The organism is Belliella kenyensis (genome assembly GCF_022549675.1).
Classification (GTDB): domain Bacteria; phylum Bacteroidota; class Bacteroidia; order Cytophagales; family Cyclobacteriaceae; genus Belliella; species Belliella kenyensis.
In genome coordinates this window covers 115,343-173,013 of record NZ_JAKZGR010000007.1, presented here as the reverse complement: position 1 = coordinate 173,013, position 57,671 = coordinate 115,343, and the positions used below count along the sequence as shown (strand labels likewise).

General features: G+C 38.2%; 35 protein-coding genes (2 of these 35 running past the window's edge). 27 read left to right on the top strand and 8 right to left on the bottom strand.

Annotated elements, in window-relative coordinates:
- Positions 1-1,179, bottom strand: the 5' portion of a protein-coding gene (locus MM214_RS09295; RefSeq protein ID WP_241294627.1) for a PKD domain-containing protein. The gene continues 1,923 nt to the left of window position 1, outside the view; only the first 1,179 of its 3,102 coding nucleotides appear in the window; its start codon is at positions 1,177-1,179; the stop codon falls past the left edge of the window.
- Positions 1,180-1,539: 360 nt separating this feature from the next.
- Here MM214_RS09295 and MM214_RS09290 point away from each other — a divergent pair, with 360 nt between their 5' ends.
- The 25 genes from MM214_RS09290 to MM214_RS09170 all read left to right on the top strand — a co-directional run bounded on the left by MM214_RS09290 (position 1,540) and on the right by MM214_RS09170 (position 44,578).
- Positions 1,540-3,495, top strand: coding sequence for a sialate O-acetylesterase (locus tag MM214_RS09290; protein ID WP_241294625.1), 1,956 nt, complete (start codon positions 1,540-1,542; stop codon positions 3,493-3,495).
- A 1,017-nt stretch (positions 3,496-4,512) separates the two neighbouring features.
- Positions 4,513-7,911 (top strand): SusC/RagA family TonB-linked outer membrane protein, encoded by a 3,399-nt coding sequence (locus MM214_RS09285; RefSeq protein ID WP_241294623.1) that lies wholly within the window; start codon positions 4,513-4,515, stop codon positions 7,909-7,911.
- Between the two features lie 13 nt (positions 7,912-7,924).
- Entirely contained in the window at positions 7,925-9,823 is a 1,899-nt protein-coding gene (locus MM214_RS09280; RefSeq protein ID WP_241294622.1) for a RagB/SusD family nutrient uptake outer membrane protein, read from the top strand.
- A 38-nt stretch (positions 9,824-9,861) separates the two neighbouring features.
- Positions 9,862-12,891, top strand: a complete 3,030-nt coding sequence (locus tag MM214_RS09275; protein WP_241294620.1) for a SusC/RagA family TonB-linked outer membrane protein — start codon at positions 9,862-9,864, stop codon at positions 12,889-12,891.
- Between the two features lie 11 nt (positions 12,892-12,902).
- Positions 12,903-14,684, top strand: coding sequence for a RagB/SusD family nutrient uptake outer membrane protein (locus tag MM214_RS09270; RefSeq protein WP_241294619.1), 1,782 nt, complete (start codon positions 12,903-12,905; stop codon positions 14,682-14,684).
- A 53-nt stretch (positions 14,685-14,737) separates the two neighbouring features.
- Complete coding sequence (locus MM214_RS09265; RefSeq protein ID WP_241294618.1) at positions 14,738-15,763, top strand: DUF5627 domain-containing protein; 1,026 nt, start codon at positions 14,738-14,740, stop codon at positions 15,761-15,763.
- 25 nt (positions 15,764-15,788) lie between these two features.
- Positions 15,789-17,900: an endo-1,4-beta-xylanase gene (locus MM214_RS09260; protein WP_241294616.1), complete on the top strand. Its 2,112-nt coding sequence runs from the start codon at positions 15,789-15,791 to the stop codon at positions 17,898-17,900.
- Between the two features lie 279 nt (positions 17,901-18,179).
- Positions 18,180-19,325, top strand: coding sequence for an endo-1,4-beta-xylanase (locus MM214_RS09255; protein WP_241294614.1), 1,146 nt, complete (start codon positions 18,180-18,182; stop codon positions 19,323-19,325).
- A 126-nt stretch (positions 19,326-19,451) separates the two neighbouring features.
- Positions 19,452-19,667 (top strand): hypothetical protein, encoded by a 216-nt coding sequence (locus tag MM214_RS09250; RefSeq protein ID WP_241294612.1) that lies wholly within the window; start codon positions 19,452-19,454, stop codon positions 19,665-19,667.
- A 116-nt stretch (positions 19,668-19,783) separates the two neighbouring features.
- The gene (locus tag MM214_RS09245) at positions 19,784-21,352 is read left to right on the top strand and encodes a glycoside hydrolase family 43 protein (protein WP_241294610.1); all 1,569 of its coding nucleotides are present in this window, start codon (positions 19,784-19,786) and stop codon (positions 21,350-21,352) included.
- Positions 21,353-21,357: 5 nt separating this feature from the next.
- Entirely contained in the window at positions 21,358-22,755 is a 1,398-nt protein-coding gene (locus MM214_RS09240; protein ID WP_241294608.1) for a family 43 glycosylhydrolase, read from the top strand.
- 175 nt (positions 22,756-22,930) lie between these two features.
- Positions 22,931-25,450 carry a glycoside hydrolase family 95 protein gene (locus MM214_RS09235; protein WP_241294606.1) on the top strand — a complete coding sequence of 840 codons (2,520 nt, stop codon included), beginning with the start codon at positions 22,931-22,933 and terminating at the stop codon, positions 25,448-25,450.
- Positions 25,451-25,482: 32 nt separating this feature from the next.
- Positions 25,483-26,322, top strand: coding sequence for a sialate O-acetylesterase (locus tag MM214_RS09230; protein WP_241294604.1), 840 nt, complete (start codon positions 25,483-25,485; stop codon positions 26,320-26,322).
- A gap of 96 nt (positions 26,323-26,418) precedes the next feature.
- Positions 26,419-28,161, top strand: coding sequence for a glycoside hydrolase family 43 protein (locus tag MM214_RS09225; RefSeq protein WP_241294602.1), 1,743 nt, complete (start codon positions 26,419-26,421; stop codon positions 28,159-28,161).
- 331 nt (positions 28,162-28,492) lie between these two features.
- Positions 28,493-29,437, top strand: coding sequence for an alpha/beta hydrolase (locus tag MM214_RS09220; RefSeq protein ID WP_241294600.1), 945 nt, complete (start codon positions 28,493-28,495; stop codon positions 29,435-29,437).
- A gap of 222 nt (positions 29,438-29,659) precedes the next feature.
- The gene (locus MM214_RS09215; RefSeq protein ID WP_241294598.1) at positions 29,660-31,765 is read left to right on the top strand and encodes a hypothetical protein; all 2,106 of its coding nucleotides are present in this window, start codon (positions 29,660-29,662) and stop codon (positions 31,763-31,765) included.
- A gap of 260 nt (positions 31,766-32,025) precedes the next feature.
- Positions 32,026-32,988 carry a glycoside hydrolase family 43 protein gene (locus MM214_RS09210; protein ID WP_241294596.1) on the top strand — a complete coding sequence of 321 codons (963 nt, stop codon included), beginning with the start codon at positions 32,026-32,028 and terminating at the stop codon, positions 32,986-32,988.
- Between the two features lie 70 nt (positions 32,989-33,058).
- Positions 33,059-34,996, top strand: a complete 1,938-nt coding sequence (locus MM214_RS09205) for a glycoside hydrolase family 97 protein (RefSeq protein ID WP_241294594.1) — start codon at positions 33,059-33,061, stop codon at positions 34,994-34,996.
- 63 nt (positions 34,997-35,059) lie between these two features.
- Complete coding sequence (locus MM214_RS09200) at positions 35,060-36,427, top strand: glycoside hydrolase family 43 protein (RefSeq protein WP_241294591.1); 1,368 nt, start codon at positions 35,060-35,062, stop codon at positions 36,425-36,427.
- A 252-nt stretch (positions 36,428-36,679) separates the two neighbouring features.
- Positions 36,680-37,810 (top strand): endo-1,4-beta-xylanase, encoded by a 1,131-nt coding sequence (locus MM214_RS09195; protein WP_241294589.1) that lies wholly within the window; start codon positions 36,680-36,682, stop codon positions 37,808-37,810.
- A gap of 128 nt (positions 37,811-37,938) precedes the next feature.
- The gene (locus MM214_RS09190; protein WP_241294587.1) at positions 37,939-39,420 is read left to right on the top strand and encodes a Gfo/Idh/MocA family oxidoreductase; all 1,482 of its coding nucleotides are present in this window, start codon (positions 37,939-37,941) and stop codon (positions 39,418-39,420) included.
- Between the two features lie 240 nt (positions 39,421-39,660).
- On the top strand, positions 39,661-40,497 hold the full coding sequence (locus tag MM214_RS09185) for an alpha/beta hydrolase (RefSeq protein WP_241294585.1): 837 nt from the start codon (positions 39,661-39,663) through the stop codon (positions 40,495-40,497).
- 309 nt (positions 40,498-40,806) lie between these two features.
- A complete protein-coding gene (locus MM214_RS09180; RefSeq protein ID WP_241294583.1) occupies positions 40,807-41,961 on the top strand; it encodes a 6-bladed beta-propeller in 1,155 nt (384 codons plus the stop codon).
- Between the two features lie 198 nt (positions 41,962-42,159).
- The gene (locus tag MM214_RS09175; protein WP_241294582.1) at positions 42,160-43,404 is read left to right on the top strand and encodes a 6-bladed beta-propeller; all 1,245 of its coding nucleotides are present in this window, start codon (positions 42,160-42,162) and stop codon (positions 43,402-43,404) included.
- Between the two features lie 43 nt (positions 43,405-43,447).
- Entirely contained in the window at positions 43,448-44,578 is a 1,131-nt protein-coding gene (locus tag MM214_RS09170) for a 6-bladed beta-propeller (protein WP_241294581.1), read from the top strand.
- On the opposite strand, the gene MM214_RS09165 is transcribed toward MM214_RS09170, so the two are convergent.
- The 7 genes from MM214_RS09165 to MM214_RS09135 form a co-directional block, all read right to left on the bottom strand.
- Positions 44,559-45,803 (bottom strand): type II toxin-antitoxin system HipA family toxin, encoded by a 1,245-nt coding sequence (locus MM214_RS09165; RefSeq protein WP_241294580.1) that lies wholly within the window; start codon positions 45,801-45,803, stop codon positions 44,559-44,561. The two genes, MM214_RS09170 and MM214_RS09165, sit on opposite strands and share 20 nt — an antisense overlap.
- Entirely contained in the window at positions 45,800-46,105 is a 306-nt protein-coding gene (locus MM214_RS09160) for a helix-turn-helix transcriptional regulator (protein ID WP_241294579.1), read from the bottom strand. Before MM214_RS09160 ends, MM214_RS09165 begins: the two co-directional genes overlap by 4 nt.
- 144 nt (positions 46,106-46,249) lie before the next feature.
- A complete protein-coding gene (locus MM214_RS09155) occupies positions 46,250-46,561 on the bottom strand; it encodes a hypothetical protein (protein WP_241294578.1) in 312 nt (103 codons plus the stop codon).
- 343 nt (positions 46,562-46,904) lie between these two features.
- Complete coding sequence (locus MM214_RS09150; RefSeq protein WP_241294577.1) at positions 46,905-48,812, bottom strand: 7TM diverse intracellular signaling domain-containing protein; 1,908 nt, start codon at positions 48,810-48,812, stop codon at positions 46,905-46,907.
- Between the two features lie 125 nt (positions 48,813-48,937).
- The gene (locus MM214_RS09145) at positions 48,938-50,062 is read right to left on the bottom strand and encodes an endo-1,4-beta-xylanase (protein WP_241294576.1); all 1,125 of its coding nucleotides are present in this window, start codon (positions 50,060-50,062) and stop codon (positions 48,938-48,940) included.
- A gap of 168 nt (positions 50,063-50,230) precedes the next feature.
- Positions 50,231-50,980 (bottom strand): SDR family NAD(P)-dependent oxidoreductase, encoded by a 750-nt coding sequence (locus MM214_RS09140; RefSeq protein WP_241294575.1) that lies wholly within the window; start codon positions 50,978-50,980, stop codon positions 50,231-50,233.
- A 282-nt stretch (positions 50,981-51,262) separates the two neighbouring features.
- Positions 51,263-53,398, bottom strand: coding sequence for an alpha-glucuronidase family glycosyl hydrolase (locus tag MM214_RS09135; RefSeq protein ID WP_241294574.1), 2,136 nt, complete (start codon positions 53,396-53,398; stop codon positions 51,263-51,265).
- A gap of 362 nt (positions 53,399-53,760) precedes the next feature.
- Between MM214_RS09135 and MM214_RS09130 the strand changes: the two genes are divergently transcribed.
- Together MM214_RS09130 and MM214_RS09125 are read left to right on the top strand one after the other, a co-directional pair.
- Positions 53,761-56,868 carry a SusC/RagA family TonB-linked outer membrane protein gene (locus tag MM214_RS09130; protein ID WP_241294572.1) on the top strand — a complete coding sequence of 1,036 codons (3,108 nt, stop codon included), beginning with the start codon at positions 53,761-53,763 and terminating at the stop codon, positions 56,866-56,868.
- A gap of 4 nt (positions 56,869-56,872) precedes the next feature.
- Positions 56,873-57,671, top strand: partial view of a RagB/SusD family nutrient uptake outer membrane protein gene (locus tag MM214_RS09125; protein WP_241294570.1) — the 5' portion only. It continues 1,145 nt past the right edge of the window; 799 of the gene's 1,944 nt are visible here — the first part of the coding sequence; the start codon lies at positions 56,873-56,875; the stop codon falls past the right edge of the window.

The following is a 57,671-nucleotide window of genomic DNA, read 5'->3' as shown; positions in this document are numbered from 1 at the left end:
AATATTTTCCCCATTTAATATGGTTTGATTCGTTGAAGCTGTTTTGGTAATTAAGTTCAGATGGTGAATCGGAATATTACTTCTATCTGTTAGCGGTCTAAAATATGATTCATAAAGCAATTGATTATTTGCTTGATAAGTTATCATAAAGGGGTCACCAATGTTTGGATTAGACCCAGCTGAATTACAAGCTTGGCTTCTAGCAAATACAGTCACCGAAATTGGATTATTACTATTTACTGATGCAGTTTGATCTGGGCCAATAGGTATGGAAACATAGCTTCCTGCTTGATTGATATTGTATAAATCACCATTTACCTCCACTTGGGTATTAGGTTGTGATGAGACAATTTTGAGTAGCTCTCCAGATGTTCTTTGTGCTAGAGAAATGTGTGTAAATGATGTCCCCCAAGTGCTTATCGGGTACATTTGTTGGAACAAATGATCATTTTGTTCTCCGCAATTTCCAACAGCTGTCCATTTGTTCCCACCAAAAACTGCAATATTGTTACAATCTGCAGCATTATCTCCAATTACACGTACCCTTGTACCTGTCATATCATATTTTTTTAGCACTTGATATGTTTCGCCAGCATCAAGCTCAATTGTAAATGGTGCTGGAAAAGGAATGTCATCAGTACCTCTTGCATATTGAATCTCCACCCTTGTATTGTTCTCAATAGCAATGATCAAAAATGCACTTTCATTGTTCAAGTTTTGACCATCTGTAGTTTCAGAACCTGACACAGTTTCATAATGAGAGGTTATATAATAGTCCTTGCCTAGGCTAGTCGAAGGTAATATAATTGTTCCGTCTGTACTTCTATGGTTTATAGTACGCTCATTGAATGCATGCACGCTAATTTTTCCTGAAGCATGTATATAGATACTTTTACTGTCAATGACCTCACTATTTCTATGCAATGCGTCAAATTCATCAAAAACGTGGGTGTAATTTTCGCCAATTCCTAATTCAAATGGAATGATTACTCCATTGTAAATGATCTCTCCAGTAGTTGGTTCATATGCAGAAATCAAAACAGAACCTACGTCCATTGCTCCAGGGCTTCCATTGTTAGCCATGTACCCTACCCAAAACTCCTTGCCGATAGTGGGAAATTGGGCAAAGGATTCAGTAGTAATTAAGAAAAATGATATGATCAAAGCGATATACTTCATCTGGGTAATTTTGGGTCAGATTCAAATTGATTTTTTTGAATAAAAACGAAAAATTTGAAATCGATTTCAAGGTACTAAAATTAAGGTTAGTTGACAATTTTAATTTTAGGTATTTTTATTGTTTGAGATGCAAATTTAAATTATCTGTGTTTGTGGCGTAATTTCATGTATGTTATTGGTAATAATACAGATTGAAATTTTAAATTTTGTTTTACTGTCCTCCTAAAGAAGAAAAGTTACCCCTATAAAAATGAAATCGGTTGTATTTTAGGGAATTTATTATCAAGTTTAGGGCTTCGTACTTCGTCTGCATTAGTTGGTAAGTACAAAGTAGAATTTATAATTCATGATTGACCCAAAATGAACGCCACATTAAACAAATTTTTGCTTATTCTATTGTTCGGCTTTAGTATTTGTAATCACTCTATTGCCCAATTAAAACTACCAAAACTAATCAGCAATGGCATGGTGATCCAGCGTAATGCGGATGTGAATATTTGGGGCTGGGCGGATGCTAAGGCTGTTGTTAAGGTTAGTTTTGATCAAGTAGATTTTGAAGCAAAGGCGGATCAGGATGGTCGGTGGCATTTGGTTTTACCTACCAAAAATGCTGGAGGGCCATTTGAGATGATAATTTCTTCGAATGGCGATGAAAAAGTGATACAAGATATTTGGATAGGAGAAGTATGGGTATGTTCTGGACAGTCTAATATGGAGACTACTATGGAACGCATAGAGCCAATGTTCCCCGAGGAATTTATAGCTCCAGATAATAATTTGATTAGGTATTTTGATGTACCTGATGATTATAGTTTCATAGGTATAAAAGAAGACCTAAAAGGTGGCAAATGGGTGTCTGTGACTCCTGAATCTATAAAAAGTATCGCAGCAGTCAGTTATTTTTTTGCAAAGAACATAAGCAATAAATATGGATTGGCAGTTGGAATGATCAATGCAAGTGTAGGTGGATCCCCGATTGAGGCATGGTTGAGTGAAGATGCATTAAGAGAATTCCCTAAAGATCATGAAGAAGCACTCCATTTTCAAAAACCTGGAATCATTGAAGAGATTGAGACCAATGATCGGGATAAGATGAATGAATGGAGAACTGCATTAAATCAAAATGATCTAGGATTGCAGGATGGTCAAATCCCTTGGTATGATGAGCATTTTCAGCCAAAAAACTGGCTTAGCATGGATGAAGTGGGTCTCTGGCCTACTGAGAATGGTAGACCAGTCAATGGTGTATATTGGTTCAGAAAAGAGTTCAATATAGATGATGATTTTATTGGTCAAAGAGCAAGATTACTGTTAGGTACATTGATAGATAGTGATCAAGCTTACGTCAATGGAGTACTGGTGGGTAGCACAAGCTATCAATATCCGCCTAGGAGATATGATGTGCCTAAGGAAGTATTGAAATTCGGTAAGAATACCTTAGTCGTGAGAATCGTCAATGAAAGCGGAAGAGGAGGCTTTGTGAAGGATAAACCTTATCGTTTAGAAATTGGAGATACCATTATAGATTTAAGTACTGATTGGCTTTATCAAGTTGGTGCGACTTCACGTCCTGCACCAAGACAAACAGCTGTTAGGTTCAAGCCAATGGGATTGTATAATGCCATGATAGCACCGCTTCAATCTATGACAATTCAAGGGGTGCTATGGTATCAAGGAGAATCCAACGTAGGGCAAGCAACCAAATATGAAAAGCAATTAAATGCTTTGTTGCATAGCTGGAGAAGTTCATGGTCTGACCAAGACCTTCCTTTTATTTTGGTACAGCTTCCTAATTTTATGGAAACATCGGAACTACCTCAAGAAAGTGCCTGGGCAGAAATGCGGAATGTACAACGGAAAGCCCTGAAGTACTCCAATGTAGGTTTGGCGATTACGATTGATGTAGGAGAAGCAAATGATATTCACCCTCTGGATAAAAAGACAGTAGGTGATAGGCTTGCGTTGCAAGCTTATAAGATCGCTTATAATGAATCAAATGGGCCATTTTCGGGTCCATTGTTGAAGAATGTAGAGAAAACTAAAAGGAGTATCATCTTGGAGTTTACCGAAGTTGGGAGAGGATTGCAAACACTAGATAATCAAAAGGTTGCAGGTTTTTCGATTAGCATTGATGGAGAAAATTATGATTGGGTTACCAACGCAAAACTGGTAGGTAATTCTAAAGTCATAATCCCTTTGAATAAAGGCCAAATACCTGAATCTATTAGATATGCATGGGCAAACAACCCCCACACTGCAAATTTGATAAATGCTATTGGTATTCCTGCTTCACCATTTCAGCACGATTTCAGATAGATTATTTTATACATCCCCTTATTTCCCTGAGTGATTTTTAATTTTTTTAGCTTAACAAAACATCTTAGGATAGTTGTTTGAGGTTTTTATCATCATTCATTTAATCTAATGAAATCGATTTTTTTTTAGAGTTGATTTGGATAATAAAACTGCGTAGTACTCATTCCAATGCTTTAAAAAATTATAGCAAAAGTTTGATTTTTTAATTGAATTTGATAACAAATTCTCTGTGATATTTTGAAATGACATGGCTTCATATTGATCAACCATATTATACACTATATAAATGGATTTTATAGAATAATAGTTTGTTGGTGTTGCTTATTCCCTTATTTATAAATTGGTATTGCTATTATTTTAAAAATAATCACGAAAAAAAAATTATGTGAAAAATATTATAAGTGTCTGTAAATCAATTAGTTCATCTAAGCGAAATGAAATGATTATATGAGGTATACAGGAATGTGCCTAATTTGCTCAATTTGGCACTTTTTTGATTAAAAAATGCATTCTAGTAAACAAAACATTAAATATAAGTATTTGTAAATCAAGCAAATGTGTCTTATGTGCAAATTGTTTAATTTCAAAAAGGATTTTTATATTTGATTTAGTCATTTACCACAAAACCCAAAATTTATGAAACATACTTTACTATACTCTTTTCTTGAACTGAAATCGGTTTCATTATCTTCTCAGATAATTTTTTAAAACTGCCATGTTCAGTAAACCACAGGCCTCAAATAGTTTCTCGGCTCAAGTCTACTTCAAGCAATTAAGTTCCATTTCAATACAATGTGAATTTAGGAGTTTCTGCCCGCTATATACGCATGCTCCAGGCAGGAAGTAATGCACTTGAATGTAATATTCAATTGATAGTTTAACCCATAACCTAAAAACAATGCTTAAATACAAAAACTCCAGTTAATTTTCTTTTGAGAAGGGGGGATTGACTCCCACCCAGCAGTACAGATTTTGAATAAAAATCAATAAACCTTTAAAAAAGAAAAATCAATTAGTATGAATAAAAATTTACATAGGCGATACTCCACAACAATTGGGAGGATTACTGGTGTGATGATGGTGTCACTCTTACTGAGTTTGCCAAATCGCACAGAAGCAAATAATGCCAATGTACATTCAATAGCAGAAGAATCCACTTCAACTGTAGATTTCAATATATTGAATGACTTTGCAAACGGAATTTCAAGCAAAGAGGAGCGAAAAAGTGTAACTTCAGACAAGTCAAATGAAAAAACCGACACTAAAATACTTTCTAATTCAGGAAAGATTGTTGGTAATGAAAAAACTGCTCTCGGTCTACCAAGAACCAATAGTAATTTATCAATCTTAACCAATGCTTCAATAAATTTAAAAATTGCTCAAATCACTGGAGTTGTTACTGATGCAAGAGATGGTTTACCAATTCCAGGTGTAACTGTCCTTGTCAAAGGTACTACTAGAGGTGTTGCTACTGGTATAGATGGCGAATACAGTATTAATGTTGAGCCAGGCGATGTTTTGGTATTTAGTTTTATTGGATACAAATCAAGAGAAATAGTAATTGGTCAAAGCAATACAGTTTATAACATTAGTTTAAATGAAGATGAAACCTCCTTAGACGAGATTGTGGTAGTCGGTTATGCTGAGCAAAAGAGAGAAACTGTAGTTGGTTCAGTAGTTCAAACTAAAGGTGAGGTTCTTCAAAGAGCTGGAGGTGTTTCAAACGTTGGACAAGCACTTACAGGTAACCTTCCTGGTGTGATTACGACTTCGAGTGTTGGGATTCCAGGTCAAGAAATGCCTCAAATTGTAATACGTGGACAGAATAGCTGGAATGGCAACTCACCATTAATATTAGTTGATGGAGTTGAACGTCCGGAATTTTTTAATCAAATGGATATTGCTTCGGTTGAATCAATTTCTGTATTGAAAGATGCATCAGCTACCGCAGTATTTGGATCCCGTGGAGCAAACGGTGTAATCATAGTAACTACAAAAAGAGGTAGAGAAGGAAAAGCTGAAATTTCTGCTAATTTCAGTTCTACTGTAAAATCAGTATCCAAACTACCAGGTAAAATGGATTCCTATGACGCCATAGGAGTAAGAAATCAGGCCATTGAAAGAGAACTTTCTTTAAGTCCAAACAGCTGGGCAGAGATGATTCCAGAAGAGATGAGGCGCAAGTATCGTTACCCAGCTAACTTGGAAGAAATGGAAAGATATCCGAATGTCAACTGGCAAGATGTAGTTTTCAAGGATCAGGCAATGGCCTACAATGCCAATGTTGCGATAAGAGGAGGGACAGATTTCGTTAAGTATTTCTCAAGCATCGATTATCAGCATGAAGGTGATTTGTTTAGAGAATTCGAAACTGGAAGAGGCTATCAAGCAGGTTTTAATTTTGACAGGATTAATTTTAGGAGTAATCTTGATTTTCAATTGACTCCTACTACTAAATTAGGAGTGAATTTAGGGGGTTCTTATGGTGTTCGTCAACAACCATGGTCCTATAATTTTCCTGAAGGATATTGGAATTCAGTCTATAGGAGTCCACCTGATGCGTTTTTACCTAGATATTCTGATGGATCTTACGGTACTTATATTCCTGATGATTACGCAGTAACAAACTCTTTACTGAATCTTGCCATTAGTGGGACAAACAAGATCACAACGACTATGTTATCTACCAATTTTGTTTTAGAACAAGATCTGGGTATGGTGCTAAAAGGGTTAAATTTCAGAGGAACCTTAGCAGTAGATAATTCTTTTCAAGAGGATAATAGAGGAATAAATGATCTGTATAATAACCCTAACACAAAATGGATCAATCCTTTAACTGGAGAGGCCATTTTTAGGAATATTCTTGACGGAAATACAAGATTTGACTTTGTCGAAGCTATAACTTGGAATCATGCAGCAGGAACAGTGAATAATAATCAATCTCAAAGAAGGTTATTCTATCAAATGCAGCTTAATTATGCAAAAAGTATAGATGGTATACATAATTTCTCCGCAATGGGTCTTTTAAGTAGACAAGAAGATGCTAGAGGAAGTATCATTCCTTCTTATAGAGAAGACTGGGTTTTTAGAGCAGCATATGACTACAAAAGTAAATACCTAATCGAGTATAATGGTGCTTATAATGGTTCAGAAAAATTTTCAGTTGAAAATCGTTTTGCATTCTTCTCTTCAGGTGGTTTAGGCTGGAATATATCCGAAGAGAATTTTATGAAAGACTTATCTTTCATAGATGTCTTAAAAGTTAGAGGTTCTTACGGAGAAGTTGGAGATGATAATATTGGGGGTAGATTCTTATTCATGGATGAGTGGTTATTCAATGGTAATTCTCAAATGGGAGTCATTGGGGAATCTGGAGAAAATAGTCCTTTCACTTGGTTTAGACAAAATGCAATTGGTAACCCAAATGTAAAATGGGAAACTGTTTACAAGTATAATTTTGGAACAGAATTCAGGTTTCTTCGCGGATTAATTCATGGTAGTGTAGATTGGTTCAAGGACAATAGGGTAGATATTCTTATGACTACTGGACGTTCTGTACCATCCTATTATGGTGCAAATGCTCCCGCTGCCAATCTTGGTAGAGTAGAAACTACAGGATATGAATTAATGGTTGGATTTAATCGCACATTGAATAGTGGTGTTAGAGTATGGGGAGACTTTGCAATGACTCATGCGATAGATCAAGTGATAAAGAGAGATGATCCTTTTCTAAGGCCTGATTATCAAAAACAAGCAGGTTTTCAACTCGGGCAATATAGAAGCCATATTAGTGCTGGATTTTACAATACATGGGACGAACTTTATGGAAGCCCTCAGCATAATACCAATGATTTAGCAAAATTACCAGGTAACTATTTCATCGCAGATTTTAACGGTGATGGCGTAGTAGATGATTTTGATTCTGCTCCATATGGATTTTCTGGCGTACCTCAAAATACTTACAATACCAATCTTGGCATAGAATGGAAAGGTCTAAGCCTCTTCGTGCAATTCTATGGCGTGAATAATGTCACTAGAGATGTGGCCTTGGGAAGCTTAAACAATGGTTTGAATTTAGTTTATGACGAAGGAGAATATTGGACTAAAGACAATCCAAATGCAGATTCTCCATTACCTAGATGGAGATCTCAGCCCTCCAATTTTAACTATGGCCCAAGGTATTTGTTTGATGGATCTTACTTGAGATTGAAGAATGCTGAGATTGCTTATAATTTCAAACCTGAAGTTGTTAGAAGCTTTGGAATGGGCAATATGAGGGTATATGTAAACGGTAATAATCTATTGCTATGGACTAAAATGCCAGATGATAGAGAGTCTAATTTTGGCGGGCCATCTTGGCAAGGTGCTTATCCAACGATAAGAAGGATCAACTTAGGTCTAAATGTAACATTCTAAGCGAGTCATTAAAATGAAAAATTATATAAAAGTATTATTGAAAGGTGCTATTTGTTTATCAACCTTTCTATCCATTTCTTCTTGTGAAGATTACTTGGAGAGAACTCCCGACTCAATTATTTCTGAGGAACAAGCTTTCCAAAACTATGCGAATTTTCAAGGCTATGTGGAAGAGCTATATCATTGTATACCAAACTTCACCCTTTCTAACTGGGTAAGTTCATTCAATTGGGGTGAAGATGAAATAGAGTCAACGGCAGGCACTTTCACATTTTCGTATGCAGTAGATAGGGGAAACTTTTGGAGATGGCAGGTTGAAAATGGAGCTGGCAATACAGGTTGGCTAGATGCTCCATCAGCAAATACCAATAGAGATCATCACAACAAAGGACTTTGGCCATTAGCGTGGTATGGAATCCGTAAAGCTAACATGGGATTAGAGAATCTTTCTATGATGATAGTTGCTACTCCGGAGGAGAGACAAATGATAGAAGGTCAGTTGCTCTTTTTTAGAGGATGGTTTCATTTTATGTTGATCCAGTATTTTGGGGGATTACCCTATGTTGATAGAGTTTTGCCAAGTGATGAGCAGCTTACCTTACCTCGTCTAAGCTATCATGAATGTGCGGAAAAGGCTGCACTTGATTTTGAAAGAGCAGCAAGATTATTACCAATCAATTGGGATTTGACTCCAACAGGTCAAAAAACTTTGAATAAAAATCAACTTCGAATCAATAAGATAATGGCTTTGGGTTATTTGGGAAAGAATTACTTATATGCAGCCAGTCCACTTATGAATTCTGTATCTACAGGAAGTCAAACTTATCATCAAGAGTATGCTAGAAAAGCAGCTGATGCCTTTGGAGAGCTTTTGCAATTAGTTGAATCAGGAGAAACTCAATATGCTCTACTCCCATTTGAAAGGTATCATAATAATTTCTACACTACTGGTCAAAATTGGAGTTTGGCTGGTGGAACAGAGGCTATATTTAGATCTACTTATTATTCTGCAAATGGTACAAATTGGAGGATATCCAAACAATATAAGCCTACTTTCATGGATGAAGGAGACCCTACCAATTATTATCCTACAGCAAATTATGTTCATGCTAATTTTGGTATGGCAAATGGTCTGCCCTTACCTTCCGATGTGACGAGAGCGGATGCTGAATCTGGATATGACCCTAACCATCCATGGAGAGGAAGAGACCCAAGATTCTATGCTACTATTGTCTATGATGGTGTAAAGGTGGTTCAAGGTTCAATACCAGACCCTAATGAAGAATACAATAGATTTGCAAATTTGCATAGAGGTGGTAGTTATAGAGAGGTAGTTACAGGGAGTCTTTCTGGTTATGCTTCTCGTAAATTTTCTCCTTTGACTGCAAACAAATATGATAGAGCTTACGACTGGGGATCATCATTGCATATTAATGTACCTTATATGAGGCTTGCTGATGTTTATTTAATGTATGCTGAAGCTGCTTTGATGGGATACAATAGCCTAGGTGCGACATCTGCTACATTTGGTAAAACACCTGTAGAAGCTGTAAATGTTATTCGAACAAGAGCAGGAATGGTTGGTGTACACGACAAATTTCTTGGTTCGGTTAATAGCTTTTTAGGAGAACTTAGACGTGAGCGAGCTGTAGAACTTGCTTTTGAAAGTCATAGATTCAATGATTTAAGACGTTGGTTGTTATTGACAGAATTCCCATACAATATCAAAACTTCTTATGAGTTTGATAGAGCTGGTAATTTCAATGCTGATGATCCTTCTCAAAATCGCATTATCAATATGAGAGAAGAGCTTATCATCGAGCGTAATTTTACATCAAAGCATTATTGGTTACCTCTAAAGGTGTCTGATGTAAGTCTTTACCCAGAGTTCTATCAAAATCCTGGTTGGTAATGGTGATACTTTTTGTTTAACAAAAATCAAAGAAAAATATGAAGTTTGATATAAAAATAGCACTGTTATGCTGCATATGTTTGCTACAGTTCACACTGTCAGTCATAGCGCAGAATACACAGAAAATAAACGTAGAATTAGCAATAAGAGCGAGTTCGAATGAGCCTATTCCAGATGCAACAGTTACAAGTGAACAAGATCAGCTTGTGAAACTAACAGATGGAGAAGGTTTTGTGAATATGGAAGTGACGCTAGGGACTCCATTGGTTGTAACTGCTTCTGGTTACGAAACAAAGGTGATATTAGCTCAGGCTGATATGTCCGAGATTATAATGTTTCCTTTTTTGGCTGGAGATGAAGTTATAGTTGCATTTCAGACAAAGAATAGGAATGATCTCATAGGTGGCATTTCGGCAGTAAATATGAGAGGAGTACTTGATGAAAACTTTATTACATATCCTTTAGATGGGATGGAAGCCTTTGTTGGAGGTTTTCACGGTAATATTTGGGGTAACAACAATTACTTAACTTTAGTTGATGGAGTTCCTAGAGATATCACAAGTGTGATGCCCACAGAGATAGCTCAGCTTACCTTTTTGAAAGGGGTAAATGCAATAGCACTTTATGGTAGTCGTGGTGCAAAGGGAGTATTGTTAGTCACCACAAAACGTGGTGTGGCTAATAACCAAACGATAACCGTAAGGTCTAACTTCGGGGTACATGTACCTAAAAGTTATCCGAGATATCTTGGTTCTGGTGAATATATGTCTTTATTTAACGAAGCAAGAACAAATGACGGTCTATCTCCACGTTATTCTGATGAGGAAATTTACAATCACGCTTCTGGAATCAATCCATACCGTTATCCTAGTATAGATTTCTTCAGTGATGAATATTTGCAAAGAGCATATACTCGTCAAGATGCTACCATGGAAATATCTGGAGGCAATCAAATCACTAGATATTATACTAATGTTGGTTATTGGAGTGAAGGATCAGTCTTGAATTTTGGTCAATCTGCCAATAATGCAAACGAGAGACTAAATGTTCGAGGAAATGTAGATGTAAACATTAATGAATATTTATCTGCAAAAGTTGATGCTGCTGCCATTTTTTATAATGGTAAAGGAATCAATGCAGATTTCTGGTCTGGATCTGCTACAATAAGACCAAATAGATTTTCACCATTGATTCCTATTGATTTTATTGCACCTGAGGATGAGGTTGCTAAAAGATATGTACAAAGCACACAGCACCTCATTGATGGTAGATATTTGCTAGGAGGAAATGAATTGGATCAAACAAATCCTATTGCAGGTAGCTTTGCTGGTGGTTCAAGTAGATTTATTAGCAGACAATTCCAGTTCAATGCTGGTGTAGATGCTGATCTTAGAAATGTGCTTGATGGACTTTCCTTTAGTTCACTATTTGGTCTTGATTATGCTACTTCTTATAATCTTTCTTTTAACAATAATTATGCTGTTTATTTACCTAGTTGGACAAGTTTTGACGGTAAAGATGAATATGGAAGTCTAACCAAAATTGGACAAGATGCAAGTAGTAGAACCCAAAACATAAGCGGAAGTTGGTTTCGCCAGACATTATCTTTCTCCGGTCAGTTGAATTATAAGAAAAGTATCGGGAACAAGCATAATTTCTCCAGCATGTTAATAGCAAATGGATTTCAGACAGGAACTTCTGGTATTTATCACAAGGTGAATAATACTAATCTTGGTCTACACGCGGCTTATAATTACAAATCAAAGTATTATGCAGATTTCAGCGGAGCACTGATTCACACTACTATGTTAGCACCAGGAAACAGACAAGCCTTTTCCCCGACAGCCTCATTGGGTTGGAGACTTAGTGAAGAGGAGTTTATGGCTTCATCCTCTGTGGTAAATGATTTGATGTTGTCCGTATCAGGAGGAATTCTTCATACAGACCTAGATATTCAGGGGTTTTATCTTTATGAAGGGATTTATACCGATACTGGATCATGGTATGAATGGAGAGATGGCTTGAATAATACTGCAACTGATGTCAGAAGAGGTCAAAATTACGATTTGAATTTGCCTAAAAGAGAAGAGATTAGTGTTGGATTAAATGCTACTTTGTTTAATAAGTTGTTGACATTCAACGGTTCCTATTTTGTAAGTAGAATGACTGGATTGTTCCTTCAAGATAATAATATTTACCCAAGTTACTTTGTAACTGGATGGCCTATCTCTTCTTGGATACCATTTGTGAATTACAATAATGACTTAAGGACTGGTGTTGATTTTCAATTGAATCTTAGCAAAAGAGTAGGGCAAATTGATTGGAATTTGGGTGTGTCAGGGATTTATTATGACACTAGAGCTACCAAAAGGTCTGAAAACATAGAATTCGATTATTTATCTAGAATTGGTAAGCCTTTAGATGGAATTTGGGGTCTACAAAGTGACGGGTTTTTCAGAGGACTAGAAGATATCTCTAATTCTCCATCACAAGAGGCTATTGCTAATGGTGATGTAAGAGCAGGTGATATTAAATATGTGGATCAAAATGGAGATGGCATAATCAACGCTCAAGATGAAGTTTACCTTGGAAGAGGAGGTTGGAATGGAGCTCCATTGACTATGGGATTTAATCTTTCTGCTAAATACAAAAACTTCACATTCTTTGTGTTAGGTACATCAAGAACAGGCGCTTACGCTATGAAAAATAACAATTATTTCTGGGTAAAAGCAGATGACAAATACTCAGAAGTGGTAAGAGATAGGTGGACTGAAGCTACAAGTGAAACGGCAACATATCCTAGGCTGACGGCTCTAAGCGGATCAAACAACTATCGAAACTCTGATTTTTGGCTTTACAGTACCAATAGATTTGACCTATCTAGAGTACAGGTTTCTTATTCTTTTCCTAGCAGGATATTCGGAGAAAGATTTGTCAAAGGCCTTGACATATATGCAAATGGAGCTAATCTATTGACCATCGCACCAAATAGAGATATTTTGGAGATGAACATTGGCAGTGCCCCTCAAACCAGGTTCTACAACGTAGGTGTTAAAGCAAAATTCTAAACAGAACCCAAATGAAAATGAAGATAAATATAAAAGTAGGATTTCTTATTGCAAGCTTGGTTGTGATGGCCAGTTGTGCAGATATGTTTGATCCCGCACTAGAAAATATTCAGAATAAAGATCGTCTGAGAGAAAGACCTGATATGGTTCAAGGTTTGTTGATCAATGCTTATTTAAGAATTCCAACAAATAGCTTTAGTTTCAGTGAGGTTGCTACTGATGATGCAGTTACTAATGATTTGAATAGTGGATTATTAAATACTGGTGTAGGTCAGTGGGCATCTAACTATAACCCTCTTGATCAATGGACTAATTCTCAATCAGCTATTCAATATTTGAATGAAATGCTTGCTGAAGTTGAAAATACTCAATATGCAGCAAATCCAGTTGTAAATCAGATGTTTATCAATAGAATGAAAGGTGAAACATATGGCCTGAGAGCTTTATTTATGTATCATTTGCTTCGTTCTCATGCTGGAGTTGCAGATGGTGTATTGATGGGTGTACCTATTTTACTTGAAGCTCAAACAGCAAACTCTGATTTTAACATACCACGCGCGACTTTTGAAGCTTGTATGCAGCAGCTATATGCTGATGTAGAAAGAGCTCTTGAGTTATTACCAAATAACTATAATAATATTAACAATGAAAGTATGATGCCTGCTCTTTACAGAGAGCTAGGTGCTCAGACTGGAGAATACAATAGGGTATTTGGAGATGATGCTAAACAATTAGTGTCTGGTAGAATTGTAAGAGCGATTAGAACACAAGCCTCATTATTGGCTGCGAGTCCCGCCTTCAACTTGGATAATAACCAAGCTAAATGGGCAGATGCGGCAAATTATGCAGGAAATATGCTTGCTGAGATTGGTGGCATAAGTGGACTAGACCCTAATGGTGTAACTTGGTACAACAATGTATCCATGATAGATAACCTTGGTGCTGGAGACAATCCCTCAGAAATTCTATGGAGAGGATCTGTAGGGGGGCCGTCAAATAACTTAGAACAGCAGAACTTCCCTCCGACCTTATTTGGAAATGGAAGAGTTAATCCTAGCCAGAACCTTGTTGATGCTTTCCCTATGGCAAATGGATATCCAATTTCAAATCCTTCCTCAGGATATTCAGGAGAAACTCCATATACCAACAGAGATCCGAGATTAAGACAGTTTATTTTAGTCAACGGAAGTACTGCTGGTCCATTGAATAGAACCATCAACACAGCTCAAGATTCAGAAACTATTGATGGATTGAATAGAGTAGAGAGGTCAACCCGTACAGGCTACTACATGAGGAAGCTACTACGTCAAGATGTGAACTTAGACCCTGTTGCAAATACTGGGCAACGTCACCTACAGCCAAGAATTAGATATACAGAAATTTTCTTGATTTATGCTGAGGCTGCAAATGAAGCATTTGGACCTATGTCTAGTGGATCTTTTGGGTTCTCTGCTTACGATGTAATCAAAGCTATTAGAGCAAGAGCAGGTGTTGGTGTGGAAAACGGAGATGCCTACCTCGAGTCTATAAGAAGTGATCAAGCTGCTATGAGACAATTGATCCGAAATGAGCGTCGTTTGGAACTATCGTTTGAAGGGTTTAGATTTTGGGATCTCAGACGATGGAAGTCTAACCTGACTGAGAATGTGAGAGGTATGCGGATTTTGAATCAGAATAATTACTCTTCTATAAATGTAGAAAATCGAGTCTTTCGTGATTACATGATTTATGGACCAATTCCTTATAGCGAAATGTTGAAATTCAGTGCTCTTCAACAGAATACTGGATGGTAATAAATACAGAAGCTGAATATATTTTAAAAGAATTAGCTTTAAACTCAAATAAAATGAAAAAAATACCATACATAATATTTATGATAGGCATGATGATGTCATCATGTCAAAATCAAGATTGGGAATTTCCAAATTTTGATTATCAGACTGTGTACTTTGCTTATCAGTATCCAGTTAGAACCATCACATTTGGAGAAGATATATTTGATACCTCATTGGACAACGAAGGGAAGTTCAGATTGATGGTAACTACTGGCGGGGTGTATTCTTCACCTAGAGATGTTTCGGTTCAAATTGAAGTTGATGAATCGATTGCTGAAGGATTACTTTTTGAGGAAGGTGGAGATGAAATAGAAGTACTTTCTTCCGAGTATTACCAATTAAGCTCTAATACAGTTACTATCCCAAGGGGACAAATTGCTGGAGGTGTTGAAGTTCAACTTACTGGGGCTTTTTTCAATGATCCTAGGGCTATCAAAAAGACATTTGTTCTTCCTGTGAAAATTACAAATGTCATCAATGCAGATTCTATTTTATCTGGAATTCCAATAGTTCAGAACCCAAGAAGAGCAGTTGCGGATGATTGGTTTCCAGCTCCTAAGGATTTTACACTTTATGCTGTAAAATACATCAATGACTGGCATGGTTTCTACTTGAGAAGAGGTAGAGATGTAGTCACTGCAAAAGTCGATGGAATAAATAGTGGAACTATCACTAGACGTCAGAATAATGTAGAAAATGATCAAGTTAATCAATTGTTTACTGAATCTCGTTCTCAAGTATTGTTTCCAGTAGTGTTTTCTGGAGTTGGTGGTCAAAATATCACAGCAGAATTATTGCTGACGTTCAGTAGCGATGGCAGCTGTACTGTTTCAGCTTCGAATAGTGGCTTTACTGCTTCGGGGTCTGGTAAATTTGTTAAAAAAGGCGAAAAATCAAGTTGGGGAAATCAAGATAGAGATGCCATTTATCTACAATATGAAATTGATCTTCCTGAATTGCGTGTCGCTACAACTGATACTCTAGTCGCTAGAAATAGAGGTGTTGTGATGGAAACATTTTCTCCAGTATTGAAATAGTTTTGTCCTAAAACGAATAAAAAATATGAATTATAAATCTATAATTGGTTTATGTACAGCCATTGTTTTGGCTGGAACATCTTGCACGGATTTTGATCCGTTTGATTTCCAAGTAGAAAAGCCTGAAAGTATCATACTTCAGGAAGAATTAGATAGTTATGCAAACTTAAAGACATTCTTGGACACTGTAGGCAATCCTAATTTTAGGTTAGGAGCCTCTATGTCTATGGAGAGTTTTGCAAATAGAGGTGTAACATTTCGATTGATAAATAGAAATTTCAATGAATATACGCCTACAAACGGCATGCATCATAGCAGTATAGTTCAAGACAATGGAAGTTTTAATATGGTCAATGTGATGAACTTCTTAAATACTGCTAAAGAGGAGAACATGAAAGTTGTAGCTTCACCTTTGATTTGGCATCAAAATCAAAGAGCTTCTGTTTTGAATAGTGCATTGTCTCCATTAATCGTTGAATCTCCAGCATTCGCAAATGAACTGAATGTACAATCTCTTGCAAGTGGATCTTTAAATGGATGGGAGCATAGTTTTGGAACGAGTGTAAAGGCAAATGAAGGAATGGGAGGAAATGCTCCTGCTGTCAATATTGTTGCTTCTAATAACACTTCTTCTCCAAGTTCTGCAAGATTCAAATCTCCTGAAATTCAAATTGAACAAGGGAAAACATATGAATTTATAGCTTATGTGAAATCAGATGTACCAGGTGAAGGAAGAATTACCTTTAATGGTTTATCTAATAATGAACCAATGATTGATTGGTTTTCTAATGGTTCAACGACAGAGACTTTTGAAACCAACCTATCTTGGAAGGAAATCCGCTTTAGAATTAATGATTTTACAGGTGACACATTCAGCTTTCAATTTGAATTTGGATATCAAGCAGGGGTTAGTTACTTCCTAGATATTAATAACCTTTACCTCTATGACATCAACGGTAATCCTATTATAAGCAACTTGATATCAAATGGAGATTTTGAAAGTGGTGGATCTTGGGGAGGTTGGGGCAACAACTCTCAAAGAGGTCTAACTGAGCAAGGTCAAGGTTTGGGTAATGAAGGTAGAGCATTTTTCGTAACCAACCCTTCCAAAACTGGGGGCTTTTGGGAAGTACAAACCTTATATCAATTAGCAGAACCTGTTAAAATGAATGAAACATACAATTTGAGTTTCTGGGTAAAAGGGACAGAAGAAGGAATTATAAGACCAGAACTCCAGAGTCCAGGTTTTACTTCGAATGGCTTTGGTCAAATTGCAGTCACCAGAGATTGGAGATTCATAAATGTGTCTACCACTGTAACTGCGGATGATAGAAATCGATTTATCATTAGTTATGGAGAATTTGCAGGAACTGTATACATCGATAATGTTGTGCTTTCTAGTGCTAGTCTTTCTGGTGGATCTACCACTGTTGTTGATAGGACTCCAGATGAAAAATCTGCAATTATAACTAGCCATTTCACCAATTGGATATCTACCTTTGTAGGTGGTACTAAAGATTTAGTAAAATCTAGATATGTCTTACATGAACCGTTGGACAATGATAATCCTAATCAACTAAGGACAGGAGTAGGCCGTTCTCTTGAAGCAAACGAGTTCTATTGGCAAGATTATTTAGGTAAAGATTATGGTGTTTTGGCATTCAAGCTAGCAAGAGAGTACGGTAATAGCGATGATTTATTATTCATCAGCGAAAGTGGTATGGAAACTAAATTGGATAAATGTAGAGCTTTAATAGATTATGTAAAATACCTAGATGACAACAATGCAAGAGTAGACGGTATAGGTGTCAGATTGCAACTTGATCTTAATTCTAGTATCATCAATATTGAATCAATGTTTAGGTTATTGGCTGCTACAGGGAAAAAAATTAAAATTTCTGGATTAGATGTTAGACTCAATGGAACTAGTCCTACTCATTTGGTTCTAAATGGGCAAGCAGATATTTATAAGTCTGTTATTGATCTGTATAAAAGTATCATCCCTGCTTCACAACAATACGGTATTACGCTTACAAATCCTGTTGACTCTAACAACATACTTCGTCAAGGACTTTGGGATGAAGGTTTGGTTAGAAAACCTGCCTATGCAACTGTTGCCGAAAGTTTAAAAAATTAATCTTACTTAAACCACTTATACGATATGGAAGTGATGCTGATAGTCGTCGCTTCCATTTATCACCAATTACAATACTCTTGTGAAATGGAAAACTTGGATAAAAGGTTTTGCAATGTTCAAACTCCTTAAAACTTAATTCATCTTGATTATTTTGATATTAGTTTAGGCCATTTTGCTTTCTTATTCTCAAATCATTGAGTTTAAAGCTTTAAGTAAAAAAATCAATTTGTAATTGGAAATTCAAGAGGTAAACCTAAAATCACTAACTACAACCTAATAATGAAAAAATCTAGATTTATTTCACTACGAAGTTTAGGAATGGTAGCTACGCTTCTCATTGGCCTAGGCTGTATGGTGAAAACAGAAAAAAAAGCACCTGAAACACTCAAGGACGCCTTCGAAGGAAAATTCTATATAGGATCAGCTTTGAGTGCTAATCATATCAATAACCAAAGTCAAGCTTCCATGGAAGTCCTCAAAAAGCATTTCAACTCAATCGTTGCTGAAAACAACATGAAGAGCGGTATGATACAGATGCGCGAAGGGGAATTCAACTTCGAAGTGGCTGATAAGTTTGTTGAATACGGAGAAGCAAATAACATGCATATCGTAGGGCATACCTTAATATGGCATTCTCAGGCACCTCGCTGGTTCTTTTCAGATAGTGAAGGCAAAGACGTAAGTCCAGAGGTGCTTACTCAGCGAATGAAAGATCATATTCACACTGTAGTAGGAAGATACAAAGGTCGTGTAAAGGGTTGGGATGTGGTCAACGAAGCCATTTTGGATGATGGCTCTTGGAGGAATAGCAAATTTTACCAAATCCTCGGTGAAGATTTCATGAAGCTAGCTTTCCAGTTTGCCCATGAAGCTGACCCAAATGCGGAGCTTTATTACAACGACTTCTCTATGGCACAGCCAGGGAAAAGAGATGGTGTAGTGAAGATGGTAAAGAATCTTCAAGCCCAAGGTGTAAAAATAGACGGGATCGGTATGCAAGGTCATATTGGTCTAGAGTATCCGACGATAGAAGAGTTTGAAAAAAGTATCTTAGCCTATTCAGACCTTGGAGTGACGGTAATGATCACTGAGCTTGATTTGACTGTCCTGCCTTCACCACGCAGAGATATGGGAGCAGATATCGCTACCAATGTGGAATATCAGCAGAGCCTCAATCCATATACCGAAGGCTTACCTGATGATGTACAAAAACAGTTTGATGATCGTTACAAAGCGTTTTTCAAGCTATTCTTAGATCACCATGACAAAATCTCCCGTGTCACCCTATGGGGAATCAATGATGGTGATTCGTGGAAAAATGGCTGGCCTGTTCGTGGGAGAACTGATTATCCTTTGCTCTTCAACAGAGACAATACGCCAAAATCTGTAGTGAGTGAATTGATTGAGATGGCAGCAAATTATTAACTGAAATCCGCTAACCTTTCAGGTTTTATTGATATTTAATTAGTTATGGGAAATGGTCGAGTGAAAACTGGGAGGTTTTTTATCACTATGAATCAGTTGGTTAGAGCAAGATGTTACGGATTTTAGGTGTTAATTAACCATGGTCTGTGTCCCCACAGACCATTAGGCTTCAAGGATTGGACTGTGAGGACACAGGCCAAGGTTGGGTCATTAGGGTTTTCCAGTGAGGACTCAGGAAATGGATGGAATAATCAATTGGTTTGTGAGGACACAAACCAAGGGGAGTACACAAACCAAGTAGAGTACATCGTCCAAGATGATATCATTATCAATGAAGATTGATAATTAGTATTAAAAAAGTAACAACAAACAAACCTATAAACCTATTAGGCTGTCCCATAAGCATGCATGTAGATCATCATGTTTGAGGGACGGCCTATTTTATCACCCTAATTCATATGAACAAATTCTTAAAGATTTCGATACTTTTAGTTATAAGCTTTTTAATCCATTGTGATTTGACATTTGCTCAGAAAGCAATCAACCCAATCATTCACGCAGATGTGCCAGATGTCTCCATGATCAGGGTAGGAGATACGTATTATATGAGTAGTACGACCATGCATGTCAATCCTGGTGTACCTATCATGAAGTCCAAAGATTTGATCAATTGGGAATTGGTAAGCTATGCTTATCAGACACTGGGTGACAGTGACGACCTTACTTTGACCAATGATAAAAACATGTATGGCAAAGGATCTTGGGCGAGTAGCTTGAGGTATCATGAAGGGAAATTCTATGTGAGTACTTTTTCAGGAAATACCCATAAGACCTACATTTATAGCACCGAAGATATTGAAAATGGTCCTTGGGAAGCAATCGAGTTCAGACCTTCTCTGCATGATCACACTTTGTTTTTTGAAGATGGCAAAGCTTATATGATTTGGGGTGCTGGTGAAATCAAGATGGTTGAGTTGGAAGATGACTTGTCTGGAATCAAAGCTAATACCGAAAGGGTTCTGATTGAAAAGGCTCACGAGCCGATCAAAGAGGAAATCATGCTTCCAGCAGAAGGTACGCAACTTTTTAAAGTCAAAGGACAATTCTACCTGTTCAACATCGCTTGGCCACGTGGAGGTATGCGTACAGTGATTGTCCACAAGGCAGATAATTTATTTGGCCCCTATGAAGGCAGAGTTGTCCTCCAAGATAAGGGAGTGGCTCAAGGAGGCTTGATCGATACGCCAGAGGGAGATTGGTATTCATTTTTGTTTCGAGACAATGGTGCCGTAGGTCGAATTCCTTACTTGGTCCCTGTTCGTTGGGAGAATGAATGGCCAGTTTTGGGAGAAAATGGAAAAGTCCCTATGGAATTGGACTTGCCTGCCAGCAAAGGCCTAATGCCTGGTATCGTAGCTTCGGATGATTTCAAAAGAAAAAAGGGTGATCCAGCACTTCCTCTTGTCTGGCAATGGAATCACAATCCTGTCGAAAAGCTTTGGGCTATCGATGGTAAAAAAGGGAAACTTTCACTCAAGACAGACAGGACGGATCAATCTGTCCTAACAGCAAGAAATACCTTAACCCAAAGAACCATTGGTCCGAAGAGTATGGGCACAATCAAACTAGATGTGTCGAAAATGAAAGAAGGAGACTGGGCAGGACTTACTTTGTTACAAAAAGATTTTGGATTGATAGGTGTAAAAATGCTCAATGGTCAAAAACACCTAGTGATGCAAAGAGCAGAGGGTTCAAAGGAATCAGAGATTGAAAGTATTCCTTTCAAAGGCAAGAATGTTTTGTTAAGGGCTACTTGTGACTTTGAGGAGAGAAAGGACGAAGCCAAGTTTTATTATAGTGTGGATAATGGGAGGTCGTGGCAGCAATTGGGTGATACATTAAATATGAAGTACAGTCTTCCACACTTTATGGGTTATCGGTTTGGACTTTTCTACTATGCTACTTCTCAGCCAGGAGGTCAAGTTGACTTCGATTATTTTCAAATTGATAATCAAATAAAACTGTAAGGGATATGGGAGCATCAAAGAATCTATCGAGCAAATCTTTAATAACCAAATTGTTTATTTTGGGTCTGATACTACTTCAAGGAAATATGGCATTTGGTCAGAACCCTTTGATCAGAGACCAGTTTACAGCAGATCCTACAGCAAGGGTAATGAATGGTAAAATCTATGTGTTCCCTTCACATGACATCCGTTGTGAATCTACTCAAGGTAGACCCGACTGGTTTTGTATGGAAGATTATCATGTTTTCTCTTCAACAAATCTTACAGAATGGGAAGATCATGGGATGATTTTGAGTCAGTATCAAGTGCCATGGGCAGATGATGAATCTTACAGCATGTGGGCACCAGATGCCATAGAGAAAGATGGTAAATTTTATTTTTACTTTCCTAGCAAAGCCAAAAACAGGAATTTGGAAAGTGATGCCCCTGGTGTAAATGGGTCAAGCTTCAAAATTGGAGTAGCAGTAGCTGATCAACCCGAAGGGCCCTACACTCCTGAATCCAGTCCCATTGCAGATGTAAATGGTATTGACCCTAATGTTTTCATTGATAAAGATGGTCAGGCTTACCTCTATTGGTCACAGCATCATTTTTTTGGAGCAAAGCTGAAACCTAATATGAAAGAGTTGGATTCCGAGGTTTTTACTTTGAAAGATTTTCCAGACAAGGGACTCAAAGAAGGACCATTCATCTTTGAGCGTGAAGGAACCTACTACATGACCTATCCCCATGTGGCCAATAAAACTGAAAGGATAGAATATGCCACTGCTGACAATCCACTTGGTCCCTTTGAATATCAGGGAGTGATCATGGATGAGTCACCCGTAGGTTGCTGGACCAATCACCAATCTATAGTACAATATGAAGGTCAATGGCTCTTATTTTATCACCACAATGACTACTCACCAGATTTCGATAAAAATAGGTCAATTAGGGCAGATAGCTTGTTTTTTGATGAAAATGGAAAGATCAAAAAAGTGAAGCCTACACTTCGTGGAATCGGAGTGTCTTCTGTGGCTAGTCCTATTCAGATTGATAGGTATAGTGCCAAAAGTGAAGTTGGCTATGACATATCATTTATAGATGAAACTAATCCTTTCGCTGGCTGGAAATCTACATTTTCAAAGGATAAAGCTTGGGTTAGGTACAATCAGGTAGATTTTGACAATGGTCAATTCAGTAAAGTGAATTTCCGAATCAAATCAAAAGATAATGAGGGCTCACTGGAAGTGCGGTTAGGTAGTGAAAAAGGTGAGCTAATTACGGTAGTTGATTTAAAGGCCACAGATGATTGGGTGGAGTTGAGTTCAGACATGAAATCCAATAAGGCTGGTTGCCAAGACTTGGTAGTGGTGTATAGGGGTAAAAAATCTGTAGAAGTTGATTGGATTAGTTTCCAATGATAGAAAAATATGGATATACGAAACTTTGCCAATAACATTACAAAATTCCGATTTATCTAACTTCTGATATAAATTGATATTGGATACTTATAGATATTGACCATTAACAACCTGTTGAGCCAATGAATTGAAGTTACTGGCAAAAAAGCGTATAATCAGATAGAAAAAATTGAAAATGAGGGTTAAGCAAACTAAATATAGCGCAAATACTTATTTAAGATCAAGCCTTTCGGTGTTGGTAGGATTACTTCTTATGTCCTTGACATTAGCCTCATGCCAAGCACAATCAGGAAAATTTGAACCTGATATGAAGCTTTGGTATGACAAGCCGGCCACACAATGGGTAGAAGCTTTACCAGTTGGCAATGGTCGACTTGGTGCCATGGTGTTTGGAGGGCCAAATGAAGAGGTTATTCAGCTAAATGAAGATACTTTCTACGGCGGTCAGCCTCACCGCAATGACAATCCACGTGCTTTGGCAGCGCTAGAGCAAGTTAGAGAGCTGATCTTTCAGGGAAAATATGTAGATGCCCAAAAGGAGATCGATGCTAATTTTTTCAAAGGGCCTCATGGCATGCCTTATCAGACTATTGGAGACCTCAAGATCAAATATGATGATGCAAGTGATGTTGAGGAATATTACCGAGAGCTTGACCTTGAGCAAGCTATAGTAAGCAATAGGTTTAAAAAGTCAGGCGTGAATTATTCTACCGAGGTAGTATCTTCTTTTCCCGATCAATTGATTGTTGCCAAAATTTCTGCAGATCAGGCTAAAGCAATCAATTTCACAGCTACTATGGATCGACCTGGTGATTTTAATCTTCGGGTAGAGGGCAATGATCAGCTGGTGATGACAGGAACATCAAGTGATCATGAAGGTATCAAAGGAGCGGTGAAGTTTCATGCTCAAGTGAAATTTGTGAATAAAGGTGGAAGCCTTTCAGCAGAAAACGGACAAGTAAAAGTCACCGATGCGGACGAAGTAACCATTTACATTTCCATTGCAACCAATTTTGTAAATTATCAGAGTTTGGAAGCTGATGAAAAAGAGCGTTCTATGGCTTATTTGGATCAAGGCTCTTCGAAAAGCTTTGAAGCTATTCTCAAAGATCATATTGCAGATTACAGAAGTCTCTATGATCGAGTAAATCTTGATCTAGGTAGGACAGAAGCAGCTGATTTACCTACAGATGTTAGAATTGAGCAATTTGCAAAAGGGAATGATCCAAAGTTGGTTGCATTGTATTTCCAATTCGGAAGGTATTTACTGATATCCTCTTCCAGGCCAGGTAGTCAGCCTGCCAATTTGCAAGGGATATGGAATCACCAGCTTACACCAGCTTGGGACAGTAAATACACCATGAATATCAATGCGGAGATGAACTATTGGCCTGCTGAACTCACCAATTTGAGTGAGCTTCATGAGCCATTTATTCAAATGGCCAAAGACCTTTCTGTCACGGGACAAAAAACAGCTCAAGATATGTATGGTGCAAGAGGCTGGGTGCTTCACCACAATACGGATCTATGGCGAGTTACTGGACCAATTGATTTTGCAGCAGCTGGTATGTGGCCACTTGGGGGAGCATGGTTGTGTCAGCATATTTTTGATAAATATGAGTTTACAGGTGATGTTGACTTTTTAGAAGACACATATCCTGTCTATATGGGAGCTAGTTTGTTCTTTTTGGATTTTCTTGTGGAGGATCCAAGCACTGGTTTTATGGTCGTATCTCCTTCTGTATCTCCTGAAAACACGCCGTATCAGTTTCACAATGCCGCAGTGGCTTCAGGAACTACGATGGACAATCAGTTGCTTTTTGATCTTTTTCGCAAAACAGCCTATGCAGCCAGACTTTTAGGTAAAGATCAAGCTTTGGTCGAAGAAATAGAAGCCATGCTAGCAAGACTGCCACCGATGAGAATCGGTAAATGGGGGCAACTTCAAGAATGGCAAGAAGACTGGGATAACCCACTGGATGATCACAGACATGTGTCTCATCTTTATGGACTTTTCCCATCCAATCAAATTTCAGCATATCGTACACCAGAACTATTTACAGCTGCACGTACCTCTTTACTTGCCAGAGGAGATGAATCTACTGGCTGGTCTATGGGTTGGAAAGTTAATCTTTGGGCAAGATTCCTTGATGGAAATCATGCCTATAAACTCATTCAGGACCAGTTAAGCCCAGCAATAGTTCCGAATCAGAGACAAAGAGGAGGTAGCTATCCCAACCTTTTTGACTCACATCCACCCTTTCAGATCGATGGAAATTTCGGTTGTGCAGCTGGTATAGCGGAGATGCTGCTTCAAAGTCACGATGGTGCTATCCACCTGTTGCCTGCCTTACCTGATGTTTGGAAGGATGGATCGTTCAGAGGCTTGAAGGCTAGAGGTGGATTTGAGGTAGACCTCATGTGGGAGAATGAAATGCCTGTAGAAATCAAAATCAAAGCTCAATTGGGTGGACTATGCCGGATCAGATCCTATCATCCCCTAGAAGCGAAAGGCCTTAAGGAGGTCTATGCTGTCAATTCTAATCCATTTTATCGTGTGCCAAAAATTGAACAAGCTATAAATAATTCAGAAAATGAGTTGGATTTGATACCAACAGGTCAAGTATATGAGTATGAATTTGAATCCGAAAAGGGAAAGAACTATACCTTTAAACTAAGCAAACCTAAAAACTAATTCAATAAACCAAATTAATAGAACAGTCACTTATGGCCTCAAAGTTATTTCCTGTATTAACCGTCCTTATTGGGATGATCACCTTATCTAACTGTGCAATTGCTCAAGATGAAAACTTCTATATTTTCCTAAGTTTTGGCCAATCCAATATGGAAGGACATGCCAAATTTGATGAAATTGATACAGAAGTAGATGAGAGGTTTCAAGTTTTGCAAGCAGTAGACTGCGAAAACCTAGAGCGGAAAAAAGGCAATTGGTATCCAGCTGCTGCACCTCTTACCAGGTGCCACACAGGACTTGGTCCATCAGATTACTTTGGACGTGAATTAGTCGAAAATTTACCTGCACATATCAAAGTTGGTGTGATCAATGTCTCAGTAGGAGGTACAAAGATAGAGTTGTTCCAAAAGGCCAACTATCAATCTTATGTAGATACTGCCCCTGATTGGTTACAAAATATGGTCAAGGAATATGATGGAGACCCTTATGGCAGATTGATAGAGATGGCAAAACTAGCCCAAAAAGACGGTGTGATCAAAGGGATTTTGCTTCATCAGGGAGAATCGAATACAGGAGACCAAGAATGGCCTCTTAAAGTAAAGGGAGTCTATGATACCATTTTAGAAGACTTGGAATTGGACCAAAATTCATTACCAATACTTGCAGGTGAAATGGTAAGTGCAGAGCAAGGTGGTAAATGTGCAAGTATGAACGCAATCATTGGAACATTGCCTCAAGTGATTCCAAATGCCTATGTAATCTCTTCGGAAAACTGTGAAGCGGTAAATGATGGACTACACTTCTCTGCTGAGGGATACAGAGAACTTGGCAGAAGATATGGAAAGCAAATGCTAGCTATTTTAGGCTATTAGATACAATCATTAGACTTAATTAAAAAATAGAAGAATAGAAAACCAAAATTATAACTCGGCCTTCTTTGGCCAAAAGATCAATTTAAAATCAGAATAATGAAAAGGAACCAAACACTTATTTTAACGCTCTTTTTGACTATAATTTCCCTTTTGGATGGATATGCACAGAAAAAGAAAAACAACGCTCCAATATTTGGTGAAGTTGTCTATGAGGGGAAAGATAAAATATATGAAAACAATCCTCTAAAAGAAGGAGAATTCTACAATCCATTGCTTCAGGGGTGTTATCCCGATCCAGCTATTACAAGGAAGGGCGATGATTATTTTATGGTTGTTTCATCCTTTGTCATGTTTCCAGGAGTTCCCATTTTCCATTCTAAGGACTTGGTAAATTGGACTCAAATTGGACACGTTTTGGACAGAAATTCCCAACTGAAAGTGCAAGATGCTGGTATCAGCATGGGGATCTATGCGCCTGATATCAAGTACAATCCATACAATGATACTTTCTACATGATCACCACACAGTTTGCTGGCGGATTTGGCAATATCGTGGTGAAAACGAAAGATCCGTTTCAGGGATGGAGTGATCCTATCAAGTTGAAATTTGATGGAATAGATCCAGGATTGTTTTTTGACGAAGATGGCAAAGCTTATGTCGTACACAATGATGCGCCAAACGAAGGCGAAGAGCGATATAACGGTCACCGAGTGATCAAAATATGGGAATATGATCTTGAAAAAGATCAAGTTGTAGCTGGGACTGACAAAATCATCGTGGATGGTGGAGTAGATCCCTCCAAAAACCCAATTTGGATAGAAGCACCGCATTTGTACAAGAAGAATGGTGCATATTACTTGATGTGCGCTGAAGGAGGTACTGGAGACAATCACAGTGAGGTGATTTTTAAGAGTGATAGTCCTACTGGTCCATTTATCCCAGCTCCTTCCAACCCTATTCTTACACAAAGGTATTTTGGAGATGAGAGAAGCTACAAAGTAGATTGGGCAGGACATGCTGATTTGGTATTGGGTCCTGATGATAAATATTATGGAGTTTTCCTAGGTGTGAGGCCAAATGAGAAAAATAGGGTCAATACAGGTAGAGAAACATTTATTCTTCCTGTAGATTGGTCTGGTGAGTGGCCAGTTTTTGAAAATGGCTTGATTCCAATGGGGCCAAAATTAAAAATGCCTGAAGGAGTCACAGAAGTTAAATACGGTAAAGATGGGTTTTTTCCTAATGGCAATTTCGTGTACACAGAAAAGTTTGATTCCAAGGATTTGGACTATCGATGGATCGGTCTAAGAGGTCCGAGAGAAGATTTTATCTCTTTTGTCAAAGGAGGTCTGCAGATCAATCCTTTTGCTACTAATATCAAAGAAGTGAAGCCGACTTCAACTTTATTCTACAGACAGCAGCATCAGAATTTTTCCTTCACGACCAAGTTGACCTACCAGCCGCAGAGTGACAAAGACCTAGCTGGAATCACTTGTGTACAGAGTGAAGCTTTCAATTATGTGTTTGGTGTGACCAAAGTGGGTAATGACCATGTGTTAGTCTTACAGCGCACTGAAGGAAAAGGTATGGGTAGAAATAGACAAATCAACTCACAAATCCTTGCTAGTACTAAAGTTGACCTTTCCAAACCCCTTACATTACAAGTGAAAGCAAATGGAGATGAGTATGAATTCGGCTATGCCGTAGCAGGTGGCGAAATTCAAAACCTAGGCGGAAAAGTATCAGGTGACATATTGTCTACAAATGTAGCAGGTGGATTTACTGGGAATATGATCGGACTATATGCTACTACAAGCAACGATGCGATTGTGAAATAGAAAAACCAGAGAACTAAAAACCTTTCAGGTTTTATCGATAATCAGCCGATTGTAAAAAGAAAGTTGGTGAAATCTGGAAGGCTTTTTCTCACTATGAATTGACCGAATATCTATCAATAACTTGTCCGCCGCGACAGATCCAATATCTATCAATTACTTGTCCGCTGCGGCGGATCCAATATCTATCAATATCCTATATCAATTAATATCAATTTATAACTTGTCCGCCTCTGGTGGATCGAAATGAATCAAAAGAACGCTCTTCTTAAATTACTGGAATCAGTCAAAATATTTATTTTAAACATTATACACTCAGCCAAATAACCAAATTATGAGCAATCTACTTAACTCACTGGGGAAGTATTCCCTTTTACTCATTTTCCTTTTCTATGCAAACTCGACAATTGCGCAGGATGGAACAATTTATCCACTTGAAACACCAGATGAACCCAATGCTATTCCACTCGGTACTGGAGGAGTAAAGGACCAACCTGCCACAGAGACGTGGTTTCGTCAATGGGGCGATCCTATGGCTAGGAACATTACGGTAGCTACGCTTACTCCTTTTCTTCCAGAACCTGGAAAAGCAAATGGAGCGACCGTAATTGTAGCTCCAGGAGGTGGTTTTAGATGGCTTTCTTTGGATAATGAAGGTTGGAAAGTAGCAAAAGCCTTGGCAGATCAAGGGATCAATGCTTTTGTACTTAAGTACCGACTTCATCCAACGCCAGAGTCTTTGGATGGATTTAGGGATTCTATGAACAGAACCTTTGATGCGGCAGCAAACTCAGCACAAGGTGGAGAATCAAGACCTCGTCCTGTGCAAAGAGACCTTTCCGATCAACTTGAGGACGCAGAGGCGGCTTATGCCATGATCGTGGAAAGAGCAGAGGAGTGGGGTGTCGATACGGACAGAATTGGTATGATAGGCTTCTCGGCTGGTGCAGGTCTTACCATGCACAGTACACTGAACTCTAAAACCATGAAGCTTGCCTTTATAGGTCCGATCTATGGTGGGATGGGTCCAGTTGAAGTACCTAAAAATGCTCCCCCAATGTTCAATGTGATTGCTACTGATGATTTTCTTTTCAATGGTCAGAATGGTATTATCGAGTCTTGGTACAAAGCAGGTATACCTGTTGAGTTTCACCTTTATCAAAATGGAGGACATGGTTTTGGGCTAGGAAATCCTAATAGAACCAGTAACCGTTGGTTTGATGCATTTATTCATTGGTTGGATGTCAATGAATTTCTCTCGCCAAAATCAACAGATTGATATGCCCTTAGGATTCACCTTTAGTTAAAAAGTTATATGGATATACGGAACTTTGCCAATAACATTACAAAATTCCGATTTATCTAACTTCCGATATAAATTGATATTGGATACTTATGGATATTGAACATAAGCGAACAATTATCCAAGAAATATAAGATACTGGCAAAGAAGCGGATAATTAATAATCGAAATTTGAAATCTCAAGAAAAAACCTATTATATGAAGAACTTATCTTTTTTCTTTAAAGAAAATCTGTATACCAAGTTAGTACTTGGTTTGCTTGTAGCTTCCATTTCGGTAGCCTGTGCCCAAGAAGAAGTACAAGAAAGCTTGGTAGATGAAAATGGAAAATATGTCCATAAAGCAGCTGGAAATCCCTATTTACCACTTTGGGAGCATTTGCCCGATGGCGAACCTAGGGTTTTTGAAGATCCAGATAATCCAGGGAAATACCGTGCTTACATTATTGGATCGCATGATCTTAGGTTTACGAGCTATTGTGGGCCAGATATCAGGATGTGGTCAGCTCCAGTGGAGGATTTGTCAAGCTGGAGAGATGAAGGAGCAATTTTCACCTATGAGATTGATGGACAATGGGATGTGATGTATGCCCCAGACTTGGTCGAGATCAAGAAAAAGGATGGTACCAAAGAATACTACTTATACCCACACAGCAGGGGACCTGGGAGAGAAGCTATGGTCGCCAAGGGTTCGAGGCCAGACGGTCCATTTACTCCAGTCAATATGACAGCAGATGGAAAAAGAACTGTGGAAGGAAGTATCATTGGTTTTGATCCAGCAGTATTTATTGACTATATCACAGATCCAGAGGATCCAGATTATGAGATTGGCTTCAGAGCCTATGCTTTTTGGGGATTTCAAAGATCTTTGGCAGCTGAGCTTGATCAGAATACCATGTATTCTTTGAGACCAGGCACTGAGATCATTCCTTATTTCCTTCCAGCGAGTAGCCGATATGGGAGATTGAGAGATCCAGAGGGCACTTCCTATCCTGCAATCTATGAAGAGGAAGATTTGGGTACTTTCAACTTCTTTGAAGCTTCTTCTATCAGAAAAGTGGGCAACAAATATATCTCCGTATTCAGTGGCTATTCTGGACCTGAATATGGTGTGAGCAGCACCAACTCGACATTGAGATATGCCGTGGGAGATTCACCATTAGGGCCGTGGAAAAGTGGGGGCGTTTTGGTTGATTCCAGAGGTCCAGTACTGAATGAGGATGGATCAGCTATCATACTCACCAACGGAGGTCACAATACCCATGGGAGTATTGAGAATATCAATGGCCAATGGTATGTTTTTTATCACAAGCCTCCGAGAGGTTTCGGGTTTGCACGTCAGCCTGTAGTGGCTCCGATTTCCCTTGAAGTAGACGAAACACCAGTAGCAGAAGGTGGTGGTGCGAGAATTCGTGCTTATGATCCTTACGCTTCTAATCAGCAATGGACAGCCAAGGATAAAGAAGGAAGAGAGTACAAAGGTGCAGAAGTGACTTCGGAAGGATTCCACATGTACGGCTTGGATCCATATCAGTACTACTCAGCAGGCTATGCTGCTTACCTCTCTGATATCAGTATACAACAAGATTCTTGGGACATATGGGATAACCACATGTCGATTTCACCTGTCAAAAATGGACATATCATTGGCTATAAATACTTTGGATTTGGTGGTCTGGGTGAAGATAAATTTGGATTGAAAGCATTCGATGGTACGAAAGAAGGAAATCAAACAGCCTTCAACCTTTTCTTGACTCCAAAGACTGACAATGCTTTCAAAGTAAATGTCTGGCTAGACGGGCCCTATGACAATGATACTTGGAAAGGTACAAAAATCGGAGTGGTCGAAGTTCCTGCAAACTCAAAACAAGAAGCAACTAAATTCAAAATTGATGTAGCAAAGTATGTAGATCAATTGGATAAGAAGCATGCGATCTACTTGGTAGCAGAGTCAGGAAATGATGATGAGTTGTTCGAACTTCTAGGTCTTGGTTTTAGTGCCAAGGGTAAAGAATTGAAAAGACCAGTAGCACCTAAAATCAGCATTTCTGTAAATGGAGAAGAGGTAGAAGTACCAGAAACACCTGTGAGATCTACCAATGAAAATGGTATTGTAAGCTATGATCTATTTGAGGTTCAAGCAGAATTGGCTGCTGATGCTAAGGGAAGTCCAAAAGTAACTGCAAAAGCCGATCACCCAGGTGTGAAAATCTCCATAGAACAAGCCAATGATAAAGATGGAGTTGCTATCGTATCCTGTGATTACAGAGGCGTTGTGAAGACTTATAAAGTGAGTTTCAATTAAGCTATTTAAATCAAGATCGTTTAGATAAGACCTGCCAGGTTTTCTATTAAAAAAGAAAAGGGCTTTTATTTGGCTTTAAGACCAATTAAATGATTTAAACCTGGCAGGTCTGATTTCTTAACTAAACGAAATTGCTATCTAAATATAAATTTCTAAATAGACTGAAAAGGTAGATTTACCTTTTCTAATCTTTCAAATTATAACTTTCCCAAAGTTCAAAACTTTGGGAAAGTTTACTCCAACTCTCAAACCTAAACCCAATGAATACCTCATTCAAAATTCTTTTTACACTCAAATTTTGCCTGTTTTTCCAGCTTGGTTATGCTCAGAATCCCATAATCAAAGATTTTTTCACAGCCGACCCTGCACCTATTGTCTACAATGATGTGGTGTATCTGTACACTAGTCACGATACAGCTTCTACCACATCCAAAAATTATGAAATGAAGGATTGGTTAGTCTTTTCTTCAACAGATATGGTGAATTGGGAGTATCAAGGTGCTCCAGTTTCACCAAAAACTTTTTCCTGGGCCACGGGAGATGCTTATGCAGCGCATTGTACAGAACGAGATGGTAAATTTTATTTCTACGTTTCCACATTTCACAAAGAAGATGAAAACAGTAAAGGAGGTGCAGCCATTGGTGTAGCAGTTTCCGATAGTCCAACCGGTCCATTTGTAGATGCTATCGGAAAAGCGCTTGTAGTCAATGAAATGACTACGGACAACAAGCATGGTTGGGATGATATTGATCCAGCTGTATTTATTGATGATGACGGTCAGGCCTACATCTACTGGGGTAACGGAAGTCTAAAATGGGCGAAGTTGAAGGATAATATGATAGAAATGGATGGCCCGATCAACTACCTGAACCCTGAGAATTTCATAGAAGGCCCTTGGGTTTACAAACGTAAAGATTTGTATTACTTATTGTATGCAAGTAAGGGTGAGAAAGCTGAGCAAATAGATTATGCTATTGCAACAAGTCCAGAAGGTCCTTGGGAGCACAAAGGAGTGATCATGGAAAGTGTACCCAATAGCTTCACTGTACATCCAGGAGTGGTTACATACAAGGGTAAAGACTATTTCTTCTATCACAATGGTGTGTTGCCGACTGGAGGAAGCTACAGAAGATCGATTTGTATAGACTACATGTACTACAATGAAGATGGCACCATTCAGAAAGTGATCCAAACAGAAGCAGGGGTCGAAGCTGTGGATTAAAAGCAAGTTGCTTACATTAAAAAGTATCAATCACTAAATTAAACCACCAACTACCAAGAAAGTAATATCCATGAAATACACATTATTAATAGCATTCATTTTTATTTCAAGCCAAGTCTTTGCGCAAGAAGTAGCTCAAGTAGCTAGTCCAGATGGACTAGTCAAAGTAAGTTTGGTAATAGAAGATGGAAAGTTATTTTACTCCGTGAATTACGATCAGAAGACCATGCTTGATAAATCTCCTTTGGGTTTGGAAACCAATGCTGGATCCTTCATCGATCAACTTTCTTTTGTCAAAACCAAAACTGGCAAAGTAGATCAGTCTTACAATCAAGATCGAATCAAAAAGTCTGATATTCAGTATAAAGCCAATACACTCACTTACACAATCAAGAATGAAGCTGATCAAGAAATTTCAGTTCACTTTCAAATCAGTGACAATGATATTGCTTTCAGGTATGAGCTTCCAATGTGGAAGGAGACCAAAGGTATTGTGGTAGAAAAAGAGATCACAGGATTCAGATTCCCAACCTCATCTACAGCGTTTTTGTCAAATATGATGCGTCCCATGACTGGATTTGCAAGAACTGCACCTAGTTATGAAAGTGGCTATGTCACTGATGAACCTATCGATAAGACCAATGCTAGATTAGGTTATGTTTTTCCTGGCTTATTCAAAGTAGGAAATGATGGTTGGGTATTGCTTTCAGAGACAGGTGTCGGTAGCAATTATACAGCAGCACATTTGAGTGGGATTCAAGATGGGGTTTACACCGTTTCATATCCTCAAATGGAGCAAAATAATGGATTTGGGAGCACTGGAGCACAGCTAGGTCTGCCAAGCCATACACCATGGAGAACGATTACCTTGGGATCCTCATTGAAGCCTATAGTAGAGACAACTATTTCGTACGATGTGGTAGAGCCTTTGTATGAAGCTTCTCAAGATTACAAATATGGAAAAGGCACATGGAGTTGGATCATATGGCAAGACAATAGTATGAACTATGAAGATCAAATCAAATATATCGACATGGCCGCTGCTATGGATTTCGAATACATCTTGATAGATGCCTGGTGGGATGAGAGAATCGGATATGACCGGATGGAAGAGTTGATTCAATATGCCAACTCTAAAGGTGTAGATGTCTTCTTATGGTACAATTCTAATGGAACTGCCAATGACGCCTTTCAGACTCCGCTCAATAAAATGAACACGTCCATTGCACGTAAAAAAGAAATGAAATGGCTTCAAAAAGCTGGTGTCAAAGGTTTGAAGGTAGATTTCTTTGGTGGAGACAAGCAAGAAACATTGCGCTTATATGAAGACATTCTTTCAGATGCCAATGAATATGGCTTGATGATTATTTTTCATGGTGCTACCTTACCGAGAGGTTGGGAAAGAATGTATCCCAACTTTGTGGGGAGCGAAGCTGTATTGGCTTCGGAGATGTTGGTTTTCGTTCAGGACACAAGAGAGAAGGAGGCATTTTATGCTACACTACATCCTTTTATTAGGAATTCAGTGGCAAGTATGGAGTTTGGAGGGATCATACTAAATAAATACCTAAACCGTGGAAATCAGCGAGGACAAGAGCGATTGACAACCGATATCTTCCAACTTGCCACAGGAGTATTGTTCCAAAATCCCGTCCAAATGTTTGGCTTAACACCAAACAACCTTACAGATGTTCCTGCATTTGAGTTGGAATTTCTTAGAAAACTACCAACAACATGGGATGAGACGATTCACATTGATGGCTATCCAGGAAAATACAGTGTGATAGCTAGGAGAAGTGGATCCAATTGGTATATCGCTGGGGTCAATGCAGAAGCTGATGCAAAGACGCTCAAGCTTAATTTGCCCATGCTCAAAGGAAAGAAAATTTCTTTGTACAATGATGATAAGAAAAGAGAACCTAGCATGAAAACTATAGAAGCTGGTAAAAATGGAGAGGTTACAGTCACCATACAATCCCGAGGAGGTTTTGTATTGACAGATCATTGAGATTTTAAAATAAATGTATAATCAACTAGTCTAAAACTGACTTTTTGATCAAAAAATATTGAAATGAAAATTAACAATTTGCCCCTTTGGTTTTTAAGTGCTCTTCTTACATGCCTTAGCACATTTGCTTTAGCCCAAAACCCGATCATACAGACTGCCTACACAGCAGATCCTGCGCCATTGGTTTACAATGATAAAGTCTTTCTATACACTTCACACGATGAAGATGGATCGACTTGGTTTACCATGAACGACTGGAGATTATATACCACAGAGGATATGGTAAACTGGACAGATCATGGAGCCATATTGTCATATAAGGATTTTTCATGGGGTAAAATGAACGCTTGGGCACCACAATGTATTGAGCGAGACGGAAAATTTTATATGTATGTACCAATTACAGATCGGAACAATAAAAACGGAATAGGTGTGGCGGTTTCGGATAGTCCTTATGGGCCATTTATTGATCCTTTAGGTAAGCCTTTGATAAGCAATAGTATGGCTGATATTGACCCAACAGCATTTGTAGACGATGATGGGCAAGCTTACTTGATGTGGGGAAATCCAGTGTGTCACTATGTCAAATTGAACGAAGACATGATCTCAATTGATGGTGAAGTTGGAGAATTTCCAAATACTATTGAGTCCTTTGGTAAAAGGAAAGCTGATGACCCTAAGAGGCCTACTACCTACGAAGAAGGTCCTTGGCTTTATAAGCGTAATGGGATGTATTATCTCCTTTTTGCCGCGGGTGAGTTACCAGAGCATCTGGGTTACTCTATGAGTGATAGTCCGACAGGACCATGGGAATACAAAGGGGTACTGATGCCATCAGAAGGGAGAAGCTTCACGAATCATCCCGGAATTATTGATTACAAAGGAAAAACATACCTTTTCTATCACAATGGAGCTTTGCCTGGAGGAAGTGGCTTTACCCGGTCAGTTGCTGTAGAGGAAGTGACTTTCAATGAAGATGGTACAATAGTTCCCATGAAAATGACAGAAGGAATCACCAAAAGCATAGGATCTGTCAATCCTTATGTGAAAAATGAAGCAGAAATGATTGCCTGGTCAGAAGGTGTCAAAGCCAAAAGTAATGAGGTAGTGGGTAACTTTATCACAGCCACACGAAATGATGCTTACACCAAAGTTGTAGGTGTTGATTTTCGAGAGAAAGGAGCTACTAAATTCACTGCACGAGTAGGTACTACCCACAATGGGGATGTGAATATGGAAGTGAGGTTGGGCAGTAAAGATGGAAAGCTACTGACTTCCGTGAGAGTTCCGCTCACTGGCGGGGACGATAGGTGGTCACTGGTGAGTGCTGAAGTTGAGCAAGTGAGTGGTGTACATGATTTGTATTTTGTATTCAAAGGAAAAGCACCAAAAGACATCATGTATTTTGATTACTGGACATTCGGGAAGTGATTTGAAAGATTTAGGGATTATAAAATTCAAAGATTAAGGATTATGGAACTTGAGAATTCGGGACAATATCATTTGTCCTTTGACTTGAGCCTTACCAAGACAATTCAATCTCCTGGTTTGAGTCTTCATAAACCATTCAATTTCTATCACAAACCTTCTTGGTCTGTGTCCCCACAAACGAATAAATCTATCAAAACAAACCATTGACTAACATATATTCCAATAAACCATTAACCCAAAACACCTAATACAATGAAAATCTATTCATCAAATTTGTGGACTATTTTAGCTTTTGCTTTGGTAGTTTTTAGCTGTACAGACCCTGCGGAGGTCACTCCTGAATTAGAAGATAAAAAAGACGATAAAGACCAGGCCGAAGTAGCCATACCTCTCAGGGAGTTGTTCAAAGACTATTTCCTTATAGGTGCAGCAGTGACGCCCCAACAAACTGATCTAGGTACAGCTCATGGACAAGCACTAAAGACGCATTATGCTAGTTTGACAGCAGAGAATGTGATGAAGCCAGATGCACTTCAGCGCGTCAAAGGCCAATTTACATGGGATAATGCAGATAGAATCGTCCAGTTTGCTAAGAATAACAACATGAAAGTTAGAGGGCATACCTTGACATGGCACTCACAATCTCCTGATTGGATGTTTTATGATGAAAATGGAGACCTTCATACGCCAGAAGTTGCTATGAAACAATTGGAAGAGCATATTACTACTGTGGTGTCTCGTTACAAAGGGGATGTGTATGCTTGGGATGTGGTGAATGAAGCCATGTTTGATTGGGATCCGAATGGGCAGATTATTTATAGGGAGGATTCTCCTTGGTATAAAATCATGGGACCCGCCTACATAGATTCAGCATTCGTATATGCAAGAAGGGCTGATCCAGATGCCAAATTGTTTTACAATGACTACAATTCAATTTTTAGTTGGAAAAGAAACAAAATATATGATTTGGTCAAAAGATTGAAAGATAATGGTATCCCAATTGATGGAATTGGCTTGCAGGGTCACTGGTCAGTGAATACCACTGAATCAGACCTTCGAACAACTTTGAATTTGTTTAGAGAACTAGGGGTAGAGTTGCACATAACTGAGCTGGATATCCCTGTGTATGCATCAAATGATGAGCCTGGATCAACGGAATACAACAGTACATTTTCATTTAGACAGAAAGTGGCTTATTCTATGATATTCAATGTTCTATTAGATTATAGTGATATCATTACCAACGTTACTTTTTGGGGTATAGGTGATGATCATACTTGGCTAGACAAACCTGGGAGAAAAGCCTTCCCATTTCTCTTAGATGAAGAATTAAAGCCTAAACCGGTTTATTTTGAAGTACAGAAACTGGTTCAAAAGCGATAAAATTGTTTTGCTGTAAAAAAATCAGAGGTGCGCATAGAGTTTTGCAATCGTATGCGTAGAATTTTGCAATCGGTTTCTATTTGAATGCAATAAGCTGTATTTTGGGAATTAAATATAATTTTACCAAGATGAAAGATAAATCCAATCAACCTAAACAAACAAAAGGCGATAAGAGAAGAGATTTTCTAAAGAAAAGTGCTTTGGCATTTGGAGCCTTCCATATCATTCCAAGCCATGTATTATTTTCCAAGCCAGAAATTCGTGATAAGGCTGGTGAGATAGTACAAATGGCATCAAAAGTCCCAAGTGATAGGGTGAATTTGGCATGTATTGGAATAGGAAACAGAGGGGAGCAAGTAATCAATGATTTTGATAGGACAGGCTTGTCTAATGTTGTTGCACTTTGTGATGTAGATATGGGAGCACCCCATACTGCCAAAATCATGGACAAGCACGCCAAGGCGAAGAGATATAAGGATTTTAGAGATTTATTTGATAAGAATGGGGTTGAATTTGATGCGGCGGTGATCTGTACACCAGACTTTTCTCACTTCCCGATTACCATGCATGCCATGGCATCAGGAAAGCCTGTGTATGTAGAAAAGCCGATGGCTAGAACATTCCAAGAGGTGGAGTTGATGATGAAAGCAGCCAAAAAGTATGATGTAATTACCCAAATGGGTAATCAAGGACATTCTGAAGCCAATGCATTTCAATTCAAAGCTTGGGTGGATGCTGGGATCATCAAAGATGTCAAACATATCGATTGTCATATGAACAGCAGAAGAAGGTGGCATGGATGGGATACTTCAAAGACTACTTATCCAGCAGCAGAGCCAATCCCAGAAACCTTAGATTGGGACTTATGGCTGACTACAGCTGAGCATCATAATTATAATAAGGATTTTGCTAATGGTCAGTGGAGATGTTGGTATGAATTTGGAATGGGTGCTTTGGGAGACTGGGGTGCACATATCATGGATAGCTTCCACAGGTATTTGGACTTAGGTTTGCCAGAAGAAATCAATGCTGTGAAGCTTGATGGGCACAATCCGCTATTCTACCCACAAGCCACTACATTGGATTTTAAATTCCCGAAAAGAAAGAAAATGCCAGCACTTACAGTGACTTGGTATGATGGATTGGAGAATCTTCCACCTCTTCCTGAAGGATATGGTAGTTCTGAATTGAGTGCTGATATTCCTGCGGCTGGTACTGGACAGATTGAACAGAGAACATTGAATCCTGGGAAAATAATTTACGGCAAGGACCTTACTTTCAAAGGTGGATCTCATGGAAGCACACTTTCGATCATACCTGAAGAAGCGGCTAATGATATGAAAAACAGTCTTCCTGAAGTGCCAAAAAGTTCATCTAATCATTTTGCAAATTTTCTCTTGGCAGTGAAAGGTGAAGAAAAAACTAGATCTCCTTTTGAAGTATCTGGCCCACTTAGTCAAGTATTCTCCTTGGGCGTGCTTGCGCAACAGATGAATGCAAACCTCAAGTTTGACAGAAAGAAAAAAGTAATCACGAACAATAAAGTAGCCAACGAACTACTCAACGGAACCCCTCCAAGAAAAGGTTGGGAAGAATATTATAAGTTGTGATAGAGAGGGACTAACCTTTGAGGTTTCAAAAAACCTCGAAGGTTTACATATAGAGTCAAGAGACAAGAGACAAGAGACAAGAAACAAGAGACAAGAAGCTCGTGTCGAAAGATATAAATCTAAAATCTAAAATCTAAAATCTAAGATCTAAAATCTTAAATCAAAAGCAAACCCCTTTGTGTCTTAGTGCCTTCGTAGCAAAAATTAATACAATCAACAATAAATAAATCCCAATAACCCATGAAAGCACTAAAAACAACAGTCTTGATGCTTAGCTTGGCACTTACGAACTTTGTGTTTGGTCAGTCAGATCAGCTAATTGCGCCAGAAGGCTTTGACAAACCTGATACAAGCAAGCCTCAAGGGGAAGTCAAAGAGTTTTCGTATCCTTCCAAAACAGTGGGAGTAGAAAGGAAAGCAAATATTTACCTACCACCAAACTTTGATGCCAATGTAGCATACCCTGTTTTGTACTTGCTGCATGGCATAGGTGGTGATGAGCGTGAGTGGCTAGATCATGGCACTCCAGATGTGATCCTAGATAACCTTTATGCTTCGAATAAAGCAAAACCTATGATCATCGTGATTCCAAATGGTCGAGCGATGAAAAATGATCGTGCCGAAGGAGATATATTTGGAGCAGAACCGGTGAAGGCTTTTGCAACTTTCGAGGAAGATTTGATTAAGGACCTGATTCCTTACATTGAGAAGGAATACAAAGTAAAACCTGGAGTGGAAAATAGAGCTGTTGCCGGTCTTTCGATGGGTGGAGGACAATCCATGAATTTTGGATTGGGCAACCCAGAGCATTTTGCATGGATTGGGGCATTCTCACCAGCTCCTAATACTAAGAGGGGAGAGGCATTACTTCCTAAGCCAGAGGTTACCAAATCAAACCTGAAGTTATTGTTTTTGAGTTGTGGAGATAAGGACAATTTGATGAATGTGTCAAATGGAGCTCATGAGTTTTTGAATAGTAAGGGTATAACTCACACCTACAGGGTAATACCAGAACATCACCACAATTTTGAATACTGGAAAAATGAATTGTATTTCTTTGCGCAGGAGATATTTTAGAAATACCATATTAAACCCATGCTTCTTCTAGAGGCATGGGTTTTTTTATTTGAATAAACATCATGTTTGGAGCAATACATTCCCCTTTTTCTGTAGGCTTTAAAGTCAGTCCAAATAAATTGAATTAAGTATTCTGGTTAATGTTCAACTATTTATTATGATGAAAAGTGTTGGATTAAATCAGATTTTCATCTCAATAAGCTTGATTCACCTGTAGTGTCAGATTGATGATTTTATTTCAATTCCTCATAACCTTTAATCCAAATAATCATGTCTACTATTTTAAAATCAGTCTATTTGCTCTTAATCATGAGCCTATTTATCAGCAGTTGTAGCCAAAAGCCTACCAATGTTGACCTGTTAGATGAAATAGATGCAGCTCACCTTGTTGTTGTTGATTTCGACAATAAGTCGGACATGAAGTATGAGGATTATATAGATTTTGTCAAGTATGTAAAGCTAGAGACAACCGATGAAAGTTTGATTGGTGCTGTTGATAATTTGCTTTTTGATGATGACAAGATTTTTGTAGTAGATAAGCAAGTCTCCAAATCAATATTTGTATTTGATATGGAAGGGAGATTTACGCATAAGATTCATGCCGTAGGTGATGGTCCAGATAAATATTTCTCTATTCGCGACGTTTCTTTGGATGTTGCGAATAAGCGCATTTGCTTAGTGGATTTGGATGGGCGAAGGATAAAATTTTATACGTATGAAGGGGAGTTTTTAGAAAGTGTTCGCATGCCTTTTTTGTTTAGTTCCATGATTCATTTGACAGATGATCAATTTGTGTTTAACTCAGGATTGTCAGCCAATCAGGATAAAGAAGATGTTGATGGATACGCTTTGGTGGTAGCTGATATGGAAGGTAAAGTAAGCTACAAAAAGTTTGAAGACAGGAATCATAATTTTTCTTTTACAATACAAGATCCATTGCGGATTTCTGGTTCGGATATTTTCTACAATCCTCGTTATAGAGATGTGATTTATTCCATAAGTCAGGAGGGTGCATTGCCTTTTTATAAAGTTGATATGGGGATACATGGTTTTCCTCAGGAGCGCTTGCCTAGCATCAATACGCAAGAATATTTGGAGATGGATGCCAATAAAAGTTTTGTTAATGGATACATCAGTTTGAAAGATGGAGCTATGTTTATCATTTTTGGTGATAAACAGGTTTTTAATGTTTTATATTCCAAAGAATCAGGTAATTCGATTTCTTTGTTGAGACCTGTATTTAGCCATTTTTCCCATTCCCTGTTTAGCTCTAACGGTTCCGCTTCTTATTTCCATTATTTTGATCAGTCCATCGTGACTGTGTCTTGGCCGGATGTAGTTCTTATGATAGGTGAAATCTCTCCCAAATCTGGGAGGGAGGAATCGGGATTGACCCAATTATTGGAAGGAATAGATAAATCAAGTAATCCTGTCTTGAGCTTTTTTAATTTGAAGAGTTTTTAATAGCATGATTCTCCTATCAAAAATCCAAAACATGTATATCCGTAATTATACAACTAACCAATTTAAATAAGGGCCTATATAAATTCGATACTAATAGATATTGGATACTCATTGATATTGGCTATAAATCACAGGTTTGTTCCATTATTTAGGTTCTACTTGTAAGTAAGCGGATAATCATGATCCAAAAGTAATCAAATGAAAAATTCAAGAATATCGGTTAGGGACATTGTTGTCAAGTGTTGTTTGTCTTGCATATTGCTACTTCAGGCTTGCGACAATTCAAATGATGGAGTGGAGTTTGAAAGTGAATTTTACGGGAATGCAGAGATCATCAGGATAGATCCGAAAAATGATATAGATGAGGAGTATTCGATGAAAGCATCGCTGATTGTGTCCAGTATAGATTACTTTCCACTTACCTTGCCGGGGGATATGGTTATAGGTGAGGTAGCGAAAATGATTCATCACAATGGTCATGTTTATATTTTCGATCGGCATACCGCATCAGTTTTTATATTTACCGATGAGGGTGAATTCATAAATGCCATCCAAAGTAAAGGTGAGGGGCCAGAAGAATATGGGGATATCAATGATTTTGAAGTTGAGCCTAGATCGGGTAATGTTTTAATTTATTCACCGATGAGTCAAAAAATTCTTAAGTATACTATCAAAGGTGAATATTTGGGTGCTATGAGAAACAAGGCACGTCTTTCCTCATTTTTTCCCATAAGTGATTCTGCTATGGTGATGTATAATTCCCGACTGCCAAATGAGTATGTCTTTGAAAGTACTTTTCCAATTCAGCCTAGGTTCTTTATTGCGAATGATGCCGAAGAAATTGAAAAACAAGATTTGGAGACAACCTATCGCGAGCAATTGTTGATGTACCCAGTTTCGGGCTTTGGGTTTTATGAAGTTGGGGATTCGTTGAGGCTTATGGAATCAATCAATACGGTTATTTATAAGGTTGATCTAGCAGAGGGGAGAGTATATCCTAGATTTGGGTTTGACTTTACCAATGTTAATCCACCAAGATTGTTTGATATGGAAGCTGATGAGCTTTCCACATTTATGGAGGATTATAAAAATAAAAAAGTGGGTGGTTGGGCTACTCTCTATAAGGTGAGTGAAACGGCAGATTTTCTGTGTGTTACCTATTTTTATGACAAATATGTGAATAGGACATTTTATTCAAAAAATACCAAACGTTTGATCAATATTGGCTCGGCTTGGATCAATGATATGGATAATATTTCCATGCCGTCTGTGGAGACAGTAACTGTTGATGGGGAGTTTATAGGTTACTTTAATTCAAATGATTTTTCTAGAATGGTGAGAAATAACAATAACAAGCTTTCCCAAAGAATTCTTGATTTGGAAAAGAGTCAAAGAGATGCCGAAAGCATTATTTTGGTAAAGTTTAGGTTGAAAGATTTTTGATTTCAAAAAGAATGAAGAGATGAGAAGTTTCATATGCTTAATCATGCTAGCAAATTTATTCTTACTATCATGCGATAGGTCAAGAGCTAGTTTGGAGAAAGTCTACTATGATCAAGAAGGATTTGTCGTGTTCGATATCGTAGATCATAATGAAGTGGATATGATTTACTTTTCAGAATTTGTAAATGCTATTGACTATATACCCTTAGAAACAAGTGCGGCTTGTTTGATTGGAGAAGTTGATAAGGTGCTGATTAACGAAAATTTCATATATGTGTTAGACAAGAGAATTGTAAATGCGGCTTTTGTTTTTGATAGGGAAGGTAATTTTGTAAAACAATTGGGTAGGGAAGGAGAAGCAGAAGGAGAGTATTTAGAGCTTGGAGATATGTTTTTCATTGATGAAAGTCAAATCGCAATTTATGATCATGTCAGACAGCAAATGCTTGTTTTCAAAGACTTGGAATATAGCCATACAGAAAAGTTTGATTGGAAATCGAGTAAGATTTATGAATTTGGGGGGTATTTTTATCATAATCCATTTCTTTCAAAATATAATGTTGTAGAAGCTGGCCCTTTTGAGTTGTTCATTTCAGGTTATGAATCAAATATCATTGAAAAGCACTTCGAATATCCCTCTTATAGAGATGTCGTATATGAAAAGCAAAATGTATTTAGGCTTTATGATGATTCCGTATTATTTATCCCGCCATTCTACAATAAAGTGTTCAGCCTAAAGGGCAAAGATGTTACTCCGAGATATCTTTTCAATTTTGGAGATAGGCAATTACCAATCGAGGAAACCTATAGCTTTGAGACACTATCTGCTGCCCTACAAAATTATGGACATGTGGGAGATACATTTTTAGAAAATCAACAGCATGTGTTTTTTGAGGCAAGCTATAAAGGACCTTCTGCCAAATTTTGCTTGTATAACAAGGAAGAGGGAGTTTTTAAATTCTCTTCAAAAATAACAAATGACGTGAATCATTTAATGCTTTATAAGTTTGATGACTTTAATGATGCTTATGCATACGGAACGTTGAATGCTGCTGATTTCATAACAGCTATCAGCAAAAGGAAAGGAGTGGAAAATCAAGTCTTAAGTAACCTAAGAATTGAAGCGTTAGATAGATCGGATAACCCAGTTGTCGCTATCTATCATTTTGAGTGATCTTTTTGATAGCTTTGCTTATGAACGATATGTTGGATTGACTTACACCGTAGTTTTTGGCCAAGTTTTCCCAATTGTTTACTGCATCTACTGTTTGTTCGATAATGTTGTCAATTTTTTCTTTTGATATTTTTGCTTCTATACCAAGTTTTAATAAATGACTTATTCTTGGGTTTCTGCCTTCTCCCATCACCATAGTGCTTTGCTCACCTCTAGGCCCACTAGAAAAGGTCAAATCATAAGCAGGTGCTAACCTCCAATTTCCAGAAGAATCCATTAGAAAGCTAAAGTTTTTCCCATGATCATCTCTATTATGAGATAATACATTGAATACAGCCAAACGATAGATTTTCTCAACTTCACGGATGTCTTTAGTAAGTCGACCTGTCAAGTTTAGAAGGTCTTCATAATCCAAAGCAGGAACCCGAAAATCACTATGAAGCAAGCCACTCACTGTATGCATATGAATTCTTTGCCCATTTTCCCGGTCAAATCTTTTGACTGCAAAATATCCTGGACTTTTGGAAGACGAGAATAGATGTATGTCAGGGACATTTATTCCCGCCAATGCAGCCATTTTTGAAAATACAAATTCAATAGCTCCAGCATCAGTACCATCTTGTTGATTAGGGAATTTAACTATCCATGGATCAAAACCTACTTTAAGTGAATGAGTACCATGAATAATATTTTTAAATGTTGAGTCAACGCCAATTAGTGCCTTTGGACGTGCACCAGCAGAAGAGCCATTCAAAGAAAGTAATTCACTTATAATGTCATCAGTGCTACCTTGCAATACTTCTTCTGTTTGATCAGCCAACAGATCTAAATCAATTTTTGAATTGCTATTTTCTTGAATATGATTTGGCTCATATACCAAAGCACCCAAACCATAAAGCCCAACATTAGCTAACCTATCCAATGGAGAAAAATCTTGCGGTATAAAACCTTTTGATCTTACCATTCTGTCAAAAAGCAACCTACCCCAACCATCTGGTAAGCTATCATTGAAAACACCTGCTAAGCCTTCAAATGGACGATAGGGTAATTCTATTACTCCTTTTTTTAGTGGTAAGTGAAAAGGAGAGATTTCTAAGCCTTTCCCCAAGAATGACAATTCGTATTCAAAGTAAATTGTTTGATTGTTGATAGCAAGTCGTCCAACTGGTTCCGTGCCTGCTCCAAAATCAAGACTAACTTTAATTTCTCTAGCTTGGGTATTCATTTTTTACGTCCTCTTTTTCTTTCAAACTGATTATTATCTTTCAAAACATCATCAATGGTTTCATAGCTTGCTTTTCTTGGCTTGAGCGTATTGACAATTTCATCTAAGCCTCCAACTATCATTAATAGTTTTAAGAGAGATTCCAAAGAGATTATTCCCTTTTGTTCAAACTTCCGCAAAGTAGCTAATGGTACTCCTGATCGATCTGCCAATCCTTCTTGTGTTAGATCCATTTGCAACCTTCTTTCACGAATACTATTTGCTATTTTGACTTGAGCTTTTGATGGAGATATAAGTAACATTATAATGTTGATTATATATTTTTTTATGAATTAAGTGATATAATGGTGTTAGTAAATTTACAAAGTATTATTTGAAACCTAATGTAAATTTTTATTTTTTTCGAATTATATAACAAGTAAAAGATTAAAAATAACTATGATTTACTATTGCTTGAGTGAATCAAGTATCATTTCCACCAAATATTGGGCCTCCAAGTCATCTTCATTGGTCAAAAATTGATAAAATGGACTAGCTTCATTTACATAGTGCCTTAGAATATACCCCTCCAAAACACTTATATAGCGGTTTGCAGGAGCATCAACAGTGAGAAAAAAAGGGAATAAAAGATGATAGTTTTTAGACTCTTTTAAAAACCTTCCATTGCCAATAACTTTTCCAGAGACTTTGTTGTAAACAGTAGAGAACTGCGTGAATGCTGCATCAAATGAATCAAATATTATAAAATCACCTCCCAAGCTTCTGCCATAAAATTGCCGTCTTCTTCTAATCAGACTAATCTTATACTACTAACTAAATCAGAAAAGTCTATGGTATCATTGATTTCAGATGGGTCAATTTGTATTTGTTTGATACCACTTTCCAGTATGTTAGCTTTCTTTTCAGATACCTCACGCGAGACTAAGAATAGAATTTTATTGACTTCATTTAAGATCTCATCGGTGTGGCCAGATTTACTTTGAATTGTTGAAATCGATTAGTTTATATAAATTCCGATTCTTTGATTCGAATATTTTAAGTTAACTTTTCTATTGATTACAGTTTAAAAGTTCCTTCAGAACGCATATCTATTTAGATAACTCAATCCAAATGCACTAGCGCAAGAGTCTCCCAGCCACTTAGATCTTTGTTATGGTTGACCTTCTCCATGGCTAGATTGATTTTGTTTTTGAATGCCCAGCATGTTTCTCTACGTAGTTCTAAGATTTCCGAAATTTCATTTAGAGAAAGATTAACATCTTTTCTATTGGTGAGGTATAAGATATAGAATGCTTTTTCGATTGGGAATTTGAGTTTGTGAAACAAAGTGTCAACCGTAGGCGATTCATAGTAATTACAGTTCCTACACCTTCTTCCAAAATTGGCTCCTTCGTTGTACTTGTTGTAGCCACATTTTTTGCAATGAAAATTATCCTTCCATTTTAGTTCTGACAAAAATTGGAAGCAAGCCTCTTTATTTGGGAATACTTTTTTGAAATCTTCGAAATCCAATCCTTTCATCAAGGCAAGGTCTTTTGTGGTGACTTGCACACTCATCTTTAGTTCCTTGTTGTTTTCTTCGAGGAACTTGTTCATTTGTGTGACTTGGGCATTGAGCTCTTCAAGTCTCAGGTTGGTCGTTTGTAGCTCAACATTTTTCTTTGCAAGATCAGAGGCCATTTTTTCAATTTTCTCTGTTCGTGCTTTTACTTTTTCTTTTAGTTTACTATTGAGTTGTAGCGTTAGCTGATTGTTTTTTTCTAGTACCAGCGTTCTTTCTTTGTTTGCATTTACATATTCATCCTGTAGGAATTTGATTTGTTTGAAAATCGAGAAGGAGAATAAAATCATCTCAATGAAGATGACTGGATAAACGAAATACCAGTTGATCACAGGATTGTCAAAAAGCTGAATGCTTTTTGAGTAAGAATATACGATGACAAGGAATAGACAGGCAAAGGCAAAAATGTAAGACCAGGAATAAATTTTTTCCTTGGCCAGCGTATACAGTCCCATTGAAAATGGTATGATCAAGATCAAAAATGTAATGATGAGGTAATTGATATAATACAGCTCATACACATAAATTTGGCTCAAGAATAATAGCAATTTGGCAAAAGCCGCCCAGATAGTGGCTTTGAACACTTTGTCACTTTTCGTGTATTTTTGTATGTATCGGTTTGAAAATAAAAGAGTTGCTAGAATTATAAAGAGTTCAATTATTTTTTCATTGTTTAATTTGTTAATCCAAGGGGAATTAGGCCATAAATATTGGAACCCCAATCCATCTCTTCCTAACGAAAACCAAATACAGGCCAGAATCAAGCATGGAAAATATAAATAGAGAAGATCTTTAAGTTTGATGAATAAATATAAATTAAAGATCAAAATTAAAATGAGAACGCCATAATAAGTACCTAAAAGGAAATATTCGTTTAGTGAATGTGCCAAAAAACGCTCATTTGACCTTACATAAAAGCTGAACTGCTGATTGTAATTTCTCTGTACTTTGAGATAATAGGTTTTCGTTTCTCCTGGTCTGAGGTCAAGGAATTGATTGAAGTTTTTGTGATGGATATTTCTATCGAAAAATGGTAAAGAAAATCCCGAGGTATTTTCATGATAAGTCCCATCTGGATTGGGGAAGTAAAAAGTAAATTTCTTAATATCAAAACCCCAAGATTCAAAGTACCAAGATTGATTGTGTTCTCTTTGTTTATTGCTGACAGTGAGTCTCATCCAAAGATCCGAGTCTAAGTAATCATAGATCACATGATCGTCAGTTACTTTCTGAAATTTATGTTGAAATTCAGGAGATGATATGTCTTTGATACTGTATTGAGAGGTAGTGTCAAGGAAAAAATCAAGCATTTGACTTACTTGCAATTGTGAAATACCATCATTTACTTCTACTGTGGTAAATGAATTGATTTGTGCATTCGCATGTGTATGTAGGCTGATAATCAGTCCAGCAAACAATGCAAAAATATATTTTCTGAAGGTTTCCACTTGGAAAGTGATTTTGGGGTTAATCTTAAATACGGAGTAAGCTCAATTTATTGATCAAGCATTTTACTCCGTATTTTTGTTTTTATCAAATATAAGATCTAGCAATCAATAAAATTTTGCAAAAATTATTGATTTACTACTTTTTGTATAGCCTCTATGATATCCATCTTAGGCTCATATTGCCTGTCAAAGAGTAGGGGATATGCTGTCCTTCCTCTCATAGGCCAGTTGTTTAGCCAGTTTCCTCCATCGTGAATTCCCCAGAAAGTGACTCTAGTAATCTTATCTTCATGCTTTTTGAACAGTTCGAAAAGTTCCACATACCTTTTGAGTAACTTTTGATGTACTTCATCTGGTAATCCATCTGTGTAGAGGTTGTATTTCTCATCAAATTCAAATGTAGCATCTATATCCGCACCATGTCGGTTTACTGGATTGGGTAATACATCTATATCGACTTCTGTGAACATTACTTTGAATCCTTCCTCAGCGATTCTTAGAATAGAGGCTTCGATTTCCTCCAAAGAAGGTGATTCCAATCCATAATGTCCTTGCAACCCAATACCATCTATCCGAATACCTTCTTCTCGGATTTCTTTAGCTAGCTTAATGGCTGTCTCTCTCTTTTCAGGCTTCCACATGTTGTAATCATTGTAGTAAAGCTCTGCTTCTGGATCGACAGCCTCAGCTTTGGCAAATGCCTTTTTGATAAACCTTGTTTCACTGGCTTCAAACCATTTGGAGGTCCTGTACTCACCATTATCAAATATGGCCTCATTGACCACATCATATCCAAACACACGTCCTTTGTATCTGCCCATGACCGTTTCGATGTGCTTTTCCATCCTTTCGATCAAAGCTGATTCACTCAACCTCTCACCATTCTCATCTTCAAAAACCCAGTCAGGTGTCTGATTGTGCCATACTAGCGTGTGTCCGATGACCCGAGCACCAATAGAATCTGCCAAGTTTACCAACCTATCCATAGGTTCAAAAAGGTAAGTGTCGGGACGTGGATGTATAGAACCCCATTTCATCAAGTTCTCTGGCGTTATGCTATTGAAGTGCTTGGCAAGGACAGTATGTGCTTTACCTTCTCTATCTGTGCCATAAGCCTGTCTATTATCTATGGCAGCACCGATATCGAAGCTATCTTTGAACATATCTTTGAGGCTTTGAGCTTGCGAAGGCTGTACATAAAGCAATGCAGCAAATGCCATTGCTGAAATTGGTTTAATAAGTTTTTTCATGGTTTTTAGGTCTAATTGTTTTTCAATCTTTGGTTTTAAGAGTGGGATGAAGTTTTGAATGGTTTAGGCTATCAGTCAAGATAATAGTTATAAAGAATGGTGATTCTTTTAATTTTTATTTACAATTAAATATCTGATAATCAATTATTTTTACTGTATTTTGTAGTGTCAAAACCCTATGGAATTTCCACCATCTACAGCTAGTGATGTGCCAGTTACATATTTTGAAGCATCGCTTGCAAAATAATAGACAGCTTCGGCGATATCAGAAGTTTCCCCTAAGTATCCCATAGGTGTCCTGCCTAATACTTTGTTTTTTCTCTCTGGATCATTGTTTAATGCTTTAGATGACATCTCTGTTACGATAAATCCGGGGGCTACACAATTTACTCGTATGCCTTTTGGTGAAAGTTCTACGGCCATGGCTTTTGTCATGCCCTCAATGGCAGATTTTGCAGCTGTATAGGCGATTACTTTAGGGATTCCGTATTTGGCAGCCATAGAAGAAATCATGACGATAGCTCCACTGCCTTGAGCCATCATCACTTTACTAACTTCTCTACTGATGCTAAATACAGAAAGTACATTGGTGTTGATCACTTCAAAAAAGTCTGCATCACTGACCTCACCGAATTCTTTCTTCATGTTGATTCCAGCATTGTTCACTAATATATCTATTCGTCCAAACCTAGATTTGATCTCATCGATCAATGCTGGAATCTCATTCAATTTACTTAAGTCAAATGCAATTGTTTCCGCAAGTGGTCCAAGTTGAGCTTTTGCATCGTCAAGTTTTTGCTGATTTCTACCAACGATAATAGTCTTGATTCCCTCACTTACCAGTTTAATACTCGTAGCCAGCCCCAATCCAGATCCACCACCTGTGACTATTGCTACCTTTTGAAATTCTTGGTTCATCTGTTATTATATGATTAATTTTGATTGATTCTTGTCTATCGCTTCATTCCCTGGGTTAAAACCCGAGGCTAAGATCTCGGTCGTCCTCACAGGACTTGTTTTTTTCATCCCTCACCCTTCACCCTTCACCCTTCATCCCTCATCCTTCACCCTTCATCCCTCACCCTTCATCCCTCACCCTTCATCCCTCACCCTTCATCCTTCACCCTTCATCCCTCACCCTTCATCCCTCACCCTTCATCCTTCACCCTTCATCTTTCACCCTACATCCTTCATCCTTCCTTATATCCCTGGAACATGCCTAGGTTTAATGCTTTTGTAGTATTCCAAATCATGGGCTGGATTTTCTACTCCATCAGGAAGAGGCAGTTTCGAGAATTGTGAGAAATATGCCAAGCAGGCATCTTTCCACCATATGGCTTCCTCAGCTTGGATTTTTAAGAAGGAGTGGACGTGTGCAAACCTTTCATGGTCAATCTTTCCTTGCATAGTTTCCCAAAGTTTCACATTGGCTTTTGCTTCATCTACGCCTTTTTGATAGTGTATTGCGATGTTATCCCAAAGTGATTTTCCATTTTGAAGTTTGTGTGACCATGGCAAATGATGAAACCATAGTAGATGTTCTTCTGGTATAGTTTCTACATCTCCCCAAAGTTTCTGTATTGGTTCAGCGTATTGTTCCAATGCGTTTGATCCAGTTTTTGTTCTGTCAAACCCAATCCCAGTTTCAGAAGCTTGATGGTAATAAGTAGCTGTCCAATCAGCTCTTCTTCCGCCAGTCACCCATGGTCCAGGTCCGTAGTGGTGGCTTTCTGCCATGATATGGTGTAGTCCTAGTGGCGTCATATAATTGACCACCATTTCTCTAGAGGCAAGCATCATATTTTGGATAGGCTCTACAAAGTTTTTGTCAGATGTAAAAGTGAGTTTCAGCCATTCTTCAGCTATTTCAGCAGAGTTTAAATAGGGGTCCCATGCCATTTTCCCATATGTGTACCAATTGGCTTGATGGAAATGGTGGCCTGTCCAGTTTCGATCTGAACCTATATTAGCTACTCCTGCCATAGCCGTGAGTTTGTGGTTGTGTAAGGTACCATCTATCACTTTAGCAATTTGACTTCCAGCACCTTCTCTAAAAGTATCTTCTTTTAGAACTTCTTCAAAGAGAGGAGCTAAGAAGGCCAAATGTGTATCATGACCAAGATATTCTTGTGTAATCTGGAATTCCATCATCAGTGGAGTAGCAGGCATAGCTCCAAACATGGGGTGGAATGGTTCTCTAGGTTGAAAGTCTATCGCACCGTTTTTCACTTGAATGATTACATTTTCTTTAAATTTCCCATCAAGTGGTTTGAACTCATTATAGGCCTGCTTGTGTCTATCATCGGGTGTATGCTCGCTGTAGACAAATGCTCTCCACATGACAATTCCTCCATATGGCTCTAGCGCTTCTGCGAGCATATTTGCGCCGTCGGCTTGTGTTCTTTTATAATTGTGTGGGCCAGGCTGTCCTTCGGAATCAGCTTTGACCACAAATCCTCCAAAATCTGGGATATATTCATAGATTTCTTTGGCTTTGTCTTTCCACCAAGCTTGAACATCTTCATCCAATGGGTCTGCTGTAGGGAGTTTACCTATTTCAATGGGAGAAGAAAATCTAGCGGTGAGGTACACCTTGATTCCGTAGGGTCTAAATACATCAGCCAGAGCTTTGACTTTTTCCAAATAGGCTGGTGTGAGTACCAAGGAATTAGCATTCACATTGGTCAGAACAGTGCCATTGATGCCTATAGATGCATTTGCCCTAGCATAATCATGATATTGCTGATCGATATGTCTAGGTAGTCTGTGCCAATTCCAAATGCTGAAGCCAGCATACCCCCTTTCAACTGTTCTGTCAAGGTTGTCCCAATGATTAAGCACTCTGTGATTGATTTTTGGGGTTTGAAAAATGCCTTCTTTGGGTATGATTTTCCCAACTTGAATCATTTGAAGTAGTCGAAATGTACCATATAACAATCCAATATCAGAATTTGCTGTGACTACAGTTTGTTTGGACTTATTGTGTAAGAAGATTGCATATCCCTCATTTCCGAGTTGTGAGATTTGCTCTTTTGGTATTTCATTCAAATTCAAATCTTGATACTTTGCTATGAGTAGCGCATTTGAAGTGTTTTTCTGATTTTTTACACTAGGATTTATTTTGCTGATCAATCCCGCTGCTGCTGTTTCAAGTTCGGTCTTGATTATATCTATCGTCTCTGATGTGCCGATTATTTGGTAGTTTTTTAGAGTCGAAGTTTGCCAATAGCTTGGATTCTCAATAGGGTAATATTGAAGCCAAAGCTTGTATCCATCATTGGCAAAGGCCGAAATTCTTAAAAGGAAAAGTAATAGAAAAGCATAAACGAATCTCATTGTGAAGTTAGGTTATAGGTTATTGTATTGAAGGAATATTATTAATTCTAGGCTAGTTATGAAATCGATTACATGATATGAGGTTTTGTTTTAAATTTTTAATCTATAGCTAATTTTTCATAAATGGTCGATTAGATCAAAATTGATGGTAAATCTGTTTAATCAGTCTTTTTCATTAGGACAAATATTACGTTTAGATTTCTAAAATTAGAAAATAAATGTGAAATCGGTTGCATAAAACCACAAAAATTATGAAGTTTAACCCGTGAATATGATTTTAAATATTTGGAATAGTACAAAACCATTTACTTTATAATCTTTTCATAACAAAACCATTTATTACCCAACAAATAATCTACCATATGAAAGAAAACCAAGCCAAGATTAATCATTCAAAACTAAAAGATGTTTATGGTATTTGGCTCAAAAGGACAATTGCAGTATTCATGCTAGCTATGATTAGTTGGTCTGCAATGGCACAGTCAGTGACAGTAAGAGGTGTTGTACTAGATGAGTCAGATTTAGGACTCCCTGGTGCATCTGTACAAGAAAAAGGTACATCAAACGGAGTAGTAACAGGGATTGACGGGGATTTTCAAATCAATGTGCAGCCAGGAGCGACATTGATTTTTTCGTTTGTGGGCTTCGTGACTCAGCAAATACAAGTCGGCAATCGCTCAGAGATTACCGTGAGTATGGAGCCGGATGTCAGCTCATTAGACGAAGTAGTAGTAGTCGGATATGGCACGATGCGACAAGAGGCGGTCACTGGATCCGTGGCATCCATAGGTGGAGATGTAATGCGTGAAGTGCCATCTGCCAATATCTCTCAAGCACTTCAGGGTAGGTTACCTGGAGTAGATATTTCCCAGACTTCCTCTCAGCCAGGAGCTACCATGCAGATCAGGATTAGAGGTAATAGATCACTTACAGCGAGCAATGATCCATTGATCGTACTCAATGGTATCCCTTTTGCAGGTTCAATAGCTGATATCAATCCAGAAGATATCGAAAGCATTGATATCCTCAAGGATGCATCAGCAACCGCTATCTATGGTTCTCGTGGTGCAAACGGTGTTGTATTGGTGACCACCAAAAAGGGTTTTAAGGGCCAAGAAGCAAAAATCAGGTACAGTGGATTTCATGGGCCACGAACGGTTTTTTCTCCATACCCCATGATGGACGGTCCTGAATTCCTGGCCATGAGGGAAGCTGCTGGACTATTTGAAAACCCTGGGCCAAGCGAGTCAAATGATGTCAATACAGATTGGCAGGGGTTGATGTATCAGACGGGCACGATGTCTAGTCATGATGTAAATGTCTCTGGTGGTGGTGAGCGTAGTACTTACAGCTTTGGTTTAGGGTATTACCATGACGAAGGTGTGATCCCTACGCAGCAATTTGATCGAATATCTATGCGTGCAGCCATAGATCAAGAAATCGGCAATCACTTGAGGGTAGGTTTCAATAGTAATAATAACTTCAATACACAGCAAGGCTCACAAGTAGGACTTTATGGGATTCTTAGCATGTCGCCACTTGCTAGTCCTTTCGATTCAGATGGTACTCGAAGAAGAACCATTGGTATGCCTATGGATGACACTTGGGTTGGTACAAGGGATGTGATAGAAGATTTAGATGGAGAGTGGTTGAACGAAACACGGACTTATGCAACCTACAATGCGCTATATGCAGAGCTCAAAATACCAGGAGTGGAAGGCTTGAAATATAGAGCCAATTTAGGTCTGGACTATCGACAAACCAACAATGGCGAGTTCACTGGTAGAGGTGTGGGTAGTCCGAATCCTAACACAGAATCTTTTGCAGCAGTTGGGAATTCTCATAATTTTCACTGGATTCTAGAGAACTTGATTACTTATGATAAGATTTTTGCTGACAAACATATTGTAAATGTGACAGCATTGTATGCTAATGAGCAGAACAAATTCTACAGTTCAAGGATGTGGGCTCGTGATATAGCAACTAGCCAATTTCAGTTTTACAACTTGGGAAATTCTGATGGAGAAATCCAAATCAATCCAAATGATCAAAACTATCAACTATGGGGTCTCAGTTCATTGATGGGACGTGTCATGTATTCCTATGATGATAAATATATGATATCAGCTACTTTAAGGTCAGATGGATCCTCAAGGCTTGCCCCTGGATTCAAATGGCATACATATCCTGCAGTTTCTGTAGGGTGGAACATAGGAAAGGAGACTTTTATGAATAATGTGTCACAAGTGGATATGTTAAAACTTAGGTTAGGATATGGACAAACTTCCAACCAAGCCATTGCTCCTTATGCTACATTGGGAGGATTGGGGATTAGGCCTTACAACTTTGGGAATGAGGCATTTTTGACAGGGTACTTTGTAAATTCACTGCCCAATCCAAATCTTGGATGGGAATATTCTGAAACTTACAATGCAGGTGTTGATTTTGGATTGTTCAACAACCGATTGACTGGTAGTTTGGAGTACTACATCACCAACACAAAAGATATCCTTTTAGGTGTCAATCTTCCACCTACATCAGGAGTGGGTAGCTATACCGCAAATATAGGTGAGACTCAAAACAAAGGTGTGGAACTAGCCTTGAATGGTTTGATTTTCGAAAATAATGACTGGAGCTGGGAAGCTGGAATAAATATCTATGCGAATAGAAATAAATTGGTTTCATTGGCATCTGGTCAAGACAGAGATGAAGGGAACTGGTGGTTTGTTGGACATCCTATTGATGTGATTTTTGACCATAAGTATATAGGATTATGGCAAGAAGGTGATCCTCATAGAGATATCCTAGAGCCAGGAGGTAATGTTGGTATGATAAAAGTGGAGTATACAGGTGATTTTGATTCAGAAGGTGTTCCTACCAGGGCCATTGGACCAGATGATCGACAAATCCTAGATCTTCAGCCAAACTTTATGGGTGGTTTCAATACGAGAGTTGCTTACAAAAACTTTGACCTTAGTATAGTCGGTACTTTCAAAAGCGGAGGGGTATTGATCAGTACTTTACATTCATCCACCGGCTATTTGAACCTAATGAGTGGAAGAAGAAACAATGTTTCTGTGGATTATTGGACACCAGAAAATACCGAAGCAAGATATCCAGCCCCAGGGGGATTGGCTAGTGGAGATAATCCAAAGTATGGAAGTACTTTAGGCTACTTCGATGCTTCATTTTTGAAAATTCGGACCATGACCTTGGGTTATAACTTTGACAATGCAAGCAATTGGATGACCAAGGCAGGTATGGATAGATTGAGAATCTATGGAGCAGTGCAGAATCCATTTGTACTATTCTCTCCATTCAACAGAGAGACAGGATTAGATCCTGAAACAAACTCATTTGGTAACCAAAATGCGGCCATTACAGATGCTATTCCTAGTAGGCTACTTACCATTGGTACAAATGCACCAGCTACAAGAAATTTTATCATAGGTCTTAACTTGACATTCTAAAACCATGAAAAAGATACAATTATACTTAAAATCAATCAAGGTATTTCTATTGACTGGTTTGTTATTGGTTTCATGTACTGAGATCTTAGAAGAGCAACCAAGGAGTATTTTTGAGCCAAGTTTTTTCCAAACACAGGAGGGAATTCTGGGTGGGATCACCTCAATGTATGCCCATCTAAGGTATATCTATGGACAGGCATATTATTACAATACTACTTTGACAGGTACCGATGAAGCTACCTATGCGCAGAGTGCAGATCAAAATTTCCTTGTCATGGACTTGAGTGGGCAAGGAGATATTGATCCCAATAACAGCAGGGCGGATGCCTTGTGGATAGCAGCTTTCTCTAATATCAACACTGCAAATGGAATTATTGAATTTGCTCCCGAAGTAGATGTTTCTGATGCATTGGTGGCAGAGGCAAGGTTCTTCAGGGCATTTGATTACTTCTTGCTCGTACAGACTTTCGGTGGCGTTCCTCTGGATTTGGGTTCGGGTGAATTGGCTTTCAACATAGAGCCTTCACGGACATCAGTAAGAAATACAGTTCCTGAAGTCTACACACGAGGAATTTTCCCTGATTTGTTACAAGCTATTGAGGATTTGCCAGCTACTCCTAGATTGACTGGTACAGCTACCAAAACCTTAGCTAGGTTATATTTGGCCAAAGCTTATTTGACTTATGCCTGGTGGCTGGAGAATCCAAACAATATCCCAACATATCCAGAAACTACAAGAGAGGATCCTGATGGGAATACAGCACAATGGTACTACCAAGAAGCTTATAATATAGCTATGGAAG

Excerpts from the sequence above, each read along its gene's own strand:
- MM214_RS09230 (WP_241294604.1), top strand. The coding sequence starts at position 25,483 with ATGGCCTCAAAGTTATTTCCTGTATTAACCGTCCTTATTGGGATGATC.
- MM214_RS09165 (WP_241294580.1), bottom strand. The coding sequence starts at position 45,803 with ATGAATACCCAAGCTAGAGAAATTAAAGTTAGTCTTGATTTTGGAGCA.
- MM214_RS09270 (WP_241294619.1), top strand. The coding sequence starts at position 12,903 with ATGAAAATGAAGATAAATATAAAAGTAGGATTTCTTATTGCAAGCTTG.
- MM214_RS09240 (WP_241294608.1), top strand. The coding sequence starts at position 21,358 with ATGGGAGCATCAAAGAATCTATCGAGCAAATCTTTAATAACCAAATTG.
- MM214_RS09235 (WP_241294606.1), top strand. The coding sequence starts at position 22,931 with ATGAGGGTTAAGCAAACTAAATATAGCGCAAATACTTATTTAAGATCA.
- MM214_RS09290 (WP_241294625.1), top strand. The coding sequence starts at position 1,540 with ATGAACGCCACATTAAACAAATTTTTGCTTATTCTATTGTTCGGCTTT.
- MM214_RS09185 (WP_241294585.1), top strand. The coding sequence starts at position 39,661 with ATGAAAGCACTAAAAACAACAGTCTTGATGCTTAGCTTGGCACTTACG.
- MM214_RS09130 (WP_241294572.1), top strand. The coding sequence starts at position 53,761 with ATGAAAGAAAACCAAGCCAAGATTAATCATTCAAAACTAAAAGATGTT.
- MM214_RS09140 (WP_241294575.1), bottom strand. The coding sequence starts at position 50,980 with ATGAACCAAGAATTTCAAAAGGTAGCAATAGTCACAGGTGGTGGATCT.
- MM214_RS09255 (WP_241294614.1), top strand. The coding sequence starts at position 18,180 with ATGAAAAAATCTAGATTTATTTCACTACGAAGTTTAGGAATGGTAGCT.
- MM214_RS09265 (WP_241294618.1), top strand. The coding sequence starts at position 14,738 with ATGAAAAAAATACCATACATAATATTTATGATAGGCATGATGATGTCA.
- MM214_RS09205 (WP_241294594.1), top strand. The coding sequence starts at position 33,059 with ATGAAATACACATTATTAATAGCATTCATTTTTATTTCAAGCCAAGTC.
- MM214_RS09260 (WP_241294616.1), top strand. The coding sequence starts at position 15,789 with ATGAATTATAAATCTATAATTGGTTTATGTACAGCCATTGTTTTGGCT.
- MM214_RS09275 (WP_241294620.1), top strand. The coding sequence starts at position 9,862 with ATGAAGTTTGATATAAAAATAGCACTGTTATGCTGCATATGTTTGCTA.
- MM214_RS09170 (WP_241294581.1), top strand. The coding sequence starts at position 43,448 with ATGCTAGCAAATTTATTCTTACTATCATGCGATAGGTCAAGAGCTAGT.
- MM214_RS09195 (WP_241294589.1), top strand. The coding sequence starts at position 36,680 with ATGAAAATCTATTCATCAAATTTGTGGACTATTTTAGCTTTTGCTTTG.
- MM214_RS09145 (WP_241294576.1), bottom strand. The coding sequence starts at position 50,062 with ATGAAAAAACTTATTAAACCAATTTCAGCAATGGCATTTGCTGCATTG.
- MM214_RS09190 (WP_241294587.1), top strand. The coding sequence starts at position 37,939 with ATGAAAGATAAATCCAATCAACCTAAACAAACAAAAGGCGATAAGAGA.
- MM214_RS09215 (WP_241294598.1), top strand. The coding sequence starts at position 29,660 with ATGAAGAACTTATCTTTTTTCTTTAAAGAAAATCTGTATACCAAGTTA.
- MM214_RS09135 (WP_241294574.1), bottom strand. The coding sequence starts at position 53,398 with ATGAGATTCGTTTATGCTTTTCTATTACTTTTCCTTTTAAGAATTTCG.
- MM214_RS09175 (WP_241294582.1), top strand. The coding sequence starts at position 42,160 with ATGAAAAATTCAAGAATATCGGTTAGGGACATTGTTGTCAAGTGTTGT.
- MM214_RS09225 (WP_241294602.1), top strand. The coding sequence starts at position 26,419 with ATGAAAAGGAACCAAACACTTATTTTAACGCTCTTTTTGACTATAATT.
- MM214_RS09200 (WP_241294591.1), top strand. The coding sequence starts at position 35,060 with ATGAAAATTAACAATTTGCCCCTTTGGTTTTTAAGTGCTCTTCTTACA.
- MM214_RS09245 (WP_241294610.1), top strand. The coding sequence starts at position 19,784 with ATGAACAAATTCTTAAAGATTTCGATACTTTTAGTTATAAGCTTTTTA.
- MM214_RS09180 (WP_241294583.1), top strand. The coding sequence starts at position 40,807 with ATGAGCCTATTTATCAGCAGTTGTAGCCAAAAGCCTACCAATGTTGAC.
- MM214_RS09285 (WP_241294623.1), top strand. The coding sequence starts at position 4,513 with ATGAATAAAAATTTACATAGGCGATACTCCACAACAATTGGGAGGATT.
- MM214_RS09280 (WP_241294622.1), top strand. The coding sequence starts at position 7,925 with ATGAAAAATTATATAAAAGTATTATTGAAAGGTGCTATTTGTTTATCA.
- MM214_RS09220 (WP_241294600.1), top strand. The coding sequence starts at position 28,493 with ATGAGCAATCTACTTAACTCACTGGGGAAGTATTCCCTTTTACTCATT.
- MM214_RS09210 (WP_241294596.1), top strand. The coding sequence starts at position 32,026 with ATGAATACCTCATTCAAAATTCTTTTTACACTCAAATTTTGCCTGTTT.
- MM214_RS09160 (WP_241294579.1), bottom strand. The coding sequence starts at position 46,105 with ATGTTACTTATATCTCCATCAAAAGCTCAAGTCAAAATAGCAAATAGT.